The organism is Treponema lecithinolyticum ATCC 700332, from assembly GCA_000468055.1.
Lineage (GTDB): Bacteria > Spirochaetota > Spirochaetia > Treponematales > Treponemataceae > Treponema_C > Treponema_C lecithinolyticum.
Map to the genome: position 1 here is coordinate 345,700 of KI260564.1, position 57,671 is coordinate 403,370.

The 57,671-nt window shown below is 44.8% G+C and carries 46 protein-coding genes and 3 tRNA genes (1 of these 49 running past the window's edge); 42 read left to right on the forward strand and 7 right to left on the reverse strand.

Features of this window, described 5'->3' with window-relative positions; all coding sequences use genetic code 11:
- Positions 1–102: 102 nt before the first annotated feature.
- The 14 genes from HMPREF9193_RS06200 (at position 103) to HMPREF9193_RS06265 (ending at position 26,290) form a co-directional block, all read left to right on the forward strand.
- Positions 103–176 (forward strand) — tRNA-Asp (locus tag HMPREF9193_RS06200).
- 172 nt (positions 177–348) lie between these two features.
- Positions 349–420: transfer RNA gene (locus HMPREF9193_RS06205), tRNA-Pro, on the forward strand.
- A gap of 829 nt (positions 421–1,249) precedes the next feature.
- Entirely contained in the window at positions 1,250–2,302 is a 1,053-nt protein-coding gene (locus tag HMPREF9193_RS06210; RefSeq protein WP_021687233.1) for a tRNA-dihydrouridine synthase family protein, read from the forward strand.
- Positions 2,303–2,305: 3 nt separating this feature from the next.
- A complete protein-coding gene (locus HMPREF9193_RS06215) occupies positions 2,306–3,004 on the forward strand; it encodes a hypothetical protein (RefSeq protein WP_021687234.1) in 699 nt (232 codons plus the stop codon).
- Between the two features lies 1 nt (position 3,005).
- Positions 3,006–3,755, forward strand: a complete 750-nt coding sequence (locus HMPREF9193_RS11380) for a hypothetical protein (RefSeq protein WP_040847688.1) — start codon at positions 3,006–3,008, stop codon at positions 3,753–3,755.
- Complete coding sequence (locus HMPREF9193_RS06225; protein WP_051306014.1) at positions 3,692–4,558, forward strand: sensor histidine kinase; 867 nt, start codon at positions 3,692–3,694, stop codon at positions 4,556–4,558. The genes HMPREF9193_RS11380 and HMPREF9193_RS06225 overlap by 64 nt, the downstream gene beginning before the upstream one ends.
- The gene (locus HMPREF9193_RS06230; RefSeq protein ID WP_021687237.1) at positions 4,548–5,363 is read left to right on the forward strand and encodes a response regulator transcription factor; all 816 of its coding nucleotides are present in this window, start codon (positions 4,548–4,550) and stop codon (positions 5,361–5,363) included. The genes HMPREF9193_RS06225 and HMPREF9193_RS06230 overlap by 11 nt, the downstream gene beginning before the upstream one ends.
- Positions 5,364–5,444: 81 nt before the next feature.
- Positions 5,445–6,434, forward strand: a complete 990-nt coding sequence (locus HMPREF9193_RS06235) for a TRAP transporter substrate-binding protein (RefSeq protein ID WP_021687238.1) — start codon at positions 5,445–5,447, stop codon at positions 6,432–6,434.
- Between the two features lie 153 nt (positions 6,435–6,587).
- Positions 6,588–7,070, forward strand: a complete 483-nt coding sequence (locus tag HMPREF9193_RS06240) for a TRAP transporter small permease (RefSeq protein WP_021687239.1) — start codon at positions 6,588–6,590, stop codon at positions 7,068–7,070.
- Positions 7,063–8,361 carry a TRAP transporter large permease gene (locus HMPREF9193_RS06245; protein WP_040847689.1) on the forward strand — a complete coding sequence of 433 codons (1,299 nt, stop codon included), beginning with the start codon at positions 7,063–7,065 and terminating at the stop codon, positions 8,359–8,361. Before HMPREF9193_RS06240 ends, HMPREF9193_RS06245 begins: the two co-directional genes overlap by 8 nt.
- A gap of 173 nt (positions 8,362–8,534) precedes the next feature.
- Positions 8,535–12,653 (forward strand): Ig-like domain-containing protein, encoded by a 4,119-nt coding sequence (locus HMPREF9193_RS06250; RefSeq protein ID WP_021687242.1) that lies wholly within the window; start codon positions 8,535–8,537, stop codon positions 12,651–12,653.
- Between the two features lie 54 nt (positions 12,654–12,707).
- Positions 12,708–19,118: a hypothetical protein gene (locus HMPREF9193_RS06255; protein WP_021687243.1), complete on the forward strand. Its 6,411-nt coding sequence runs from the start codon at positions 12,708–12,710 to the stop codon at positions 19,116–19,118.
- A gap of 304 nt (positions 19,119–19,422) precedes the next feature.
- The gene (locus HMPREF9193_RS06260; RefSeq protein ID WP_021687244.1) at positions 19,423–22,419 is read left to right on the forward strand and encodes a PD-(D/E)XK nuclease family protein; all 2,997 of its coding nucleotides are present in this window, start codon (positions 19,423–19,425) and stop codon (positions 22,417–22,419) included.
- Entirely contained in the window at positions 22,412–26,290 is a 3,879-nt protein-coding gene (locus HMPREF9193_RS06265; RefSeq protein WP_021687245.1) for a UvrD-helicase domain-containing protein, read from the forward strand. Before HMPREF9193_RS06260 ends, HMPREF9193_RS06265 begins: the two co-directional genes overlap by 8 nt.
- 74 nt (positions 26,291–26,364) lie before the next feature.
- Here HMPREF9193_RS06265 and HMPREF9193_RS06270 read toward each other — a convergent pair whose 3' ends face one another.
- Both HMPREF9193_RS06270 and pta read right to left on the reverse strand, forming a co-directional pair.
- Complete coding sequence (locus HMPREF9193_RS06270; RefSeq protein ID WP_021687246.1) at positions 26,365–27,315, reverse strand: Hsp33 family molecular chaperone HslO; 951 nt, start codon at positions 27,313–27,315, stop codon at positions 26,365–26,367.
- A gap of 46 nt (positions 27,316–27,361) precedes the next feature.
- The gene (pta, locus tag HMPREF9193_RS06275; RefSeq protein WP_021687247.1) at positions 27,362–28,369 is read right to left on the reverse strand and encodes a phosphate acetyltransferase; all 1,008 of its coding nucleotides are present in this window, start codon (positions 28,367–28,369) and stop codon (positions 27,362–27,364) included.
- 157 nt (positions 28,370–28,526) lie between these two features.
- Here pta and HMPREF9193_RS11175 point away from each other — a divergent pair, with 157 nt between their 5' ends.
- Both HMPREF9193_RS11175 and HMPREF9193_RS11180 read left to right on the forward strand, forming a co-directional pair.
- On the forward strand, positions 28,527–28,922 hold the full coding sequence (locus HMPREF9193_RS11175; protein ID WP_021687248.1) for a hypothetical protein: 396 nt from the start codon (positions 28,527–28,529) through the stop codon (positions 28,920–28,922).
- A gap of 18 nt (positions 28,923–28,940) precedes the next feature.
- The gene (locus HMPREF9193_RS11180) at positions 28,941–29,522 is read left to right on the forward strand and encodes a formylglycine-generating enzyme family protein (protein ID WP_021687249.1); all 582 of its coding nucleotides are present in this window, start codon (positions 28,941–28,943) and stop codon (positions 29,520–29,522) included.
- 109 nt (positions 29,523–29,631) lie between these two features.
- Here HMPREF9193_RS11180 and HMPREF9193_RS06285 read toward each other — a convergent pair whose 3' ends face one another.
- Positions 29,632–31,020 carry a glycoside-pentoside-hexuronide (GPH):cation symporter gene (locus tag HMPREF9193_RS06285; protein ID WP_021687250.1) on the reverse strand — a complete coding sequence of 463 codons (1,389 nt, stop codon included), beginning with the start codon at positions 31,018–31,020 and terminating at the stop codon, positions 29,632–29,634.
- 139 nt (positions 31,021–31,159) lie between these two features.
- Here HMPREF9193_RS06285 and HMPREF9193_RS06290 point away from each other — a divergent pair, with 139 nt between their 5' ends.
- From HMPREF9193_RS06290 to truA, 9 genes are all read left to right on the forward strand, one after another.
- Positions 31,160–31,351, forward strand: a complete 192-nt coding sequence (locus HMPREF9193_RS06290; protein ID WP_040847691.1) for a DNA-directed RNA polymerase subunit omega — start codon at positions 31,160–31,162, stop codon at positions 31,349–31,351.
- On the forward strand, positions 31,329–32,279 hold the full coding sequence (miaA, locus tag HMPREF9193_RS06295) for a tRNA (adenosine(37)-N6)-dimethylallyltransferase MiaA (RefSeq protein WP_040847692.1): 951 nt from the start codon (positions 31,329–31,331) through the stop codon (positions 32,277–32,279). The genes HMPREF9193_RS06290 and miaA overlap by 23 nt, the downstream gene beginning before the upstream one ends.
- A gap of 301 nt (positions 32,280–32,580) precedes the next feature.
- Positions 32,581–34,428, forward strand: a complete 1,848-nt coding sequence (dxs, locus tag HMPREF9193_RS06300) for a 1-deoxy-D-xylulose-5-phosphate synthase (RefSeq protein ID WP_040847803.1) — start codon at positions 32,581–32,583, stop codon at positions 34,426–34,428.
- Between the two features lie 3 nt (positions 34,429–34,431).
- Positions 34,432–35,382 carry a dihydropteroate synthase gene (folP, locus tag HMPREF9193_RS06305; RefSeq protein ID WP_021687254.1) on the forward strand — a complete coding sequence of 317 codons (951 nt, stop codon included), beginning with the start codon at positions 34,432–34,434 and terminating at the stop codon, positions 35,380–35,382.
- 1 nt (position 35,383) lies between these two features.
- A complete protein-coding gene (gene cdaA, locus HMPREF9193_RS06310; RefSeq protein ID WP_021687255.1) occupies positions 35,384–36,178 on the forward strand; it encodes a diadenylate cyclase CdaA in 795 nt (264 codons plus the stop codon).
- A complete protein-coding gene (locus HMPREF9193_RS06315) occupies positions 36,175–37,167 on the forward strand; it encodes a CdaR family protein (RefSeq protein WP_021687256.1) in 993 nt (330 codons plus the stop codon). Before cdaA ends, HMPREF9193_RS06315 begins: the two co-directional genes overlap by 4 nt.
- A 2-nt stretch (positions 37,168–37,169) precedes the next feature.
- Entirely contained in the window at positions 37,170–37,553 is a 384-nt protein-coding gene (locus tag HMPREF9193_RS06320) for a holo-ACP synthase (protein WP_021687257.1), read from the forward strand.
- An 18-nt stretch (positions 37,554–37,571) separates the two neighbouring features.
- Positions 37,572–38,471: a DUF2225 domain-containing protein gene (locus HMPREF9193_RS06325; protein ID WP_021687258.1), complete on the forward strand. Its 900-nt coding sequence runs from the start codon at positions 37,572–37,574 to the stop codon at positions 38,469–38,471.
- A 3-nt stretch (positions 38,472–38,474) separates the two neighbouring features.
- Positions 38,475–39,233, forward strand: a complete 759-nt coding sequence (gene truA, locus HMPREF9193_RS06330; RefSeq protein ID WP_021687259.1) for a tRNA pseudouridine(38-40) synthase TruA — start codon at positions 38,475–38,477, stop codon at positions 39,231–39,233.
- Between the two features lie 29 nt (positions 39,234–39,262).
- On the opposite strand, the gene HMPREF9193_RS06335 is transcribed toward truA, so the two are convergent.
- Genes HMPREF9193_RS06335 through HMPREF9193_RS06345 form a run of 3 tightly spaced genes read right to left on the reverse strand, consistent with a single transcriptional unit; the run spans position 39,263 to position 42,555 of the window.
- Positions 39,263–39,688: a metal-dependent transcriptional regulator gene (locus tag HMPREF9193_RS06335; RefSeq protein ID WP_021687260.1), complete on the reverse strand. Its 426-nt coding sequence runs from the start codon at positions 39,686–39,688 to the stop codon at positions 39,263–39,265.
- 7 nt (positions 39,689–39,695) lie between these two features.
- A complete protein-coding gene (gene priA / locus HMPREF9193_RS06340; protein WP_021687261.1) occupies positions 39,696–41,801 on the reverse strand; it encodes a replication restart helicase PriA in 2,106 nt (701 codons plus the stop codon).
- Positions 41,794–42,555: a uracil-DNA glycosylase gene (locus HMPREF9193_RS06345; protein ID WP_021687262.1), complete on the reverse strand. Its 762-nt coding sequence runs from the start codon at positions 42,553–42,555 to the stop codon at positions 41,794–41,796. The genes priA and HMPREF9193_RS06345 overlap by 8 nt, the downstream gene beginning before the upstream one ends.
- 166 nt (positions 42,556–42,721) lie before the next feature.
- On the opposite strand from HMPREF9193_RS06345, the gene HMPREF9193_RS06350 reads away from it, so the two are divergent.
- The 10 genes from HMPREF9193_RS06350 to rsfS all read left to right on the forward strand — a co-directional run bounded on the left by HMPREF9193_RS06350 (position 42,722) and on the right by rsfS (position 49,974).
- A complete protein-coding gene (locus HMPREF9193_RS06350; RefSeq protein ID WP_021687263.1) occupies positions 42,722–43,600 on the forward strand; it encodes an Rpn family recombination-promoting nuclease/putative transposase in 879 nt (292 codons plus the stop codon).
- Between the two features lie 96 nt (positions 43,601–43,696).
- A complete protein-coding gene (locus HMPREF9193_RS06355; protein ID WP_021687264.1) occupies positions 43,697–44,803 on the forward strand; it encodes a leucine-rich repeat domain-containing protein in 1,107 nt (368 codons plus the stop codon).
- A 197-nt stretch (positions 44,804–45,000) separates the two neighbouring features.
- Positions 45,001–45,351 carry a 50S ribosomal protein L21 gene (gene rplU / locus HMPREF9193_RS06360; RefSeq protein ID WP_021687266.1) on the forward strand — a complete coding sequence of 117 codons (351 nt, stop codon included), beginning with the start codon at positions 45,001–45,003 and terminating at the stop codon, positions 45,349–45,351.
- Between the two features lie 27 nt (positions 45,352–45,378).
- On the forward strand, positions 45,379–45,744 hold the full coding sequence (locus HMPREF9193_RS06365; protein ID WP_169720453.1) for a ribosomal-processing cysteine protease Prp: 366 nt from the start codon (positions 45,379–45,381) through the stop codon (positions 45,742–45,744).
- Positions 45,745–46,002 (forward strand): 50S ribosomal protein L27, encoded by a 258-nt coding sequence (gene rpmA / locus HMPREF9193_RS06370; protein WP_021687268.1) that lies wholly within the window; start codon positions 45,745–45,747, stop codon positions 46,000–46,002.
- Positions 46,003–47,193 (forward strand): GTPase ObgE, encoded by a 1,191-nt coding sequence (obgE, locus tag HMPREF9193_RS06375; protein ID WP_021687269.1) that lies wholly within the window; start codon positions 46,003–46,005, stop codon positions 47,191–47,193.
- 9 nt (positions 47,194–47,202) lie between these two features.
- Positions 47,203–47,799, forward strand: a complete 597-nt coding sequence (nadD, locus tag HMPREF9193_RS06380) for a nicotinate (nicotinamide) nucleotide adenylyltransferase (RefSeq protein ID WP_021687270.1) — start codon at positions 47,203–47,205, stop codon at positions 47,797–47,799.
- Entirely contained in the window at positions 47,786–48,397 is a 612-nt protein-coding gene (yqeK, locus tag HMPREF9193_RS06385; protein ID WP_021687271.1) for a bis(5'-nucleosyl)-tetraphosphatase (symmetrical) YqeK, read from the forward strand. The genes nadD and yqeK overlap by 14 nt, the downstream gene beginning before the upstream one ends.
- Positions 48,384–49,610 (forward strand): LCP family protein, encoded by a 1,227-nt coding sequence (locus tag HMPREF9193_RS06390; protein WP_021687272.1) that lies wholly within the window; start codon positions 48,384–48,386, stop codon positions 49,608–49,610. Before yqeK ends, HMPREF9193_RS06390 begins: the two co-directional genes overlap by 14 nt.
- A gap of 19 nt (positions 49,611–49,629) precedes the next feature.
- Positions 49,630–49,974, forward strand: coding sequence for a ribosome silencing factor (gene rsfS, locus HMPREF9193_RS06395; protein WP_021687273.1), 345 nt, complete (start codon positions 49,630–49,632; stop codon positions 49,972–49,974).
- A gap of 25 nt (positions 49,975–49,999) precedes the next feature.
- On the opposite strand, the gene HMPREF9193_RS06400 is transcribed toward rsfS, so the two are convergent.
- Positions 50,000–50,227 (reverse strand): hypothetical protein, encoded by a 228-nt coding sequence (locus tag HMPREF9193_RS06400; RefSeq protein WP_021687274.1) that lies wholly within the window; start codon positions 50,225–50,227, stop codon positions 50,000–50,002.
- Between the two features lie 154 nt (positions 50,228–50,381).
- On the opposite strand from HMPREF9193_RS06400, the gene ispE reads away from it, so the two are divergent.
- The 7 genes from ispE to HMPREF9193_RS06435 all read left to right on the forward strand — a co-directional run.
- Positions 50,382–51,260 carry a 4-(cytidine 5'-diphospho)-2-C-methyl-D-erythritol kinase gene (ispE, locus tag HMPREF9193_RS06405; protein WP_021687275.1) on the forward strand — a complete coding sequence of 293 codons (879 nt, stop codon included), beginning with the start codon at positions 50,382–50,384 and terminating at the stop codon, positions 51,258–51,260.
- Positions 51,261–51,306: 46 nt separating this feature from the next.
- Positions 51,307–51,594: a septation regulator SpoVG gene (spoVG, locus tag HMPREF9193_RS06410; protein ID WP_021687276.1), complete on the forward strand. Its 288-nt coding sequence runs from the start codon at positions 51,307–51,309 to the stop codon at positions 51,592–51,594.
- 28 nt (positions 51,595–51,622) lie between these two features.
- Positions 51,623–51,695: transfer RNA gene (locus tag HMPREF9193_RS06415), tRNA-Gln, on the forward strand.
- 112 nt (positions 51,696–51,807) lie between these two features.
- Positions 51,808–52,362 (forward strand): 50S ribosomal protein L25, encoded by a 555-nt coding sequence (locus HMPREF9193_RS06420; RefSeq protein ID WP_040847696.1) that lies wholly within the window; start codon positions 51,808–51,810, stop codon positions 52,360–52,362.
- Between the two features lie 20 nt (positions 52,363–52,382).
- Entirely contained in the window at positions 52,383–54,011 is a 1,629-nt protein-coding gene (tilS, locus tag HMPREF9193_RS06425) for a tRNA lysidine(34) synthetase TilS (protein ID WP_021687278.1), read from the forward strand.
- Entirely contained in the window at positions 54,008–55,960 is a 1,953-nt protein-coding gene (ftsH, locus tag HMPREF9193_RS06430; RefSeq protein WP_021687279.1) for an ATP-dependent zinc metalloprotease FtsH, read from the forward strand. The genes tilS and ftsH overlap by 4 nt, the downstream gene beginning before the upstream one ends.
- A 13-nt stretch (positions 55,961–55,973) precedes the next feature.
- On the forward strand, positions 55,974–57,671 hold the 5' portion of the coding sequence (locus HMPREF9193_RS06435) for a tetratricopeptide repeat protein (protein WP_021687280.1). It continues 396 nt past the right edge of the window; 1,698 of the gene's 2,094 nt are visible here — the first part of the coding sequence; it begins with the start codon at positions 55,974–55,976; the stop codon falls past the right edge of the window.

Genomic DNA, 57,671 nt, shown 5'->3' on the forward strand with positions numbered 1-57,671 from the left:
AATCGGGCTGTCTTTGAAAACTGCAAAACTGCGGTTTTCGGACAGCCTTTTTTTACGACTATTGACCAAAATATTCGTTTATGCTATAGTCTGTTACGTTATGGGGGCGTAGCGAAGCTGGTTATCGCGTCGGCCTGTCAAGCCGAAGATCGCGGGTTCAAGCCCCGTCGCTCCCGCTAGTCCATCGCCGCTGATGGACTTTTTTTTGCACCGAAATCAGGGTTTGAAACGGTGCCGTGTTAAAACTGCCGGAAGATGCGCGCTCTTTGTTGCGCCGTCTGCTTTGCGGTTTTATATAAACTCTGTTTTTATAAAGGCCGGAAAATGCTATGCATTTGAAAGCCGCTTCGGGCAGTAGCGCAGGGGGAGCGCGCCTCGTTCGGGACGAGGAGGCCGTGGGTTCAAATCCCACCTGCCCGACTTTTACAAATTGTGAATTCTTTGTGGTATAAGAAATTACACTGATTTAAAAATCGTAAAAAGCCCGTGTATACAGAATGTATACGAAACGTTCGCAAAAAGACGATGGGACGGTATAGGGAATACTTTACTCTTTATTATCGGCTGCGCAAAACGGCACAAAAATCTGATACTAGGACGTACAGTCCTGACGGGGGGGCACACGTGCGGAAAATCCATCGGAGATGCAGCCTTTCAAATTGGGAAATTCTATTAAATTATTTTAATCCTGCTATATGATAATTTTGTTTTCGCGAACGTTAAGTAAACGGTCGTTATTATACTGATTGTTTTTTGTAAAGTACCGTATTATACTGAATTAGGTATAGCACTTGTATAGTATTCGCGGTTATGAGCTGGATTCGCGGAATTTGCTTTGTAAATGCCGGTATTATGAAAAGATAGGTGCTACACAGTCGCTCCTTCACGGGAGCGTGAATTGAAACTTTAGTATAAGCAAACTGACGATTGAAAATATCGTCGCTCCTTCACGGGAGCGTGAATTGAAACGCTTTTCAGTGTAGCTATATCCGTTTGCTCGTTGTCGCTCCTTCACGGGAGCGTGAATTGAAACTGTCATCAAACGGCGGGCGGGATTTTGGTACCTTGTCGCTCCTTCACGGGAGCGTGAATTGAAACGTGCGTGGAAAATGATAAAACGCTCGGAGCGAGGTCGCTCCTTCACGGGAGCGTAATTAAAGGATTGTGGAAATGAGAATATTTGGCGGAAGTTCACCCCGTGAACTTGAAGTTTTGAACGGTATACATTATGGTACAAAAATAAACAATTATGAAACTTTTACTTGCACCGATGGCGGCTATCAGCCACGAAGCGCTCAGGCGCACTATCGCACGTTTCGGCGGATGCGACGAATACTATACGGAAATGATTCACGCTTCATCGTTTATAAACGGCGGACCGTATGAACGTTATTATGGAAGCTGCGAACCGGAACGAAAAAAGACAGTGTGGCAGCTGACCGGAGCCGCTATACCGGAGTTGGTGCGCTGCACGGAGCTGCTTATGCAAAGCGAATGTTCTTCGTCTGTAATCGGTTTCGATATCAATATGGGCTGTCCTGCGCCCGAGATTTACCGGCAGGGTGCGGGTATTGCATGGATGAGTAAACCGCCGGAGCAAGTTGAAGCTATGCTGTGTGCTGTACGCCGTGCGTGCAAGCAAAAACGCTTAAGCGTTAAAATCAGGCTCGGCGAAGAAAATTTTACGCTGCAGGGGCTTTTAGACTTTGCCGATATGCTGTGCTCAAGCGGTGTTGAGCGCATTACCTTACACCCGCGCACCAGAAAAGAACGCTATGCGCGCCCCCCGAAAAGCCAGTATGTGCAACTGCTTGCCGAATTCGTTCATTCGCGCTATCCGGATGTTTCGGTTGCTGGTAACGGCGCAATAGACGGCGATGAAACTTTAGCGTCTTTTGCAGCACAGTGTCCCCTTGCAGATTCTTTTATGATAGGACGCGCGGCGGTACAAAAGCCGTGGATTTTTTCGGTTTTAAAACGGAGCCGGGATGAAAAAGATCTGCGCCGGAAAGCGCAGAGCGCTCAAAATGTACAAAGTTCACATACACTTACAATCGATTTATTGCAAGTTGCCCAAGATTTTATTGAAGATTTAAAAGAATGCCAGCCCGAAGATTTTTATAAAACGCGCGCACAGCGATTTTTTGCCTATTATTGCGACAATTTTCAATTTGCCCATTATTTAAAATCACGTATTTTGCACCAAGATTCTTTGGATGCCATGCTCGATACGCTCAAGCAGTATTTTGACAAAATGCCTGAGGAGCGTGTGCTTAAGCAAAGTTTTTTTGCCGATACATAAAATATGCCGCAATTAAAAAAAATAAAAACAAGCACATCCTGTTCGTTTTTTTACGTATGTGCCGCCTTAATTGTCTTTACCGTAACGGCTGCAAACGGAGCGCTGTATGCAAAAGAAAAAACGCCTTTTTTTATGTACGGTTCTGTAGGAAGCGCTGCCGTTGTATACGGCGATAAAAAAACAAAACAACAAACTGATGCGGTTAAAGCCGAAGGAACCGGACAATTTATTTTAACAGCTGAAGCCGGAGCCGGATTTGCCTTTAACCCGTACATCCGTTTTGCAGCCGGTGCATTGTTCAGTTCTGATTTGTGTTTTACGTCACAATACCGCACTAATCGTATCGACTACGGCGTTTCCGGCGGGTTTAGGGTATATCCGCACCTTGCCGGTTTTAATTTCGGTTTGGATTACGTAACCGGTTCAAGAGTCGATTTTATAAAATTGCCGCCTTTTTCCGGTGAAGGTGCGCCGGGCGGAACGCCGGAAAATTCCGCTCAAGAAGTGCAGTGGGGCGGAAATGAAAAAAGACTTTGTTTTCCGTGGGGGAACGGATTTCGTATAAGTTTGGCGTACGATTTTTCTTCTTTGGGTAACAAGCATCTTCCGTCTCTTGAAGCCGCATGGCGTATGATGCCGCGCGGCAATTATCGTTACGACCACTATTTAAGTCTTGCACTTCGTGTAAATACATTTTTATAATATGCACATTAAACGCCTTCAAAATTTATGGTATGATTTATCTTTGCGCAAACGGCTGGTATTATATTTTTCCGTATTGATTTTTGCGTCTTTGGTTATCGCGTTTTACTCGTTTAGGACGACTTATTTTTATATGGGACATTTTCAAACGACATTGGAAGAGCATTTTAGGCTGAACGCTTTTTTAAAAGAATTGCAAAGTCATGCAAGCGTGCTCGACGAAATGTTCCGGTGGAAAACGGAAAAAGATTTTCAAAAAAATGCCGAAACTTTAGCGACGGGAGTACAGCGCTTGCAAAGCTTATTGGCTTCAATAAAGTTAAGCGTCGGCGGCACAAAAGAAGCTTTGTTTGAAACCCGTGCTTTGGAAAACAGTTTGGATTCCTATACACATTTGCTGGTTGCCGTTGCAAGCAAAACGGACAAGCGTTCGGTTGATTTTTTTCAAAAAATGTATACGCTTTCCCGTATAGGATATTATATGGAACAATATACTGCAAATTTACAGCGTATACAGCTTTCCAAAGACGCTTTGTATTACGACAGCGTTGAACGTACGATTGCGTTTTCCCGCTGGATGTTTGTTCTTGTACTGCTCCTTGTTACGGCTGTTTTTATCCGTTTGCGCTGTTGTTTTCAAAACGTTTTTCCGAACCCATATCAAAACTTGCCGAATCTTCCGAGCGGATGGCGTCAGGCGATTTATCCGTCCTTCCGGTACACAGCGAAAATACCAGCGGAAAAGAAATAAAAATGCTTATAACGGCTTTTAACACAATGAGCCGCAGCATAAAAGATATGGTAGACGATTTAAAAATGAAGTCTGAACTTGAAAAAAAGCTTCATACCGAAGAATTGGAAAAAGAAAGCGCGCTCGGTGCGCTGCGCGAAGCTCAACTTATCAGTTTGCAAAATCAAATTAAACCGCACTTTTTGTTTAATACGCTCAACATTATAGGAAGACAAGCGCAAGAAGAAAATGCCGGGCAAACGTCAAAACTGATTTTATTTTTATCGCATTTAATGCGCTACAATTTGCTTTCCCACCGCCATTCAGTCTGTCTTGCCGACGAACTGCATGCGCTTACCGATTATATGCATTTGCAGCAAAAAAGGTTCGGCAGCCGTATCCATTTTGTATTGGATTGTCCTCACGAATTCGATGCGGTACAAATTCCGCCGTTTACAGTGCTGAGCTTTGCAGAAAATTCGGTAAAACACGGATTGGAACCGCTTGTTGCAGGAGGTACGCTGTACATACGTGTTCGTAAACGTTCGCAGTGCTGCCGTATATGCATTGCGGACACCGGAAGCGGTATGAGCGCGCAAACTTTGTACAAGGTTCGCCATACAAATGAAATGGGTAAAACGGCGCAGTCCGTTGCAAACGGCGAAAACCCGAACGGTATAGGCGTGCGTAACAGTATAAAACGTTTGGAATTGTTTTACGGCGCTCGTTATTCGTTTGCTTGTTATTCCAAATTAAATCGCGGCACATTGACGATTATTACAGTCCCTTTGCTAAAAGAAGCGGAGCTTTTGCATGAGCGCTAATACGTCGTATACGCTGCTTATCGCAGACGATGAAGCTATGGAGCGAAAAGCGCTCAGCCGTATTGTGAGTAAACGCTACAAAGACGCTGTTAAAATCGTAGAAGCGGCAAACGGCTTGGACGCGCTTGAAAAAATCGGTATTTACAAGCCCGATATTATTTTTTGTGATATAAAAATGCCGGGTAAAAGCGGTCTTGAAGTTATACGTGAAATTAAAAAGAAAACCCCTGAGCAAATTGCCGTTTTTTTGTCGGCATACGATTATTTTGAATATGCGCGCGAAGCAGTATCGCTGGGCGTACAAGAGTATCTTTTAAAACCGGTTTCGGATGAAGAAGTGTGTACGCTTATGCGCACGCTGTTGGAAAAGTTGGAAAAAAAACGGCTGCAAGAACAGGGGACGCCGTTTGCCGCTTCTTCCGCCGCTGCTGCTGCACGAGCTACCAATTCCCTTTCCGCTAAACGGGTATTTCCCGCACGTCTTGAAAAACTGCTTAAAGACGCTGCCGCGCTGCTTGAAAGCAATTATAAGGAAGAAATTTCTTTAGATAGCGCAGCGCGGCGCTTAAAGCTGAGCCGTTTTTATTTTAGTAAAATGTTTAAATTATACTGGGGCAAAAGTTTTACCGACTATCTAAACGAAGTGCGCATTTACCGAGCTTGTAAAATGCTTGAAGACCCCGCATTAAGCATAAAAGAAATTGCCGCTTTGTGCGGTTTTTCGAATTCAAATTATTTTTCCCGTGTATTTAAACAGTGCCGGAATTTGACTCCGGGTGAATGGCGCAGCAATATTTTGAACTAAATAGCAATATATTTTTATTGCGTTTTCATCCCTTTACCGTTACAATTTTATAAAATACCAATAATTTCGGAGGAAATTGTTATGAAAAAAATACTGGTAAGCGCCGTTTTGGTGCTGATAGCCGTATTTGCTTTTGCCGCAGGCAACAAAGAACAAATGGGAGATAAAACCATCGTTTTGCGCCTCGGCGATAATCACCCCGACGGATACCCCACCGTTGTCGGCGATTTGGAATTTGCCCGTTTGGTAAAAGAACGTTCAAACGGTCGCATTGTTGTGGAAGTATACAACAACGGCGTGCTCGGCGATCAAAAATCGGTTGTAGAGCAAGTACAGTTCGGCGGTATTGACTTTGTCCGTACTTCCATTTCGTCTTTAGCCGCTTTTTATCCGGATATCAATGCGCTGCAAGCGCCGTATTTGTTCCGCAATGCCGATCACATGTGGAAAGTGTTAAACGGCGAAATCGGCGATTATTTTCTTAACAGTGTAAAGTCAAACGGTTTTATCGGTTTGTGCTGGTTCGACGCCGGTGCGCGCTCTTTTTACAATACCAAAAAACCGATTTATACCGTTGCCGATCTTAAAGGTATGAAAATCCGCGTACAAGAATCTTCTTTGATGATGGGTATGATCCAAGCTTTGGGTGCCGTTCCTACGCCGATGCCTTACGGAGACGTATACAGCGCGCTGCAAACGGGCGTTATCGACGGGGCTGAAAACAACTGGCCTTCATACGATACGGCAAGTCACTACGAAGTTGCCCGCTATTTTTCGATCGATGAGCATACCCGCGTTCCGGAAATGATTCTTGCTTCAAAAATAACGATGGATAAACTGTCTGCAGAAGACCAAGCGCTTATCTTAAAAGCTGCAAAAGACGCCGCTCCCGTGCAAATAAAAGCATGGGCGGATATGGAAAAACGCTCCGAAGATAAAGTGCGCGCTGCCGGCTGCAAAATCAATACGATAAAAAATCAAGCCGAATTCTCGGCGGCTATGGCTCCGCTGTACGATTCGTTTTCCGCCGGTCAAAAAGAGTGGATAAAGAAAATTCAAGCGGTTAAATAAAAAAACGTTTGTTTTATAGTATAAAAAGGCTGTGCCGGACGGTATACGGCGTGACGGACTGCAGTGGTTTGCAGTGCCGGATGCCTGTCCGCCGATTTGCGACGATAGACGGCAGACGGTATACGGCGGTGCAGCTTTTTTTTAGAGGGTGTTATGGAATACGTACAAAAGATGGTTAATGCGGTGTTTTCGGTTTTGCTGAAATTAGCCGGATTATTGCTTGTTGCGATGGTTGCAATTGTTTTTACCAATGTGGTGCTGCGTTATGTATTTAATTCGGGTATCCATTGGTCCGAAGAAGTAGTGCTGGTAATCGTAGTGTGGTTCACTTTTATCGCCTTTGCACTCGGTGTAAAAGAAAATTTGCACATCAATATCAACGTACTTCCGAAAAAACTGCCGCGGTTTTTTGAAAACTTTTTAACGATTTTAAAATATGCCGTGGAAATTACCGTCGGTGCCGTTCTTTTTATCTACGGTCTTAAATTAACCCGTACCGCTGCCGCTTCGTTTTTGCCGGCTACCGGTTTACCCAATTCGCTTACGTATTGCATAGTTCCCGTATGCGCTGTTTTTGTCGTTATATTTGCCCTTATCCGCTGTATCGCTATGTTAAAAGGAAAAACACATGCATAATTTTCAAACCGCTTCGTTTATTTTAATCGGCAGTTTTTTAACTTTGTTGATTTTAAGAGTGCCGATTACGTTTACCCTTTTTGCTTCTTCCGTCGTTACTGCGGTATACCTTAAAATACCGCTTATGTCGATTGTACAGCGCATGGTTTCAGGAGTGAATTCTTCTTCGCTTTTGGCAATTCCGTTTTTTATACTTTCAGGCGAAATGATGAGCCGCGGCGGAATTTCGCGCCGGCTGATAGCGTTTTCCAACGCCCTTATCGGACGTGTGCGCGGCGGTCTTGCGCAAGTAAACTGCCTTGCGTCTATGTTTTTCGGCGGAATTTCGGGCTCTGCGGTTGCCGATGTTTCTTCGATAGGCACTATGCTTATTCCCATGATGAAACAAAAAGGTTACGACGACGATTTTTCCGTAGGTGTTACCGTTACCAGTGCGTGTCAGGGGGTTATTATTCCTCCCAGCCACAATATGATTATCTTTGCCCTCGCTGCAGGCGGCGGCGTATCGGTCGGTAAAATGTTTATGGGCGGCGTACTTCCCGGAATTACATTGGGCGTTGCGCTGATGATTATAAGTTATATTATCGCCGTAAAGCGCAATTATCCCAAAGAAAAACGTTTTACTTTTAAAGAATTACTGAGCGTTACCAAAGACGCCGTGCTCGGACTTTTAACTATGGTTATTATCATAGGCGGGGTAGTGTCGGGTGTGTTTACTGCAACCGAATCGGCAGCTGTTGCTTGCGTATACGCGTTTATTATTACTTTTTTTGTGTACCGTGAAATCTCTTTAAAAGAATTTCCCGCTATTTTATTAAACACGCTGCGTACTTTAGCCATGGTAATGAGCCTTATCGCCGCAGCAAATGCGTTCGGCTGGCTTTTAGCTTATCTTCGCATTCCCGCAGCGGTTACTTCTTTTTTGCTCGGTTTATCGCATAATCCGGTTGTATTGCTTTTGTTGATAAACCTTATGCTGCTTATGCTCGGCTGTATTATGGATATGGCGCCCCTGATTATTATTACCACTCCGATACTGTATCCGGTTTTGGTAAACAGTTTGGGTATGGATCCGGTACAGTTCGGCATTATGCTCATTTTAAATTTGTCGATAGGTTTGTGTACGCCGCCTGTAGGTTCTGCTCTTTTTGTCGGCTGTGCGGTCGGAAAAATTTCCATTGAAAAAGCTGCCAAAGGAATGCTGCCGTTTTACCTTGCTATGATTGCCGTATTGGTCCTTGTTACCTTTGTGCCGGCAATGTCTTTGTTTATTCCAAGCTTACTGCATTGATCTTATAACATACATATATTGTAGTTATTTCACATACATATTCTTTACACGATATTGTAAATATGATATGATATTTGTAAAGTGGGGATGTCGGAAAAGCGGCAGATGTTTGCAAACTGCCGTTTTAACGCACCCCGTTTTTTTAGTACCGCAAAAGGAGCCGGTAACGATTTATGAAAAAACTGCTTTACATTTTTTTTGCTTTATTAAGTGTATGGACATTTGCGTTCGGTTCTAAGGATATAACCGCCGTCAATATCACTTCCATGGAAAGCTGGCAAGAAACGGTGGATATTTCCCGAAAACAACAGGGTAAATACAATATACTGATACAGGCAAAGGATATTGCCGGTAATGTCGGTTATGCAGGTCCTTTAAATGTGTATATCGACCCTAAATCCGATTTTCCTACGGCGTACATAGCTTATCCGCTTTCGGGTGCTACGGTACGAGGAAACGTGGATATTATCGGAACTTGTATCGACGACGATGCGGTTTCGTACGTGGAATTGCGCATAGACGGAAATCCCGATACCGTGCGCGCAAACGGTAAAGAATTTTGGTCGTATTCTCTTAATACGGCAAATCTTGATGAAGGTATACATACCGTTGAAGCGTGGGGTGTAGATGTTAACGATGTTAAAGGTCAAAGTATAAAAACTTCTTTCCATCTGAACCGCAGACAGCCGATAATCGGCGTTACGAATAAAGGAGCCGGCGCTTTGGTTTCCGGTAAAATAAATTTGGAAGGAAGCGTTGAAGACGGTAACGGTATACAGCGTTTATTTTATTCGATCGATAACGGGCAAAAATTTGAAGAACTGCGTTTAACACATAATAAAAAAACAAACCGCTCTTCCTTTAAAGCTTTTATCGATACTACAAAAATAAGCGACGGTCCTACCGTATGTTGGTTTAAAGCGGTTGACAAAAAAGGATCGGAAGGAATTTATACCTTTTTATTTTTTGTAGACAATAAGGCTCCTTCTCTTTCTTTTATATACCCCGACAACGCAGCCGAAAGTTTTCCGAGCGTATTTTCCATTGCAGGTAAAGCCTTTGACGGAACCGGACTTGAATCGCTTAAATGGGTGTGCGGTAAAGACAGCGGTAATATCGAAATTACTCCGGGCAACAGCTATTGGGTTAAAGAATTCGACTTTAGTAAAAAAAGCGATAAAACGGCAGTTGTAGAAATAATTGCTCAAGACGTCGCCGGTAACATAGTAAAAGCCGAAAAAAAAGTAAATATAAACAAAGACTTGGACAAGCCGACTTTGGAATTGGTAAGCCCGAAAAACGGCGAGCGTACGGGGTCGGCTTTGGCTATTGCCGGTTTTGCTACTACTACCGGCAAAAAAGAAATAACGGAAATCCGCTATAAACTCGATAAAGGACAGGAAAAAAGAGTTAAAATCGAATCGGAACTTTTTACCGTTACCGAAAATGCGGTTGCGCCGGGCGCTCATATACTTACGGTATATGCCGTAGACTCAAAGGGTACAGCCGGTACTGCACAAACGATCAATTTTACTGCAGAACCCTCTAATGTTTTTTCGGCAGAAGACGGGGCGCCGAACATTGCGCTTAGCAAGCCCGACGGCACTCTTTTTGTGTCTTCTTCGCTTACGATTTCGGGAAATATTACGGACAGTTTTGGTTTGGGAAATGCAAGCTATACGATAGCAAACAGCAATTCCGCACAAGTTTTAAGCGGCGATTTAAGCCCCCGTTTTGATAAAACAATCGATATATCGGATGAACCCGACGGCGTGCTTTTGCTTACAGTCCGCGCCGTAAACACAGAAGGAAAAGAAAACATAGAGCGCAGATTGTTGGTAAAAGATACCGGAGCTCCGGATGTTACTATGGTTTCTCCTGCAAGCGGCGATAAAGTAAACGGCTCTGTAACGGCAGCTTTTAAAGTGCGTGAAAAAGCACATAACGTAAAATCCGAATATAAGCCGAGCGGCTCTTCGGTATGGAAAGAATTTGAATACAGTTCTTTGCCCTATATCGTTGTAGGAGATGCAAATGAGCCTATCGGCAAAAATATGCAATTCCGCTTTACCGACGCGGCAGGGAATGCAATGCTTATCGGTTCCTACGATTTTGACATCGACAACAGCGTGGATGACCCTGAAGTTGAAATCCACGTGCCTGTTGAAAATCAAGTTATAGATTCAGACTTTGAACTGTCGGGCATTGTATACGATGACGATGCTCCTGCAAGAATTTACTATAAGATAGATAACAATCCGTATACTGCCGTTGAAATAAAAAATACATTTGCCGTTCCGATAGCATTATCTTCGCTTACGGATAACGAACACACCATCAGCGTGTATGCCGAAGATATTTACGGGGTAAAAAGCCAACCGATAACGCGTACCATACGGGTTTCTTTGGAAAAACCGATTGCCGAATTGGTAAAACCGCTTATCAGCGAAACGGTAAGCGGTAAAATAACCGTAAGCGGTACGGCATACGATAAAAACGGTATAGATAAAGTGTATATTTCGTTTAGCAACGGAAATGTTTTTGTTGCGGCAGACGGTACCGAAAAATGGACGTATCAGCTTAATACCCAAGTTATCGGCGACGGTACGCACGTTGTGTTTATAAAAGCGGTCGACAAATACGGAATAGAAACAGTGTCTTCAAGTTTAATTAATATAGACAATACGCCGCCCGTATCCAAAATCGAATATCCGCTTGCGGGTGCGAATTTGGACAATGATTTATTCGTTTCGGGTCAAATCGACGATAATATTTTTTTGGACGAAGTATGGCTTAAAATTAAAAGTCTTTCGGGTACCGGTGTACCGGCGCATCTTGCCGAGATAAAACTTAATAAAGAAGTGCTGGTGTTAAAACACATAGATATTTCTTCTTTAAGCGAAGGCAGATACAATTTGGAAATAAGCGGAAGCGATAAAGCCGGCAATGTGGGAGATTCCGCAGTTAACTTTGATGTATACAGAAAAAAAGACAAAGATAAAGTTGAACTTTTGTATCCGTTTAACGGCGAAAAGCTGTGCGGCGAATTTAACGTATACGGAAAAGTCGACACCGCATCCAAAATTACACAAATATCTTTGTACATCGACGGTGTGCAAACCGAAACCGCAGATGTTTCCAAAACAGGTTATGTGTCGTTTAAGGTTGGTCAAAACGCAATGGAAGACGGCATGCATAAAATAGAACTGCGCGGAATTTCTCCTGCAAACACCGTTGTACCCTCAAGCGCTCACAGCATAGATTACAGCGTTACCGGTCCGTGGGTAACCATCGACAATTTAGGTATAGGCGACTTTGCCGTAGACCGCCCCTATTTACGCGGACGGGCTGGGTATACTGTGTCTCCGGAAGAAAAAAGCGCTGCTTTCGGCAAAAGTGTGCAGTCGGAAGACAAGCGTGCCTTTGAGCAAAAGCGGTTAAAAAAGGTAGAAGTAAGTTTTAACAACGGAAAAACCTTTGTGCCTGCAAAATTAAAAAACGGCTGGCAATACCGGCTGGAAACCGAAGATATGGCTGAAGGAAATCACTTTTTACTGGTACGCGCCGTTATGCAAAACGAAGAAGTTGCGATATGCAGAACCATTGTACAAATAAGTAAAACCGATCCGCAGATAACGCTGATTTCTCCGGTAGAAGGCGGACGATACAATGCCGAAATGCCTTTTATCGGTACGGCGCAAGACAATATCGAATTCGAAAATGTGGAAGCGTTTTTACGCAACGGCGATAAATCTTCGTATGCCGTACCCAAGTTTATTAAAGGCTTGCACTTTGAATTGGGCTTTTGGGGTGCAACGCTGTGGAATATGGGCGTAGGCTTAAGCTTTCTCGACGATCACGTAAAATTGCAGATGCACTACGGACAGTTTACGCAAGAACAGTTTAGCGCTATTTATAAAGCACAAAAACGTGCGGAACAACCTTTGCGCTACGGCGGCAATGTAGCCTCAGTTAAACTTTTGGCAAACGTGTTCGAGATGCCGTTCGGCTATTATTTCGGACCCGATTGGCAGTGGCTGTATTTAAATGCCGCGCTCGGCGCTCAGTTTTCGCTGTTCAGCGAAACGCAAAGCGGACGGCCTCAAGTGCTGTCGGCACTGTTAACGCAAATAGAGTTTCCGCGGGTAAAATTGAAAAACCGCAAATACTTTAGTTCGTTTGCATTTTTTACGGAAGGACAGCTGTGGTTTATTCCCACGGATGTTAATTCGGCGCAAATAAAATCAGTAATACCGCATATTTGCGGCGGTGTAAGATTTGACATTTTTTAATGAAATGATTATCTTTAGTTTTGTTGACTTGAAATCTGCATCGGAGGATGTTGTATGAAAAACGGAAAACACAGTGTAAAAGGCAAAGGTCTTTTTATCGCTACGCTTATTGCAGCGATGTTTTTATACGCGGCATGTCCGCAGTACGTTTCTTTAGGAGAAAGCGTAGATATTTTACCGCCTGCGGGGCAAATATTGTATCCCGATTCGGGCGAAACTCCGATTAAAGGATCGTTTTTGCTCAAAGGTTTTGCAAGCGATGACGAAGGGGTACAAGCCGTTTCGGTTGTTTTTGAAAACATGGAAACAAAACAAAGGACTCGAAACTATCCGGCACAGTGTGAAAACAACGGCTCGTCTTCTACTTCTGTAGTATGGTCGGTAATGATTGACAATGAATCTACCGGAACCGAAACAGGGCATGAATTAGTACAGCAGCGCCCCATTCCCGACGGAGAATACCGGGCAATTGTTACGATTACCGATAAAAACGGCAAAACGCAAAATATAAACCGTACGTATAAAATTGACAATACGGCTCCGGTGTTTATTGTGTCACGTCCGTCGACGTTTGCGGCCCTGTCGGAAAACCCGACAAGCGCCGATAAATACGGTGCAGTTTTTTCCGTACTCGGTCAAGCGGGGGAGCGGAATACGGTTGCCAAACTGAGCGTTGAAGTACCGGAAAAAAATCTTGCTGCAAGCGAAATGTTTGTAGGAAAAAACATCAATGCACAGCTTTTTGTACACGGCGAAGCTGAGGCAGCTGCATGGTACAACTATCAAAAAAATGAGCTGCACAATAAAGCGATAAAAGCTCAATTATTTTTGTACGACAACGCGCAGGAATTTACCGGCGGTGCTCCCGGCACGGAAGGAAACAAAAGCGATTTCTTTTATTTAAAAGATGACATACAAAATACCGTTTTGGCAAAAGGCTATACCGAAGAAGTTATAAGCGATTATTTTGCAGGTAAAAAAGGTTCCGATAAAAACAAACACGATAAAAAAATAAAAGAGCTGCGTGCCGACAACGATGCATTAACTGCATTAAAAAATAACCGTAAAATGATGGACGGTACCGATGAAAAACGCAGTACCTTTAAATTGGACCCGAATAAGTCGCCCGGTTATAAAATTATCGGTGTAAAAAATCTTTCAAAAGACGGTTTGGATCTTGCCGCAGCCAGCACAATTGTTTTTAAAAGCGGAAATACCTCCACGCTTTTAGCAGAACTTATTCCCAATAAAGACGGCGACCCTTTGGTTAGTCCTGCTACGGTTGACGCTTATAAAGAAAGCGGCATAAAAATAGTGCTTATGAAATGGGACGGTGCTGTAGGAACAAATGAAACCGACAGTTTTAAAAACGGCACCCATCTTGTGCAAGAAACGCTACTATTGGATTTTGCCGACTTAACTACTCAAGCACAGTTAGACAATGCGGTTACCAAAGAAGGAAGCAATTTACGGGTAAAATTCAATTTACCTACTTCTTTTACCGAAGGAAAACGCGCAATAAAGGTTATCGGCACGGACAGTACAAAACATGCTTCCAACAGCTTTGAAGCGTACGACGATTCGAATTCGGTAAACAACGGTTTATACATTTGCAATTTTATTTCAAGCGGAAGCGGTCCCAGAATCAGACCGGTACGCATTGAAGGCTTTAAAAATCAAAATTTCGATATTCTTGCCGACATTACCGATTTGGAACCGGGCGCAGCTTACTATAAGATTGGCTCAGATGCAACGGAAGATCCTACTAAAAAACTTGAACGCCCCGACCCCGTCGGCTCTCCTGCGCGGTACAAAGCTACCCTTGATATAAGTGCTTTAACTGTGGATAAAGAATATACACTTCACTTTTTGGCTAAAGCAAATAACGGAAGTCAAGATAAAGATAAAATAACTTTTACCGTCGATAAAACACCTCCTACGGTTGCATTAACCTATCCCGAACCTACCGTTGCGCAAGCAGGCGAAGTAAGCTTTACGGGAACTATTTCGGACGCAGGTGCGGGAGTTAAAGCTTCGGCAACCAAGTTTTTAATTGCAAAAAAATCCGTAGGAACGGTAACCCCTGAAACGAGCGGTTGGCAAAACATGGTTACGTCTACGGCGGGCAGTTGGAACTTTAAGTACAACTTCAGTACGATGACTACCCCTTCTGAGTATGGTGATACGAGTACGTCTAACTCCAATTATTTTGACATTCCCATATATATTCTTGCGGAAGACAATATCGGCAACAAAAAAGTACATAAACTTTCTATGATTTTAAATCCTGACGGAACAAAGCCCGTCGTACGTATACTGTCGCCCGTAAACAATGCCGTATTGGGCGGTACTATACAGATTTTCGGTACCACGAGCGTTGCTATCGGTTCTCCGTCAGATATAGGAGAAGCATATATTCAATTTTCCAAAGACGGTTCTTTTAGCGGTACCGCCGATGGAACGTTTAGCGGTGTAGACTGGTACAACAGCGGAAACGGTAAAATAGTAGACGATACTACTGCAAACGGTGCGGTACAGTGGACGCAAACGATTAATCAAACCGGATTATTTAATCCTAGTGGAACTAAGTGGACTATATATTTTAGGGTACGTGCCAAGAATAAAAATCCTTTAGTAAACAGACTTGGTGAATGGTCTGAAAAAGTTAAAATCGAAATAGACAAATCTTCGCCGACAATCGGAAGCCCCGAAGCCATTAAAGTAGTTAAAACTGCACCTGCCGTTTCTTTGGACTATGTTCCGCGCATGTGGATAGGTGCCGGTATGGAGCTTACCGGTTCTTTATACGATGAATCAGGTATAAAAAAACTTACTATTTCCGGTGATTTAAAGAACGGAACGGAATATGATCTTGATCAAGCGCAGACGGCAGGATGGATTACGATAGATACTGCTCATAATCCTACATCCAGTGAATCCGGTACTGCAAAAAATTATAAGCTTAAAATACCTCTTTCTTTAACCGATTTAAAACCCCAAGCCAAAGCAAAGGGAGAATTTACCGTAAAAATATCTATTACCGAAGATACTGCTAATAATCTGAAGTCCGAAAGAGAATTTACTTTCCGTTTCGATACGGAAAATCCTTCAGGCGGTTTCGGTAACATGCTTTACGTTGCAAACGGTACTTTTGCTGCAACGTCAATTACCGATTCAGCTCTTGCAAATACGATACGAGCAAATCCTGCAGGTTTAAAAATGCTTGTGGGGGGTAAAATTGTAACCGTTCAGAATATTTCAGGCTTTACCGGTAATACGGTAAACTTTACACCTGCTCTTGCTTCTGCAGGAAGATACAATTATGCCGTATACAAACCCGAAATTTTGGTAAAAGCCGTCAGCGGCAACGATTGGGTAGTGCGCGGTGTTGCAAACGACAATGGTTCGGGCGTTAAAACAGTTACTGCAAAGCTGGAAGTAGGCAGCGCTTCGCAAAGCGTAACGATGAGCGAGCTTGACCCTTCCAATAAAATATACCGCCAGCTGGACGGTTTATGTAAATGGGAAGGAAAGATCGATTTATCAACCATATCCGACGGCAAAGGTAAACTTACCTATACCGTAACCGATAACAGCGGTAACGTTTTTACTGCTCAAGAAGATGTGCGGGTAAAAAATAAAGCTTTACGCGTAACTACGGTAACGTTGAGCACGGATATCGGCGGTACGCAAAGCTCGTTTGAAAACACCAATACAAACAATGCGCTTGTAGAAACAATCGATAATAATTCGGACGCTACGGCAACACTTACCAGCAAACGATTTGCCTTTAAAGACATAAACGATTCCAAAATCAAAGTGGTCTTTACCGGCGGAGAAGGGCAGGTTAAGTACACTTTAAAGTATAACAACAACGTTTTAACCGGACACGATATGCAAAACATCAGTTCCGGTAATACTATAACTTTAAGTTCTGCCAATTTGAATACGATAGGCAACAGTAACGGTGGCAACACTAAAGATTTACTGCTTGAACTGTGGGACAGCGCAGAAGGTTGTACGGCAACGGGAAGCGCTCCGCTTACCAAAAGCTCTTTTGCTGCGGTAACGATTAAAGCCATATTCGATGCCCTCGACACTCAAGCGCCTACAGTAGTCGTTTTGCCTTTCCATTGGAATAACGAAAACGATAACTCGTTGTACGAAAACAAACGTTCCAACGGACACGTGGAAATTGCAAAGATCAACAGTTTGGGCAATAATCATTCTTCCGTTTCGGGTAAAGTGAGATTGCGCGGTTTTGCCTACGATAATATTAAAATAAATACGATTACGGCGGCTTTGCCCGGCAAAACATTGACGGCTGTGCGCCCTAGCGGTGCGGGGACTTGGTCGCAAGGTTCAATTTCTTCCTCCGATGGTGCCGTATTAACCGTTGAAAAACTGGGCGCCGATTACCTCGGCTACTACGTAAAATGGACTTTGGATTGGGATACGGAAAAAACAACCGTAGACCTTGCAAAGGAAATTAAGATAACCGTAAACGACGGCACAAACTCTTCTTCGGATACTAAGGCCCACATGCCTTCAGCTGTAACGGGTGTTACCAGAAATCGAACGACCACTGCGCAGCATAATACGGCATTTGCGGGTAAAAATCCGGGTCAGTTCGTTGTGTTTGCAAACGGTGAAAGTCAATACCTTACTCGTATTAAAGAGGTTGACGGTAATACGGTAATGCTTGATGAACCGGTTCCGGTAGAAGCAAACCAAGTTTTTGTGTACGGCTATGATGCAAACGAAGCAAAAACGAATGTAAACATCGTGCCGTTTATAACGGATATCGAAACCGCTTTGATGAGTGCCGACGGCGGATTTAAAGGTGCTTTTTCGCGTGCTTCCACGGGAGAATACCCCGTGCGTGCAGGTGAAAGTCTTAAAATAAAAGGATTTAACCTTAACACGGGTACGGTCATGCTCGGCTCAACATCGCTTGGTTCGACTTTGAACAATATTTCCATAACATCATCTCATACAAGCGGTGAAATTTCAGTGCAAGTGGGCGGCAGAAAATCCATAAACAATATGGTCGATGTAAGCAAGCCGTATAATATTGAAGCAAACGGTATAAACAATAATATATTAACCGTAAAGCGCAAATTGTTTATATGGGAAACAAAAACTCTTATCGGCAATGCTGCTTTGGAAAGTCCGCAATTTGTAATGGGTAAAAATTCCAAATATTATATGGCGTACGGTAATTTAAGGAGTATGGGTAGCGGCAGTAATGCAATGCGCTTGTCTTCTCTTATTGACGGAACTGAAAATAACGAGTGGGAAAAATGCTATAGTAAATACCATAATACCGTTATAGCTTATGACGATAACGGAAACCCGTATATTGGAGCTACAAATACGGATAGATCAGGGTATAGCACAGCTTTTACGCTTTTTTTCCAACAATCTGCAGGGACGGATGCTTATAATATTGGTATCAATAAACATCGTCTTGAAAACTCGGATAACGAATTGAGGCATGTATACGATGTAAACCGTGTACAAATACCTAAGATGGCGGTTAGGGGAGGCGGTACATCTGCAAATCCTGCAAAACTTACCGTTGTGTATTTTGATAAGAACGTTAAAGATGATGCTCCAATAAAATATCGTTACGGTACTGTAACGGCAGCAAATAGCGTTACAGGCGGAATAAGTCATGATATTAGTCCGGATGGTGACACCGGTGCGGATCCTGAAAATTCGGGTTCGGCTAAAGGGTACGAAATTATTGCAAACAAAAGCTCAACCTATAAGGGCGGTCAATATGCAGCCGTAGGACTTACTTCCAACAATAGGGCTATTGTTGTATGGTACGATGCGTCACATTCACAATTGATATACAGCTACCGCGATATGGGTACCGGCAGTTATACGGAGCCGACGGATTCCGATAGATTTACAAGTCAATGGCAAGACCATGCCGTTGTTATCGACAGCGGAGCTCCGCTGTATGTAGACCTCGTTGTCGATGATCAAGACGGTGTTCACATCGGCTACTATTCCGGAAGCAACAACGGCGTGCGCTATGCATATCTTGCACCCTCAAAGGTAACAGGGACGGCTAAACCGGACACGAGCGACTTTAAAATTGCTACGGTTGATACGTATATGAACCCCGGTTCCTATCTTAAAATAGGGGTGCGCAAAGAAAACAACAAGCAAGTACCGTATATGAGCTACTACCATAACGGCTTTTTCGGGTCGGCAAATGCGGCTCGTATGGCTTGGCTAAAAGATGGTATTGCTTCTGCCGCCGATGTTAAAAACGGCGTTGAAAGCGGTAAGTTTACCGGCAACTGGGTGGTTATGACCGTTCCGGCAACAGAAGGTATTCAGCAATATACGATTTGTCAAGGGGTGCCTACGAGCGGTACGTATCAGGATAAGGTTATTGCCGCGTACTTTACCACTGCAAATTATGAAATGGCGGTGCTGAAAAAGTAACATAAAAGCCGGTAAGTGAACTCTTACCGGCTTTTTGTTTTTAGAAACACGTTGCGTTTCTAATCTTTTATATTTAGTAATAAAAAAATAAGATATTGGCAAAAAATTAAAATAATTTGGCATAACATACAAATGAAATTAAAAAAAATTGATCCAGTTTTTCTAATAAGAGAAGATCGCGATAGATGATTATAGTTTTAGGAAATTTGTAACTAAAAAAGACATCTCATATTCTCTTTACTCCGGTATTGCCGGCTGAACAACCCTTTGTCGATAAGCCGAAAATGTGATATAATTGTCCGTTATGCAAACGGTACAAAGCGCGCTTGAAGCATACATACACGACCCCGCGGTTTTTTTTGTTTTTCCGACCGACATAGCCGCTTCTGCGTGGGCGGAATATGCGCTGCGCTTTGAAAAAGCGGTAGCTTTGGAACGCTTTACCGCATGGGACCGCTTTAAAAGCGAATCGATCCGTGCCGTACACCAAAATAAAAACAGTATTCCTTCGGTGCTCAGAAAACTTTTTGTACTTAATCTTTTAGAGCTGAATAAAACCGAGCATATATTTCATTCCCTCATTCCGGATTTTTATGCAGCTCACGCTTCCGGTTTTGCAGACTGGATTGCTTCGCTTTTGCCACAGCTTGCTTCGTGGGAAAAGCGGTACACGGCGCATGCCTCGGCTGCAGAGAAAAATTCCGCTTCAATCGAAAAAGACGGAACGGCAAGTGCGTATTTTGCCGATGCCGAAGACGCCGATTTATATGAGCTTAAAAAATGCTACAGCCGCTTTTTGGATGAACATAATTTATTTGAGCCTGCGTGGGAAATGCCGCCGTTTGAAAGCCGGGGCAATTCCTATGTTATCGTATATCCTGAAATTTTACAGGATTTTGACGAATACCGTACACTTTTGGAACAAAGCCCGTCGGTGAATCTTATTCACGTTCCGCAAAATCCGTCTGACGCTTTTTGCCGGTTTATTCCATGTGCAAGCGCTGCCGAAGAATTGCGCCGTGCAGCTCTTTTTATACGCTCTTTATGTACACCGGAAAACGGCAGAGCCGCTCTTGAATGGACCGATATTGCCGTAAGCGTTCCCGATACGGACACGCTGATTCCCTACGTGCTTAGAGAATTCTCCTTATACGATATTCCCGTTCAGCTTCGTTCGGGCAAAACTTTAAGCCGCTATCCTGCAGGTAAATTGTTTTCGCTTATAAAAAAGTGTGCCGACGAGGATTTTTCTTTTGAAACTTTGCGCTCTCTTTTATGCGACGCGTCTTTTCCATGGAAAGATACAACGGCGATACATCAACTTATTGAATTCGGCATACAAAACAACTGTATGTGTTCATACGATGGAACGGATATATGGGAAGAAGCATTTAAAAAAAATGGCGGAGAAGAGCGCTGCCGTGCGCTATACCGCTTGCTAAAAAAAGATATTGCTGCACTGAACGCTGCTTCTTCTTTTGAAAAAATTCGAGAGCGTTATTTTATATTTAAAAACGATTTTTTTACTGCCGGTGATTTTTTGCCGCAAGTCGACCTTATTCTCAGCCGCTGTATTGCCGAATTGGGAACTCTTATCGATATTGAGCGCTCGTACCCCGATGCAGCTTTTTGCCGTGAGCCTTTTGCTTTTTTTGTAAAACAGCTTGATTCAAAAGACTATGTGCAGCAAAGCACTGTGCGCGGCGTCAGCGTGTTTCCATACCGGCTGGCTGCAGGAGCACCTTTTAAACAACATATTGTATTAAACGCTTCGCAAAATGCGGTAAATGCCGTACATACGCCGCTTTCGTTTTTGCGCTCCGATAAACGGGCAAAGTTGGGTGTACAAGACAGCGATACGGGTGCACAGTTTGCCGTTTTGTATGCTTTGCACAGCGAACATCCTTTGTATGCAAGCTATGCTGAAAAAACTTTTACCGGCTATGCGTTAGCTCATGCGACTTTTAGCACATTGCTTCAAAAAACAAATCAGCCGTCCGATTCCGTATCACAGGATAAAACGCGCTCAAAAGCATCCTTTGCCGATGCTTTTGAAGCCGAACGTAATTTGTTTGCCTGCAATGTTTTAGAAACCGGTGTTTTAGACGCGGAAGCTTTTACCGGAAAAAAACCGAGCTTTATCCATTCAATACAAAAGACGGGCTTTGACGCGTGGTGCTCTCCTTTTGTACAAAAAAATGCGAGCGCGAACGGTACTGATGACAAGATCGCTGATTTTCCGCTTAAAATATTAAAACAGCGCATAGATTCTTTTGCCCGCGATTCTGCAAGCGGAAAAATACGCGTGTCGGCAAGCAGTTTAAACAGCTTTTATACTTGCCCGGTACAATGGCTTTTTTCGCGCGTACTGCGTATAAAAGAATATGAGCCTTCCGCGTCTTTGGCAGACGATGTATTTATCGGTACACTGTACCACGAAATAATAAAACGCGTGCTCAGTCAATTGCGTAATTCGACACAACTGCTGCAGTGGAAAAATGAAGTTCCGGCAAAACAAGTGCAGGATATTGAATACTTTACCCGTGAGGTTATAGAAGGCTTGCCGTCTTCTTGCGGTTTACCCAATGAGCTGAGCCCACTTACGGTGGAAATGCTTCACAGCCGCATTAAAACGATTGCAGATGTGCTGAGCAATTTTTTTGCCGAATTTACGGCATGGTTTTCAGGCTGTACGGTTGTGTCTGTTGAAGAAAGTTTGTCGCTGGAAAACGAACGGCAGATTTTGGAAGGAACGCTCGACTGCGTTTTGGAATGTACTGACGCTCAAAACGGAGATGACGGCTTGTACATAGTCGACTTTAAAACGGGTGCTATGCCTTCTTTTGCCGACTGCATAGTTCAGCCGCCTGACGGAGTATTGACGAACTTTCAGCTTGCAGCTTACATCCGTTTGTACGAAAGCATAAAGTGTTCGGGTAAACCCTGGGTAAACGGAGCGTTTTTTTTCAGTATACACCGCGCAGAAATTCAGCCCATAGTAGGTTCAGTGGTGTCGGCGGCAACGGGAAAAACCAAACCCTATCGGGCAAACGATATTTTAAGCAGAACTGAAGCGAATGCGCGCGGTTTTTCGGTAGACGATACGCTTCAAGCATTTGAACGCTCGGCAAACGATTACGTAAACGCGCTTTGCGATAAAAAGCTTACTTTGTTTACCGATTCCAAATGCCGAGGGTTTTTCCCTGACGGAACAAAAGTGCCGTACAAAACGTGCGCCGCTTGCGAATACAAAGCGCTGTGCCGAAAAACCTACGTTGTATCGGGGGCAAACGATGAGTGATGCGGCTGCTTTACATCCGTTTTTGGAACAAAAATTAAATGCAGAACAGCGCTGTGCGGTTGTGCAAAAAGACAATTGCGTTGTTTCGGCAGGCGCAGGTTCGGGAAAAACCTTTGTGCTTTCGCGCCGCTTTGCCCATCTGGTTGTCGATGAGGGTATGCCGGTAGACGGTATTTTAACGCTTACTTTTACCAATAAAGCCGCTTCGGAAATGTACGAGCGTATTTACAAAACACTTGCACAAACCGCTGAACACTGCGAGCCTGATAGTGAACAGTACCGGCGCGTTAAAACGGCTTTGGCGGATTTTCACAAAGCGCGCATACAAACGCTCGACTCGTATTGTGCATTTTTGCTTCGCACATCGGCACGCTTTTACGGTATTCGCCCCGATTTTACCGTAGACTGTGAAGCGGTGGATGAGTATGTGCAAAAGCAAGCGCTGTTATTTGCACTGGAGCACCGCAATAGCAATGCACTGAGGGTTTTAAGCGGTACGCAGGATATACACAAAACGGCATGCGATTTTTTTGCCGGCGCTGTGCTCAAGTATTCGGTCCTTGCTCATCCTTTTGATTTTAATTCTTTTATAGATAAGCAAATACAAAAACTTAAAAGTATGTGGGACTGTCAATCGCATATTGCAGAGCAAACGGAATTATGTCCCGAAGTGCCGGTGCGCGCCGCCGATATTGAACGCTATGTACAGCTTATGCGAGAAGAACGGCAAAGCGTTGTTTCCGGTACGCAAAACGCCGTGAACCGGCAAAGTGATTGGTCCGCAAATTTTGAACAACGCATGCTCTCTTTTTTTGATGAATTGTACGTTTTGCAAAAACAAAGCGCACGCGGAAAAAAAGGCAGCGCCGTTAAAACGCTTCGTTCGGCGTATGGTGTTTTATCGGGAATAGCGAATTATCTTTTGCACTTTGCCGATATGCTTGAATTGATTCCCTTGGTGGAACTTTTTGAACAGCGCATAAACGATTGGAAACGCTCATCGGGGATTCTCACCTTTGCCGACGTATCGTCTCTTGCGCTGCGCATTCTTATCGAACACCCCGATATACGGTGTGCGGAAAAAAAGCGCATTTCGGCAATTATGATTGACGAATTCCAAGATAATAATGAAGATCAACGCGATATGCTTTTTTTACTTGCCGAAAACCCGCAGCGTACGGAAAAATCCGTTCCCCGCGCACATGAATTATGCCCTGATAAATTGTTTTTTGTAGGGGATGAAAAACAGTCGATTTATTCTTTCCGCGGCGCTGATGTAGGCGTTTTCCGTAAACTTAAAAGTGATTTAAATGCTCAATCTTTGTTTCTTTCGGCAAATTACCGATCGTCTTTTTCTTTGGTGGCAGCGTTCAATTCGCTTTTCGGCGGTTTTTCGTATCCGGACAACACTTATAAAATACCGGGTGCTTATTCGGTGTTTATTCAAGATTACCAGTTGAACAGCGGCGAAAAGCTTCCGGCATTTGAAGCCGAATACACAAAAGTATGTCATCCCGAACAAAATGCGGACAAGCCGCCGCAATCGCTACACAGTTTGCAGAACGCTTCGACAAGTTCGGAGCTGTCACCAAGTTTGAACCGCACGGCACACAAATTGCAGGACGCTCCCATTCATGTGTGCGTGCTGGATACGGGAACAGATACTGCGGATAACGCGGACGCCAAAGGCGGTGCTCAAGACGATGAGTTTATCCGCAGCGAAGAAAACGAAGCGGTATTCGTCGCTGAAAAAATCGCTTCTTTGATACAAAGCAAACGCTACCGTGCACAAGACATTGCGGTTTTGTTCCGCTCGTATACTTCTCAGCTTGTGTACGAAAAACACCTTCGTTTGCGCGGCGTTCCGTACACGGCGGAAAACGTCGTGGGCTTTTTTGCCGATGCGCCGGTAAACGATATGTATTACTTTTTACGCCTTATTGTGTATCCGCAGGATTTACGTTCTTTTGCGGCTGTGCTTCGTTCGCCCTTTGTGCGTTTATCCGAGCGAGCCGTTCTTTTATGTTTGTCTGCGGCGCTTGAGCGCACAAAAAACGACGAGCATAGGGTATTGTTTTGTGCGGATAATGCCATCGCTTTAGAAGCGGACGATGCATACCGTTTTACTTTAGGCATGAGCCGTTACGAAAACTTACGCCGCCGCTGTGCCGCTTTATCCTGTGCCGAAACGGTAAATTTGCTCTGGTACAACGAAGGCTACCGCTTTGAAACGCTGTGGAATAAGGAAGGTATGCTGTTTTCTCAACTGTACGATTATCTGTATGAACTTGCGCGTTCAGCGGATAGCCGGGGAGAAACCTTAACCGATTTTGTAGAATACTTATCCGACTTGGAGCGGACACAGCGGCGGCTTGACGGTATGGACTTACCGCTAGAGCAAAAAAGCGCGGTGCGTCTTATGAGTATACACAAAAGCAAGGGACTTGAATTTCCGGTAGTATTTTTGTGCGGCACTTCATCGCGCGCAAAAACGGACACAAATACCGATAAAATGTACGCCGACAAAGAGTGGGGCATATCGTTTAATTTTCCGCCGCCGCGGGGTACAAAAGAGTGTACTAAAAACTTTTTCTTTGACTATATGGCTTGTTCGGCTGCACGCAAAAGCGATGCGGAATTGCGCCGTCTTTTGTATGTAGCGCTTACGCGTGCGGAAAAAGAATTGTACATAAGCGCTTCATATTCGCTAAATCAAAAAGCGCGCGATTTATTGGAAGCGGCGCAAAAAAATGGTTTTGACAACAATGCGGTGTCAAAATATATGTCCGAATACAGTTCGCAAGAGCTCTTTTGTGCGCAGCGTTTATGTGCGTTGTTCGACTCAAAAACCGAAACGGTAAAAAATGCCGAAAATCTTTTGGTAAAGCCTGAATTTTATGTGCCTAACGGAAGCTTTTTTGCTTTGCTTTTACCCTTTATTGCGTTTTTTTCGCGCAGCACGGACGGCTGTTGCCCGTTTACTCTTGAACTTATTCCCCGTATGAGTCGGCAAGATATAGCGCGCTTGTCTTCGGTAAAAAAAACGGCTTCGCTGCAGGATGTTCAAAAGCAACTTGCTTTCGTGTATAAAAACGTTCCCGTGTTAACCGCGCCTGTGTTACCCAGCCCGTACCGCAACCCCTCAAAGCTGTGCGAAACACTTTCTTCCGGTTTGTCGGATGTGCTTTCCGATGCATCAGAGGAGCTTATCGGAGCGCCGGACGTTTTTGCCGATGTATCAGAGGAGTATGTCGCATCGCCTGAACAAGGGCATGCGCAGTTTTCGGCACAAAAACGCTTGGCGGTAGATGACATCATTCAATCGATTCCAAACGGGGCGTTCGGTTACGAAGATTTTGGAACCATCGCCCACGCGTTTACCGAAGCCGCTTTTACGGGGAAAACAGTTCATATTCCCGCTGTTACCGCCGCCGCACTTAACACAAGTCAGCTTAAAACCGTAACCGAAACGGCTCAAAAAATGGCGGAAGGTTTTGTAAACTCTTCTTTGGGGCAAAAAGCAAAAAATGCCGTGTGGCGCAAAAACGAATATGCTTTTAAATTGCTGCTTACAAAGGCAAAAAACGGCGGGAAGCAAGACGGCTCTTATGTTATCGTAAACGGTACAATGGATTTGGTATACGAAAATAAAGACGGCAGTTTGGTTGTTGTAGATTTTAAAACCGATTTTTCGGAAAATCCCGAAAACCATATCGTTCAGCTTGCTTCGTACCGCCGTGCGGCTGCTCTTATGCGGCATAAAAATCCGTTGGACGTGCACTGCTTTTTATACTATTTTCGCACGGGACACGCGGTAGATATCAGCGCTCAAACCGAACAAGTCGACTTGGAAAAAATAGTTTTCGGATAAAGCTCTGGTCTGCTGGTACTATAAAGCACCGGTAAACAGTTAAACGGCGGGCAAGCGGTGAATTGCTTGTGATTTTATAATTCGCTTAACGGAATGTGGTACACACTTGCGCAATTATGACAAATGATTTCAAGCGGGTCATCTCCGTTTTGTTTTATATCGTTTAATTCCGCTGCGCTTAAATTACGCATTGCTTGAATATAGTGTTCTTTTGAACAGGAGCAGTCGAATATGATATCGCGTTCCAAAACCGCTTGCGGAGAAAATTCGCGGAACAAACCGTAAACAATATCTTCGCGTTTCCCGCCTTCGCTAAACCATTGCCCCAAAGGAGGGCAGGCAGAAAAAGCGCGCTCCATACGCACGATTGCATCTTCGGTATTTGCCGTATTTTTAACCGAGTGTCCGCCCGTTTCGGGCATAACTTGCATAAAAAGTCCGCCCGCACCGATAACGTTTCCCTTAGCGTCCATTTGTATGCTTGTATTAAACGCCGTATGAATTTGTTCCGATTGTTCAAAATACCAGGTTAAATCTTGCGCGATATTGCGGTGTTTTATTTCAACTACGCCGGTTTGGTTTTTGACTTTTTCCCCGTTTTTGCTTTCGGGGCAGCGCGTTACGCTAAGCGTACCGCTTCCGAAAAAAGGAGATAAATCCCAGCTTTCAAGCGGTTTTTCTATCGGGATGGGGTTTTGCAACAGTCTGCCGCGCACAAAGCCTGCCGAATTCGCTTCAACGGCAAAACCTGCAGCCGGTCCGTTTGTGTCGTAGCGGAATATCAAATGTTCGCGTCCTTTCATTGTTTGGATCATCAGTGCGGCGCACAAACTTGCTTGCCCTAGCACCATCGTTTCCAAAATGCCCAGTTTGTGCTGAAAGCGCATTTGGTTGACAAATGTACTTCCGTGAAACAGTGCGCCTCTAAATAGACCGTCTGCGGCAATAAAAACGGTCATACCGTCTTTTTCAAGGCTTTGTAACCGTACGAGCAGCTCTTTTCCTTCAATTTCGGCTTTTATCATAATGTTGTACCGGCAAAACCACACAAAATTGTGCCGTATTGCGCCGTCAACTTTTTTTGCCCGCCTGCACTAAGGTAACGGCTGAGGTGATGACGATGTCTTCGACCGAGCAGCCGCGCGACAAATCGCTTATCGGAGAAGCAAAGCCCTGCAAAATCGGACCGAACGCGTCGGCTCCCGCCAAGCGCTGTACCAATTTGTAGCCGATGTTTCCCGCGCCCAAATCGGGGAAGATGAGCGTGTTGACTTTACCGGTAATGGGGCTTCCCGGCGCTTTTTTTTCGGTAACCGAAGGGATGAGGGCGGCATCGGCTTGGATTTCTCCGTCGAGGCACAATGATGGAAACTTTTCTTTTGCGATGCGCACGCCTTCCTGCACGCGAAGTACGTTTTCGTCTTTACCGCCGGAGCCTTTGGTGCTGAACGACATCATCGCGACAACCGGCTCAACGCCGAGCATGGTGCGGCACGATTCGGCTGCAGCACCGGCTATATCGGCAAGCTGTTCGGATGTGGGGCAGGGGACGACTGCACAGTCGGAAAAAATCATAATACCGTCGGCGCCCCATTTGGAATTGTGCATATCCATAACAAAGCATGAGGATGCGGTTTTCATGCCCGGCGCCGTTCCGATAATCGTGAGGCCTGCGCGCAAAACGTCGGCGGTTGCCGAAAGCGCACCGGCTACCATTGCATCGGCTTTGTTTTTGCGCACCATCATGGCACCGAAACGGAGCGCGTTTTTCATATCGACGTGCGCTTGTTCCATCGTCATACCTTTTTTTGCGCGCAGTTCGCAGTACACGGCGGCAAAATCGTCGTGCCATTCGGAGTTTTCGGGGTCTATGATATTTATGCCCGCAAGCGAAACGCCTTTTGCTGCGGCGACTTTTTCTATGTCCGCTTTATTTCCGAGAAGCGTTACCGAAGCGGCAAGTTTTTCTTTTATAATTTGAGCGGCGGCCGCGACCGTGCGCTCTTCAGTGCCTTCGGGCAATACGAGCCGGTTTTGCAGTTCTCCGGCTTTTTTTTTCATTGCGTCTACAAAATTCATATGGGCATCCTTTATAACAGAGTTTTATCTATCATAATGCCGCACACCGATTTGTGCAAGAGCTGAGTTTTTAGCAGATGCTTTACGGAAGCTTGTAGTGTAGATTTTTGTGAAGAATGTGTACTATAATGTTAAGAACATAAATTAAGGAGGTTTTATGAAAACTGTATTGAAAATAACGGGAGCATTTTTTTTAGTTTGCGCCATATGTGTGTTTGTTGCTTGTCCGAATGCTGCAAACGAATTGGATGTTTCCGGTGCAGGAAATGGCGGAATAGGTGGAGAAGCTTCAGGCGGTAATGAAATTATACCACCTCCCGGCAAAAACTACACGGTAGAAGGTGTGAAATTTAGAATGAACGATATAAATGCGGTAACAAACAAAACTGTAGGACACGCCGATGAAGACAATAACAAACCGCATCCAATAAGCTTAAGCGCTTACCGAATAGCGGAAACCGAGGTAACTCAAGAGCTGTGGGAAAAAGTGATGGAAACCAATCCAAGTCATTTTAAGGGTGAACTTTTTCCGCCTGAAGAAAAAGAAGAGTAGAAAAAACGTCCGGTAGAGATGGTAACTTGGTTTGACTGTATTGCCTTTTGCAATGAACTTACTAAAAAAATACCAGAGTTGGGAGCAGACGAATGCGTGTACTATAGCGACAAAGCATTTACCACCGTGTACACAAAAGAGGATGCTAAAAATACTAAGAAGCCCTATCAAAACATAAATAAAAAAGGTTTTCGCCTGCCTACTGAGGCTGAATGGGAGTGGGCAGCCAAAGGCGGCAAAGAAGATAAATGGGCAGGAACAAATAAAAAAGAAAAACTTAAAAACTACGCGTGGTATTGGAATGATGACGGCGGGGATGCAAACGGTCAAACACACCAAGTAAAAAAGAAAGCTGCAAACGGCTATGGTCTGTACGATATGAACGGAAATGTGTGGGAGTGGTGCTGGGACTATTATAAAAATCCGCTGCCGGTTTCGTTACCGAAAGATTATACCGGTCCTGCTTTTGGCGGTTTTGGACATGTTAAACGCGGCGGCGCTTGGTCAAGCAAAGCGGAACGCTCTGCTTGTGCCTTTCGAACTTATAGCCTCAGCGAGGAGCAAAACGATCTGGGCTTACGCATAGTGTGCCGTCCGTAAAAACTACACCATATCGAATTGACGGCAGGCTTGAGTAATTGTGCTTTTGTCCGCCGTCCACAGCTTGTATTCGCTCATTCTCTTAAACGACATGCTGACGCTTTCTTTTTTATAGAACATGGGGCTGTGTACGAGTTTTATCCCGCATCAATTCTCCGCGCAATTCAAGGTCGTCCAAGATTTTTTTGTACATGGTTTCGTCGATTTTGTAGTACTTGCGGTACAACAAATAACTTGCGCCTATGCACAGCGGAGGAAAAAGAAGCATGGCAGTTTTCATCATTAAAAGACCGCCGATGCTGACATCTTCGGCTGAGATCGCTTCTTTTATGCCGGAAACGATGATAACGGCGCTGACTATGCTGCTTCCGAGCGCGTTTGAAAATTTGCTTATAAACGGCTGCAGCGAAAACGAAATGCTGTCGTTGCGTTTGCCGAGTTTCCAATGTCCGTAATCAACACAATCTGCAAGAAACATAAACATCATAAGCTGAATAAACGCTTCGCCTACAAAAATCAAAATGCCTGCAATGCCAATAAAAATCATCGTGTGTACCGGAGCGAAAAAAAACAGCACATAGCCGGTTAACACCATACAGGTTGCCAAGGTAAATACGGTTTTTCGTACAAAGAATTTGCTTAGTAAGGGAAAGATTGAAAGAGCTGTAATTTGCGAAAGTCCCAAAACAACTGCAAATACCGAATACATACGCTCGTCGCCGTATGCATACTTAAAAAAGTACAATCCGAATCCGGTAGTTGTTGTATAGCCGGTCATAAATAGCGTCATTAAAAGTGCCGTAAAAATAAGCTGGTCGTTTCCGGCAATTATGTGCAGCAATTCGGTAAGGGTAGTGCGGTTTTGTTCTTTTGTTATCTTTGGTTCTATTACGCCGATTAAAGTAATGCTTTGAGTAAGCCACATGGAAATTGCAGTGATGACGGCAAAAACAAAATAAGCCTTTGTAAGGCTCCCCGTTTTATTGCTTAAAAACGCGGTAAGGGGTACAATGCTTGCAACTACGGAAAAAAGCCCGATATTGGCACACAGGCGTGCGACGGCACCGATTTTTTCCCTTTCTTTTTGGTCGACGCTTAAAGCAGGAAGCATAGACCAATAGCTTATATCGTTTGTTGTAAAAGTAATTCCCCACAAAAGATACACGACGGCAAAAAATACCGTATAAGCGCTGCCGCTGACTTTAAAATCGCTAAACAGCAAAATCGTTAAAATGCCTGACGTAAAAGCGCCGAAAGCAATCCACGGTTTAAACTTGCCGAATTTGGTTTTGGTATTGTCGACTATTAACCCCATAACGGGATCATTGCATGCGTCGAAAATACGTGCAGCGAAGATAATAAAGGTAATATGCCACAAAATTCGGGTTGGAACGCAAATAACGTCAGTCATATAAAAAATTAAATACATATTCACCAGCGCATACACCATATCGCGCCCGATAGTTCCCAAGCCGAATGTCCAACGGTTTCGTTTCATTGTAGCACCCCTTTTTATACAGGCACTTTTATTATAGCACGTTTTTTCCTATTGACCAATCGGTTAAAACAAGCTATCCTATGGCAAATAGTTGTGTTCGGCAAAACTGTGCCGAATTTTATATAACGGAGTTTTGTTTATGATTTTCCCTTTAGAGGAATTGGTACAGTTTACGGATAACATATACGAAATAACGTGTGCCGCCAGCCGCCGCGCGTATCAACTTTCTATGGTAAAAGATGCCATAATCGAAGAAAACGACGGCAAAGTGGTATCGCTTGCCGCCCGCCAGCTTTTTTCCAAACAGGTTGAATACCGAATCGAAGCGTAAAACCGTCGTCGTTATTTGCGCGCCGACGGCGTGCGGAAAAACTTCTTTTGCCGAAGCACTTTTTGCAGACGGTTCATCTTCTCCTTTTGCCGGCAAAGCCGAAATTATCAGTGCGGATTCCATGCAAGTGTACCGCGGTTTTAACATTGGAACGGCAAAAGCATCTGCAGATTTGTGCAAACGTCTTCCCCATCATCTTATAGATATTTGTTCTCCCTGCGATCAGTTCGGCGCAGGCGATTTTGTACGCGAAGCGCTTTTTTGCTGTAAACTCATATACGAGCGCGGTAAGCTGCCGGTTATCCTCGGCGGCACGGGTTTTTACATACGGAATTTTATTTACGGACTTCCGCCGACCCCGCGAGCGGACGATCAAGTACGGCGCAAAATCGCCGAGCGGATGGAAGCCGAAGGTGCGCAAAAGCTGTGGGACGAGCTGTACGTAGTGGATCCTGAAAGCGCAAAAAAAATACATATACACGATGAGTACCGCATAAAGCGTGCTTTGGAAGTGTGTGCGGCAAGCGGTAAAAAACGAAGCGATTTTGCCTTAAAACCGGTTGCGCGCAACGGCTTTCGTTTTTTGATTTTGTCGCTGCAAAGAAGCCGCGCCGAGCTGTACGAAAGAATAAACGAACGTGTAGAGTCCATGTTTTCTCAAGGTCTTGAAGATGAAGTGCGTTCGTTAATTGCTGCAGGCTGCCGTTCTTCCATGCCGGCTATGCAGGCTATAGGTTACCGCGAGTTTTTTACTGCTGACGGAGTATTTAACGAAAGTACCGAAAATGTAAAAGAACGTATTAAAAAAAACAGCCGCTTATATGCAAAACGTCAGCAAACTTTTTTTAAATCTTTTACGGACGCCGTCCTTTTACCTGCCGAAGATACAGCAGGCGGCATAAAGAAAATCGGCGAATTTTTACAATGAATGTGCAGCAAGAATGTGCAACATACTTGACGCGCACTTAAAATTCAGTCATAATACTGCCAGTTTTCAAATAAAATAAGGAGTGCTGTTGTGCCCTGTGGTAAAAAGAGAAAGCGTCAAAAGATAGCCACTCACAAGCGGAAAAAAAAGCTCAGAAGAAATCGGCATAAAAACAAATAGCTTTGTGTTATTCTATTGACTATGCAACGAGAAGGCCGCTCATCCGGTAGCCGTGTTACCGGCTGCGGTCTTTTTTTTAGCTCGGTACCTAAAGCCGGCTTTTACGAGGAGATGTTTTACGCTGCTGGAAAAAATAAGCGGACCTCAGGATTTAAAACACCTTAGTATCGAAGAACTGAAACGCTTGTCGCAAGAAATAAGATGTCGCATTATAGACGTGGTAACTCGTACCGGCGGACATCTTGCCAGCAATTTAGGCGTCGTCGAATTAACCGTTGCGCTGCACGCGGTATTCGACAGCCCTTCCGACGCTCTGATTTGGGATGTCAGTCATCAATGTTATGCGCATAAACTGCTTACCGGACGCTTTGAGCGCTTTGATACGCTCCGACAAAAAGACGGTCTTTCCGGTTTTACCAAACATGCGGAAAGCGATCATGATTGGTTTGATGCAGGGCATGCGTCTACATCCATTTCATCGGCTCTCGGTTTATTGGTCGGCCGCAGGCTTTTAGACTGTGAAGGTAAAGTTATTGCCGTTATCGGAGACGGAGCGCTTACCGGCGGTATGGCGATGGAAGCTTTGTCGCATGCCGGACAGCTTGCAAAAGATGCGGTGGTTATTTTAAACGACAATCAAATGTCGATTAACGACAATACCGGCGCACTGTCACGTTATTTAAGCCGCTTAACCGCTACCGCAGAATATCAAACGTTCCGATTCAATTTTGACCGATTGGCTAAAAAAATCCCGTTTATCGGCAAAGCTTTTATCAATTTAATAGTCCGCATAAAACGCGCTGTAAAAGGATTTGTATTCCATAATAACTTTTTTTCTGATTTGGGTTTTGAATACGTAGGACCGCTGAACGGCCACGATATAGAGCAAATGATCGGCGTGTTTCGCAAAGTAAAAAAAATAAACCGTCCCGTAGTTATTCATTTAATTACCAAAAAGGGAAAAGGCTATGCTCCTGCCGAACAAAACCCCGCTTTATATCACGGTGTAAACGCAGGCGGCGCAAAAGCCGAGCGTCCGACTTTTACTGCGGTTTTTGCCGAAGCAATTGTCCGTGCGGCAAAAAAAGACAAACGCATTGTTGCCGTAACGGCTGCTATGACCGACGGCACCGGTTTAACCGAATTTGAAAAATGTTTTCCCGAGCGCTTTTTTGACGTCGGCATTGCCGAACAGCACGCCGTAACCTTTGCAGGCGGTTTAGCCCGTGCAGGCTTAAAACCGGTGGTGGCTATTTATTCTACGTTTATTCAGCGCGCCGTCGATCAGCTTATTCATGATATCGCTTTACAAAACATTCCCGCAGTATTTATGCTCGACCGTTCCGGTCCCGTTCCCGACGACGGTGAAACACACCAAGGTGTGTTTGACATATCGCTTTTGCGCCCCGTACCGAACGTATCGCTTTTAGCGCCGGCTACGCAGCGGGAATTGGAACTGTGTTTTGAATGGGCGCTCGCACAAAAAACTCCCACGGTTATACGCTATTCTAAAGGCGAATGTCCGGAACAAACCGACTCGTGTTCTCAAAGTGTTTGCACGGGGCGCGGCGTATTGCTTACGGACGGCGCGCCGGCAAAAGACAAAGTGCTGCTCGTGTGCACCGGCGGTATTTTTTCCGAAACAAAACAAGCTGCCGACGAATTAAAAAAATACGGCAAAAGCGCCGATATCTACAATTTGCGTTTTTTAAAACCGCTCGATAAAGATTGGTTTTTGTCCGTAGCCGCGCCCTATGAGCGCGTGCTTTTTATAGAAGACGGTATACGGATCGGCGGCATAGGAACATATTTGGAATCTTTGCTTGACCGCCGGCTTCCGGGGAAAAAAACGGGAGTAAGCGGTTTCCCCGACCGTTTTTTTGCGCAAGGAAGCCGCAATCAAATTTTATGCGATGCGCATTTGGACGGTGTTTCTTTGGCGCAAAAAGCGCTGCGTTTGTGGGAGTAACCGATGGCAGGAATTATGAATACAGCAAACAGCATATATGGACAAAGCTTACAGGATACAAAAAGTTTTTTCCCGCTTCCTTTAGTACTTGCCGACCGCACGATTACAACAAAGCGCAGCGCGTATGTTATGTCTATCGTTAATTGCACGCCGGATTCTTTTTGGAAAGACTCACGCTGTTTTGAAACTCATAAAGCGGCTGAACGCGTTCTTGAACATTTTGAACAGGGGGCAGACATCGTCGATATCGGCGGCGAATCAACCCGGCCGCATTCGGTATACGTAAGCGAAGACGAGCAAATACAGCGTGTCGTACCCGTTATAGAAGAAGTCCGCCGACATTCAAACGGGGTGTTATCGGTTGATACGCGGACTCGTGCGGTAATGCAAGCGGCACGCCAAGCCGGTGCCGATATTTTAAACGATGTGGCAGCTTTGGAAGATGACAAAACTTTGGCACAGTGGGCGGCAAAAGAAAATATACCGGTTGTGCTTATGCACAAAAGAGGAATCCCGCTTGTAATGCAAAACAATACATGTTATACCGATGCTGTTCAGGATATTGCTTTATACCTTGCAAAACGGGTACAATATGCAATAGAGCAGGGGATTGCAAGCGATAAAATTATTATCGATCCGGGAATCGGTTTTGCAAAAGATGTGCAGGCAAACTTAAACCTTGTTAAAGCCGGTACGTTTTTTTTGAATGCGGTAAAAAAACACTGCCGGATAAGCATTGCGCATGCCCTTATCGGTGTGTCGCGCAAAAGCTTTATCGGCGAAATAACCGGAAAGGATGTTGAACGACGATTAGCAGGAACTTTAGCCGTTTCTTTTGCAGCGGTACAAAACGGATATACCATACTGCGCGCTCACGATACTGCGGAAACGGTTGATATGCTGCAAGTACTCGATGCTTTGCGCCGTACGCAAACGCCTATAATAGAGGAATGATATGAACGCCTTTGAAAAATTGCCTGAATTATACGCATATATTCGTCCGCTAGTTGATATCGGAATTCTGGCATTTATTTTATACAAAGTGTACGGTATTATCGTAAAAACACAAAGCTTACAAATTATAAAATTCGGCTTTATGCTGTTGGTAGCTTACGGACTTGCATTGTTCCTTGATTTATCAACTTTGCGCTGGATATTGAATTTATTGGCGCCAGGTGTATTAATCGGTTTTGCCATTGTTTTTCAGCCGGAATTGCGAAAAATAGTATTCAAATTGGGACAAACGGAGTGGTTTAAATTCCGTAACAGAACAAAACATACGTACATAGATTCCGTTTTAATTGCTGCGGAAATGCTTTCAAAACAAAAACGCGGTATGCTTGCCGTTTTTGCCCGAAAAACTTCGCTTAAAGATATTAGCGATACCGGTACCTATTTGAATGCAGACCTTACTTCGGGCTTACTGGTTACCATTTTCGGTCACGACACCCCGCTGCACGACGGAGCGGCAATTATTCAAAACGGAAAGCTGTTGGCGGCAGGCTGTTTTTTACCGCTTTCCGAACAATACGATATACGCAAAACCTTCGGTACGCGCCACCGCGCCGCACTCGGTTTATCTGAGGCAACCGATGCGGTTATACTCGTCGTATCGGAAGAAAGCGGTGCAATCAGTTTAGCTTACGATTCGCATTTACATTACGATTTAACAACCGAACAATTGACCGGTACTCTTGAAACCCTTTTGGATATTACCGCCGAATCGGTTACGCAGGAGGACAATATATGAGCATGCAGGATTTTTATACCCGCTTTTTTTCGAATTGGGCTGCAAAATTGGTTTCCATTGCGGTCGCCGTTTTATTGTATTTTTCGTATCAAATTTTATCGCTCGATACAAAGTCGTTTTCGGTTTCGCTGCAAGTGCGTGAAAGCGGTGTTTTTTCGCTTTCCGATGACCCGCCTTCATTTGTCCGCGTTACGGTGAGGGGAAAAGCCGAGCAAATCGCCGCCGTGCGCAAAAGCGATATCAAAGCGTATGTGGACGCAAGCACGGTGGTAAACGAAGGAGTTGCCTATCTTCCGGTAAAGCTTGCACTTGCCGATTATTTTACTTTGATAGATCCGCTTGATGTGCAAGTTAAACCGCATATGCTTTCTCTTGCATTTGAAGCTTCCGATTCTAAAATAGTGCCGATAAAACCGCTTTTTTCGGATGCGGTGCCGCAAGGCTACGAAGTGCGTTCGTGGAAAATTACTCCGGCGAATGTAAAAGTAAGCGGACCTAAATCGGCGATAAGCGCACTTGAGTACGTATACAGCGAAGCGCTTAGTTTAAGCGGTAAAAAAGCAAGTTTTTCTTCACCTTTAAAAATCGGCACTGTTGCCGAGCGGTTAACGGTTGAAAAACCTGCAAAAATAGTTATTGCAGTCGATATCGGCACTCAATCGGCACAACGCACTTTTACCGATGTGTCGGTCAAACCTTTGAATTTGGCTTCTTCGCTGGTAATTGTACACCCGCTTAAAACGGTAAATTTGGTTTTATCCGGAAACAAAACCGAATTGGATTCTTTTACTCTGTCGGAGCAAGCAGTTCAAGCGGATTTTACCGATGTGGATAAGCCGGGTACGTACACGGTGCCGCTTCGGGTAAACGTTCCGGATGCATTTTCTCCGGTTGATATAAGCGAAACTTCTTTGGAAGTTGAAGTTGCCGAAGCGGAAAAAGTCGGAAAAGTGCGCATGCGTTCGCCGAAAGAAAAACGGGCGGTGTAAAAATGATTACGGGATGCGGTATCGATATTGTTGAAGTACAGCGCTTTACCGGTTGGCTTAAAAAACCGGATCTGGTGAAGCGTTTTTTTCACCAAGATGAAGCATCATACGTTTGGGAAAGAGGTACGGACAAAGGAAAAACCGAAAGTTTGGCATCGCGCTTTGCTGCAAAAGAAGCCTTTGCCAAAGCGCTGGGCACAGGATTTACCGGTTTAAAACTTACCGATATGTGCGTACATCGCGATAAAAACGGAAAACCTTGTATGAGCGTATACGGGACGGCATTGCGAGCGTTAAAAAAAAACGGAGCTTGCCGTATTCATCTTTCCTTAAGTCACGAAAAATGCTACGCTGTAGCGCAAGTAATATTGGAAAGCGGCGAATAGGCATAAAAGGAGCTGGGCGTGAACCGTTATAAAAAGAAAACCGAACAAAAAAAACTGTCGGTTTCGTTTTATTCAAAACAAAAGGTGCATTGTCCTTTTTGTAAAAAGGAATTTTCACGCGAAGAAATGCTTTCAGGCGGCGGCCGTATGCAAGCCGGAGAGTTAACCGACGAGTTGCGCAGAATATTTGAACCGTCAAAAAAATTCGGTCCCGTATATCCGATGATTTATTCGATTGCGGCATGCCCAACTTGCCATGCGGCTTTGTTTTGGAATGATTTTGAACATTTTGCCGACGAAAAAACTGAAAGCGCCGTTGCCGATACCGAAGAAAATAGAAAAAAAGCAGTAAATACGATTTTTCCGTTTTATGATTTAAAACGCCAGCGCACTTTGCTCGACGGCGCGGCAGCATACTACCTTGCTTTGTTGTGCTACGAACAGCTTCCGCACGTGTATTCGCCGACTATAAAAAAAGCGCAAATAGCTTTACGTCTTGCATGGCTTTCGGGCGATTTAAACGCTTTATGCCCCGATCGCGGCTATGATTACATACAACAGCGTTTTTACCGTAAAGCTTTGTTTTTGTATCAAGAAGCACTCGACTGCGAAATAAACCGAATTGAAGACATCACCCTTATAGGAAACTTCGGTCCGGACATCGATAAAAACTACGGGTACGACGGCGTTATTTATTTGTGCGGTATTTTGGAATACAAATACGGTCAGCGCAAAAACGCGCACGAACGGCTGCAAAAAATAGGCGAATACAAACGCGCCATTGCACGCATATTCGGTTTAGGTAAATCGTCTAAAAATAAACCGAGTCCGCTTTTGGAACATTCGCGCAATTTGTACGACAATTTAACCGCCGAATTGCAAGAAGCAAACGTGCTTGACTTTGACGACGACGATTGATGAATGCGTAATATTTTGCTTACAGTGTCGTACGACGGAACTCGCTTTTGCGGCTGGCAAAAACAGCAGGGCGTGCGCACGGTTCAAGAAGAAATCGAAAAAGCTTTGACTTTTATTCATAAACAGCCGGTTGTATTATACGGTTCCGGACGCACCGATTCGGGAGTGCATGCCGCCGCACAAAAAGCAAATTTTTTTTCGCCGCTGGACGGTATTCCGACACAAAATTACGTGCGTGCGCTTAACGGATTGCTGCCCTGCGATATACGCATACACTGTGCCGAAGAAAAAGACGCCGCCTTTAATGCACGCTTTAGTGCGGTAAACCGTACTTACCGCTATTTTTTTTATACCGGAAAAATACCTGCCGCATGGGAAATGCCTTATGTGTGGCATTTGTACCGCAGCCCGGATATTTTTGTGTTAAACCGCATGGCAGGCATTTTGCACGGAGAAACGGATTGTTCGACTTTTTGCGCTGCAGGAGATAAAAGTCTTTCCAAAAGCCGCTTTATTGAGCGCGCACATTTTTTTATGCAAAACGAAAAATTGGTGTTTGAAATTTGTGCAAACGCTTTTTTGTGGAAAATGGTGCGCTCGTTAACCGGAACGATGATTGAATTGGAAGCAAAAGGCTTTGACGAAAAAGAATTCCGATCGGTTTTGGAAAGCAAAGACAGAAAGCGTGCGGGGCTTACCGCTCCGGCACAAGGGCTTTTTCTATGGAACGTATGCTTTGAAGGAAAACGCGTTCACGTGTAGTGTAAATGTTGTTCCAAAAAATACAGCGGCTACTTTTTTGCTTTTTTTTGTGTTTTTATCGGTTGACCGTCGCACAGCGAACACATACCGCTGTTGCCGTTTTTTACGCACGATTCGATTTTTTTTAAAGTTTCGTTGCTTAAAAAATGCTCCATAAGGCATGCGTCTTTTTCGGCATTTTCCGTTGAAATTCCCAAGTTTGTGCGTAAAAAACTGCTGATGGTGTCATGTTTGTGTTTAATTTCACGGTATTTTTTTTTGCCGAGTTCGGTCATAATGATATCGCCGTAAGGTTCGTGCTCTATCATTCCCTTATCTTCAAGACAGTGCAGGGCTATGTGAACGGAAGGTTTTGAAAGTTTAAGGGTTGCAGCAATATCTTTTACACGCGGCATATTGCCGTTTTGCGCAAGATTACCGATAGTTTCCAAATAATCTTCAAGGCTCTGTGTCATGATTTTATTATAACAGGCTTATTGGGTCTACGTCAACTTCAATATATGTGCCTAAAGGAGCTTTACAGTTTTTTAAAAACGAAGCGGCTGCTTGCCGGATGGGACCAAGATTTTTTGCACGCAGTAAAATATGGTAGCGGTAGTTTGCCGCAATTTTTTCGATTGGACATTCGGCAGGACCTAAAATCCGTATATCATTTTTGAACGGTAAGTTTTCCATGTAATCGGCGGCTTCATGTGCCGCTTGTTCTGCGTGTTTTTCATTTGCACTGCGGAATACTAAGCGTATTAAACGGCTAAAAGGCGGAAAGTGCAGCTGTTTGCGTTGTTCCAATTCTTGCCGGTAAAATTGTTCAATATTGTTCGAACATGCCAATGCTACTGCATTTCTTTGCGGGTTATAGGTTTGTACAACAACTTTTCCGTCGGGAAAAAAGCGTCCCGCTCTGCCTGCTACTTGGACGATAAGCGAAAACGTGCGCTCGTTTGCACGAAAATCGGGTAGGTGAAGACCGGTATCCGCTGAAACAACCCCGACCAAGCGAACTCCGGGAAAATTCAAACCTTTGGCAACCATTTGTGTACCTAATAAAATATCCGCTTTTCTTTCTTTAAATAAAGTGAATTTTTCCTGTATGTCTTCTTTTCCGTTTAAACTGTCGCTGTCCGCGCGTACAATGCGTGCTTGCGGAAATTTTGCTTTAATTTCTTCTTCTATATATTCGGTACCGAAACTTGCATATTCGGTATCCAAAGAACCGCATTCGGGACACGTTGTCGGAGGTTTTATCGACCAGCCGCAATAATGGCAGCGCAGCATTTTTTCTTTTTTATGATAGGTGAGGGCTACCGAGCAGTTTTTACAAGTCAGTTCAAAACCGCATGATTTACATCTAAAAAAACGGGTAAAGCCGCGTCTGTTTAAAAATAAAATCGTTTGTTTACCTTGTTTGAGCGTATCGTCTATTTCTTGGGCAAGCTGTGAAGAAATGCAGCCGCCGGTTTGTGAGCCGGAAGCGGGGTTTCCCAAATCAACCAATTCTATATTCGGCATTGTGCCGCCCGAAAGCCGCCGGGTAAGCACATGTTCGCTTATAGTGCCTTCTTGCATCATATACCATGCTTCCACCGATGGAGTGGCGCTTCCCATAATAAGGGGAATTTGTGCGTCGGTGCAGCGCTTTATTGCTATTTGACGCGCCGAATAGCGCGGACTGTTTCCGGATTTATAAGAGCCGTCGTGTTCTTCGTCTATAATGACTAAACCCAAGTCGGGTACGGGTGCAAAAACGGCACTGCGCGCACCGATAACGACACGGGCGTCCCCTCGCGCTATTCGGCGCCACTGTTCAAGTTTTTGACTTCCGGTAAGGGCGGAATGCAAAACTGCAGCCGTTTTGCCGAAGCGCTCGGTTACCGCTTGTACTACTTGGCTGGTAAGCCCTATTTCCGGTACCAAATAAATAACGCCTTTACCCTCGGCAAGCTTTGCTTCGGCTGTACGTAAAAATACTTCCGTTTTGCCCGATCCGGTACTTCCGTACAAATAGTGCATGCGGTAGCCTTGTGTAGAGAGTATGCCGTTTACCGCGTCCGTTTGCTCTTGCGAAAGCGTATGTTTAATGAATTCGGTTGCGTCCGCTTCAAGCGAAAACGAGGGCACACGGCTTTCCCGCCTGCCAGAGGGAAGCATTGCACTTAACGCTTCGCCGCGCGAGCACAGATAATACTGTTCCATCCATAAGGCTAAGTGTATGTGTTCGTCCGAAAACAAAGGCTGTGTGTCGATAACGCGCTCTATGTTTTTGATTTTTTCTGCGGGAAAGCCCAAATTATCCGGCAGTGTGTGCATTACATTTACGATAAAAGCGGTCATTTTGCGTTTACCGAACATAACTTGGGCTCTTGTGCCTTTTTGCACTACATCAAGTTTGCCTGCCGATGTGTCAAGCGTGTGCATCGGTTCGGAAAGAGTGTTTTCCGGCGCGTTTGCCGGTATGTGCGGCATTTGTACGCTGTAAAAAAAAGAACTTTGCAGGGGCAGGTTTAAAAAAACTTCAAGATACAGTTTTTGCCCGGCGCCTGTTGCTGCAGAGTCGGAAGTTTCAGCCATTTGTTCCCCCGCGCGTTGTGTTTTGCACTTGGCGTACCGACTGGGCATATGAAGCGTCCATTTCGGCTAAACGGGAACGGAACAGTTTTAAATCTTCCCATGCAGGTTTTTTTAAGGAAGCGTCGCGCAGCAAAGCGCTCGGATGGTAGGTCGGCATAAGCGGAATACCCTTGTATGAAAAAAAACGTCCGTGCATTCGTCCTATGCCGTCCGATGTAGATAATAGGTTTTGCGCGGCAATGCGTCCTACGGCTAAAATCATTTTTGGGTTTAATACGTGGATTTGCGTGTGTAAAAACGAAGCACAAGCTTGCGTTTCTTCGGGTGCAGGGTCGCGGTTTTTCGGCGGACGGCATTTAACTATGTTGCCGATAAAACAATTGGTATGACGCGAAAGGTTGATTGCTTCAAGCATTTTGTCGAGCAGTTTTCCTGCAGGTCCTACAAAGGGTAAACCTGAACGGTCTTCGTCCGCGCCCGGTCCTTCTCCGATTACCATAACCAGCGGCTTAAGACAGCCGAAGCCGGGTACCGTTTTAGTACGCGTTTGAGCCAATACGCAGCGGCTGCACGAAGCTATTTTTAATGCAATATCTTGTATGCTTACACCACCGCGCTCTTTTGTACTGCAACGAGCTGCACTGCAAATATTTTGTGCGTTCAGCGGTACAACGGATTTACCGTATGCCCACGCGGCGGCACTGTTAAGCACATCGAGAAGAATCTGTGTGTCGGTAAGCGGCGTATTGTACATTCCGTTACTATACTCCGCATTATTTTTTTTTTCAAGCTTTGTATTTTTTTAATTTTTTTTCGAAAAAATTCCACATTTTTGTAGAACGAGTGCGAATAAATATAGGTGGGAACACAATGCTTTTTGTTCCGCATTGGCATTTTTTTTAATCTTAGGAGGTGTTTTTATGAGTACACACAACCGCCGCTACAAAGATTCCGTGTTCGTCGATTTTTTCGGTGAAGATAAAAAAGCAAAAGAAAACTTTTTATCCTTGTACAACGCTTTACACGCCACTCATTTGGATAGCTCTACCGAGCTTATCCCCTTACGTCTTGAGCACGTTATGTATATGAGCTTTTGCAACGACGTATCTTGTCTTATCGATAATAAAATTATCGTGTTGGCAGAACATCAGTCCACTATCAATAATAATATGCCCATACGTTTTTTGGAATACGCAGCCCGCCTCTATGAACAAATCCAAAATCCGCGCGAGCGCTATTTGCGTAAGCTTAAACCGATTCCCACACCGGAGTTCTATGTCTTTTATAACGGTAAGGAAAAATACCCTGCCCATAAAATCTTAAAGCTTTCCGACGCGTTTATCACAAAACCTGCAAAGGCGAGCTTGGAACTGGTTGTGCAGGTGCTGAACATCAACTATAATAAAGACAACGGGATTTTGGAACAATGCAAACCCTTAGAGCAATACACGCTGTTCGTAGAAGCGGTACGGCGGCACAGTGTAATAGACAGAGAAAACGGGTTTAAGAATGCGATTAAAGAGTGCATACAAAACGATATACTTAAAGACTACTTACAAAGAAAATCGAAGGAGGTTATGAATATGCTGATAGCCGAATACGATTACGACACCGATATTCAAGTACAACGGGAAGAAGAAAGACAAATTGCTTTTGCAGAGGGTGAAGCTCAAGGCTTTTCCGACGGCGCGCGGAAAAAAGCATTGGAAACGGCAAAAATTCTGTCAACTATGCATTTATCCTGCGCGGATATAGCAAAAGCCACCGGGCTTTCCGAAGACGAAATTAAACAGTTGTAAAGTACTTAGTTGGTAATGTATAATTTGTAACGGGTAATTGATGTTGGCGACAAGCTAGTTACCCGTTACAAATTGAAAAAATATTTGGAGGATTTTATGACAAAGTTTAAAACACAAAAGAGCAAGATTTTTGCTTTTTGGGGAGCGGCTTTTGTGCTGTTCATTGCAGTGTTTACCGGCTGTCCGCAAACAGCGGACGGCGGGAATACAAACGGCGCGGGAAAACCGGAAGCCCCCTTTGTCGAAGGCGGTGCGTCGCTCATCTTAAGTCCCGATAAGCGCGACATCAAGGTTAAGGTATTAACCTCAGACAGCTCCACCGTAACGGTCGTCGGCTGCACCGAAACAACGCTTGCAAGCGGTACGTACACGGAGCTGCATGCAAGAGGTACAACGGTAACCCTTAAAGGAAACATTATCGAACTGAATTTTGGTGATTCATCTTATAACAGCTCCAATAAACTTACGGCCCTTAACGTACAAGGCTTAAGCGCTTTGCGAGGGCTGATTTGTGGCAACAACCTGCTTACCAATCTTAACGTACAAGGCTTAACTGCTTTGAAATCTCTGTGGTGTCCCTCGAATCAGCTTACCGTCCTTAACGTACAGGGGTTAAGTGCTTTGAGATACCTGAACTGCGAGGAGAACAAACTTGCCACCCTTAACGTACAAGGCTGTACCGCTTTGAATCAGCTGTGGTGCCGGGACAATCAACTCACCGCTCTTAACGTACAGGGTTTAAGCTCTTTGCGAGATCTATACTGCGCCCACAATCGGCTTACATCCCTTAACGTACAAGGCTGTACCGCTTTGAATGATCTGTGGTGCCAAAAAAATCAGCTTACCGAGCTTAACGTACAGGGTTTAAGCGCTTTGCAAAGGCTGGGCTGCAGCGAAAATCAGCTTACCGCCCTTGACATACATGGCTTAAGTGCTTTGAGACATCTGAGCTGCGACAGCAATCAGCTTAATGCTCAAGTGTTTACAAAAATCTTTACCGATTTACCGCAGCGTGATGCAGGGGCTAATGCAGATTGCATACTTTACACCGAACGCACAAACGTTACTGAGGGCAACCATAAGGATTTTACTTCGGCATCTGCTCCGCAGAATCTCAAAGATGCTTTCCAAAATGCAAAAATCGTAAAAAACTGGAAGATGTATAAAAGAAATATGAACGAGGATTTGGTGGATTTAGAATAATGGGTTAGAGAAGAAAAGTCAGTTTCTCTTCTTCTTCCGACCTCTTGACGCGTCCCGTTAAAATAAGATACAATGCTAAAATCAAGCGGAACGGTTAAAAACGCTCCATTTTTAACACGTTCCTTTTCCGGCTGTCCCCGTTTTGCCGGAGCGTACGGCGATGTTTTTCGCCGAATAAACGATAATGAGGTGTAATTATGTACGCACTGGTTGAGTATAAAGGCAAACAGTACAAAGCTGAAAAAGATGCGCTTATCCGCGTCGATAAGCTTGATGTTGAACAGGGAAAAACCGTAGATATCGATACGGTTGTTTTGGTAAACGACGGAAAAAAAGTAAGTATCGGAACACCCTATGTGCAGGGCGCTAAAGTATCTGCAGTAGTGGAAAATTCGTTTAGAGATAAAAAAATCCTTGTGTATAAATACAAAAGGAAAAAAGACTATCACCGGACTATCGGACACCGTCAGCACTATACCAATATCCGTATAACCGGTATTACCGCAGGTTCCGCTTCCAAAGCGGCTGCCGAAAAAGCGGGGGAATAAGTTTCATCCGAAAAGATGATACGGGTTGTGCTTGAGTGTTTATCCGACGGGGCGCTGCTTTCTTGTAAAGCGCAAGGACATTCGATGTTTGCTCCTGCCGGACAGGATATTGTATGTGCTGCGGCGAGCGTTTTGTTGCGGACAGCCTTATCCGTACTAAAAGATACAAGCGGTTTTATAATAAAAACCGATAAACCTAAGCGCGGTATGTTGTCGTTTTATGTGGATTGTATGCAAAAAGACGATGCTGTCGGGCATCGGGAAATATTGATTTATACGGCGGTTTTTTTGCAAAAAGGGCTTTCGGCTCTGCAAGCGGAATATCCGTCGCACTTATCGCTGCAAGTTGTATGTGCACGCGATTGTAAATACGTAAAAGATGGAGGCATATAAATGGGACGTAAAAAAGGCGGAAGCGGTGCCAAAAACGGCCGCGATTCAAATCCTAAATATTTGGGTGTAAAAGCATTCGGCGGAACTTTTGTTTCTGCCGGTTCCATTCTTGTACGCCAGCGCGGTACTAAAATTCATCCCGGCGATAATGTCGGAAAAGGAAAAGACGATACTTTGTTTGCAACCGAAACAGGTACCGTATCCTACCATGAACGCAAGGGCAGAAAGCTGGCGTCAATTATCCCTGCAAACGCTTAAGTGATTCAATTTGCCGATGAAGCTGTTATAGAAGTTCGTTCGGGAAAAGGCGGTAACGGCTGTATTGCTTTTCGCCGCGAAAAGTTTGTTCCGAACGGCGGTCCTGCAGGCGGAGACGGTGGCAGGGGCGGCGATGTTGTTTTTTGCGTTAAACGCAATTTACGGACTTTGGCTCATTTGCGCCGCCGGCAGGTTTTTAAAGCGCAAAACGGTTCGGACGGACAAGGACGCGGACGTTACGGAAGCGACGGCGAAGATGTCGTTATAGCATTGCCGCCGGGCTCCAGAGTAAGCGATGCGCTTACCGGTGCTCACGTGTGTGAATTTACCGATGAAAACGAAGGGGAGCGCTTTGTTTACTTAAAAGGCGGCAACGGCGGCTGGGGAAACATCCATTTTAAAAGTTCGGTAAATCAAGCGCCGCGTTATGCGCACGAGGGTAAGGGCGGCGAAGTTAAAAAACTGCGCGTAGAATTAAGCATTATGGCGGATATCGGTTTGGTCGGATTCCCTAATGCCGGAAAATCTTCTTTGTTAGACTATTTTACCAACGCGCGCCCGAAAATCGCACCGTATCCGTTTACCACAAAAATACCCAATTTGGGCGTTTTGCGCATAGACGACGAACAGGATATTGTTATCGCCGATATTCCCGGTATTATAGAAGGAGCATCCGGCGGCGCAGGCTTGGGTATACGGTTTTTAAAACACATATCGCGTACGGCAGGTCTTGCCTTTATTATCGACTGTTCCGACGATACATATGCCGATGCATACGAAAAACTGAACGGAGAATTAAGCGCTTTTTCATCTGATTTGGCGTCTAAAAAGCGTATTATTTTGTGCAATAAAATCGACGTTGCCGGTGCTGCCGTCCGTGCTGCAGAATTGGCACAAAAATACAAAGACATAGTAACCGTGCCTTTTTCCATTCATACCAGAGAAGGGCTTGAGCGGGTAAAAAAAGAATTGATATCTTTAGTGTACGGCGGTGCAGACGGATACGCCGGCGGCGGCATTACCGGCGGTTTTTCACACGCCGCTTTTGCCGGTTCTTTTGCCAGCGGTTTTGCAGGAAGTCAAAGTACAGGCGGAACTGCTTCAGGCAGTGAACGCATAAGCGATTTTTTGGCAAGCCGCTCTTGTGTCGATAATGAACAAGACGTGCAGTATCCCGGAACGGAACAGTGAGCGTAAGCTATGAAACTTGCGTTTTTGGGCGGCTCTTTTAACCCTGTCCATAATGCTCATATTATGCTTGCCGTACAAGCGGCAAACCAATATGCATACGATACCGTATTGCTTATTCCTGCATGGCAGCCGCCGCACAAAAAACTTGCCGAAGGTGCAAGCGCCCAAGACCGTTTGGCAATGCTGAATGCGGCACTCGAAGAAACCGGCGACAAACGTTTGCACGCCGACGATTGCGAACTGCTGCGCGGCGGCGTTTCTTACACAATCGATACGCTTCATTTTCTTAAAAAACGCTTCGCTGGGCAGCTTGAGGGAAAAATCGGTATTATATTGGGAAGCGATTTAATAGACGGTTTTGCAAAGTGGAAACAAGCCGACCTTTTATCGCGTGAAGCCGACCTTTTGCTTGCTTTGCGTCCTGCTGCCGAAACTACCGAAGCTCAAAGTTTTTTACAACCGCACAAAATACTGCATAACGAGCTTTATAATATTTCTTCCGAACGCATACGGCGCTTAATTGCACAAAACGGCGAATGGAAAGAGCTTGTTCCCCAAAGCGTTTATCGGTATATTAGTGAAAGGAATTTGTATGGCTTCAAATGATAACAAAGATGAAGTATATACCGAATTAACCGAAAAAGTGCGGCTTTTTGTTTTAAGTGCAGTAAAAAAGGAACGCTACGAGCATTCCGTGCGGACGGCGCAAACGGCAGCGCTGCTGTGCCGCCGCTACGGCGAAAATGAAGCGCGCGGGTATTTTTGCGGTATAGCGCACGATATATGCAAAGAAATGGACGGCGAAACGCTTTTGTCGCTGAGCCGAGAGGACGGTTTTCCCGTTTCCGATGTGGAGCTTGCAAAGCTTTCGCTTTTACACGGCCGCGCCGCTGCGGTTTTTTTGCATAAGCGCTTTAACGTTACCGACACGGATATTTTGGAAGCTGTACGTTATCATACGTTCGGAAAACCGGGAATGTGCGCTTTGGCTAAAATCCTGTACATTGCGGATAAAGTCGAGCCGGGAAGAGAGAACAGCAGCAACGAGCACATACAAAAGCTTATGGAATTCAGTCTTGACGGTATGCTTTATGATGTGCTTAAAAAAAACATTGAATATCTTAAAAAGCAAGATAAAACCGTAGCTCCTGCAACGCTGGATTTATTTGCTTCTTTAAGGGGGAATAAAAATGCCGAAAATTGAGTACCGTTTGGGCGGTATGCGGAAACATATTGTATTTTTTGCGCTTATCGTATGCGTACTGACTGCGGCAGCGCTCATACTATTTTTTTCTCTTAAAACAAATCCGGTTGAAGAAGCTTTAAAAAACGATCAAATTATTAAACTGCTGTTTGTGCTTAAAAACGACGATGAAGCGCTTTTTACTATGCTTATGGCTTATTATCCGGTTTCTCACCGCGGTGCGCTTATCGACATACCGGGAAACACCGGCGCCATTTATGCCAGTTTGAGCAGTAAAGACCGGCAGGGCAGGGTAGACAGAATAGATGCGGTATATAAAGAACGCGGAATAGAGGTGTACCGCAGCGAAATAGAAAAAATGCTCGGTATGAACATTCCGTTTACCATAGAAATCGATTTAGACCGTTTTTCAGAATTAACCGACCTTTTGGGGGGCTTACGCGTATTTGTTCCCTATCCGATTGACGATGTTGTAGACGGAGTCCCCTACCTTTTGCCCTCCGGTTCGGTTATGCTGGACGGCGATAAAATCCGCACATATATGCTGTATTCAGATAAAGATGCAAGCAATATAGATCGTCAAGACCGTTTGCAAAACGCTGCGGTAGCTTTTTTATCCGCACTTAACGCGCGCCGCTTTGACATCTTCAAAAAGAATGTATTTCCGGTATATGCTTCGCGCTTCCGTTCTAATATCAAAGACGAAGGTTTGTACAGTTTGCTTCAGCAAATTTCAAAAATCGACGCCGAGCGCCTTTTTCCTCAATCGGTTACCGGTTCTTTGCGCACTGTAGACGGTAAATTGCTTTTGTTTCCGTATTACGACGGGCAGCTTATTAAAGACGTACTCAAACAAACCGTTTCGGCTTTGGTTTCTGAAACGGAAGTGGTGCACAGCCGCATTTACGTACTTGCCATTCAAAACGGAACGCCCGTACAAGGTTTGGCAAAAAATACGGCAGCATTGCTGCAAAGTGCAGGCTATGATATTTTAACAACGTCAAATGCCGATAAAAATGATTATGAAAAAACATTTATAATCGATCATGTCGGTAACGGCGAAGTTGCAAAAAATTTGGGAGACTTTATCCGCTGTTCGAATATTGTAACTGCGGAAGTAAAAAAAGACGACGACGCACCGCTTGAAGCGGCCACTTTAGTCGATTTTACGGTCGTTTTGGGCAGAGACTTTGACGGACGCTATGTCCGCTAAAAGCTAAAAAAGGAATAGCATGAAAACAGAAAAAGAAAAAGCTTTGGAAATAGCGGAAATCCTCACCGATTACAAAGGCGTATCTACTGTTGTAATCGACGTGTCGCAGTTAAACAGCTGGACAAACTATTTTGTTATTACTACGGTTAACAGCGGTGCGCACTGGAGAGGTTTGTACAAACAAATAAAAGATTACGTAAAAGAAAACGATATGGAAATTCGCGTTCCCGACCGCAAAATGCCTTCAGGCGACGATTGGAACCTTATAGATATGGGAAGTATCGTTGTTCATTTGATGAGCCCGGATGCACGCTCTTTTTACGATTTGGAAAAACTGTGGCACGGCGGTAAAAGATTAACTTAAACAAATACCGCCGCTACGTTTTTATTTATTCGTCAAAGTCGTCGTCGTAATCAAAGTCGTCATCATCGTATTCGAAATCATCGTCGTCCCCGCTTTCATCGTCAAGGTCGTCGTCCATGAATTCGTCTTCTTCAAAGTCGTCTAAAGAGTCGTCGTCGTCTCTAAACTCGTCGTCAAAGTCGTCATCGTACGAATCTTCGATTACATAGTCTGCTGCTGATACGTAATTCGGTTGTCTGCCGTCATTGAACATTTGAGCACTTCCTTATCAGAACTTATACTTCAAACATAGATGAGAGTTTTATTTGTGTCAACTGTTTTTTCTAAAAATCTTAAAAAAAAAATTAAATTAAAAAACTTTTGTAAAACGTTTGACAAAAATATGTTTTTCTGTATAATTAAAGTGTATGCCGAAACAGCTGACTGTCCGTGCTCCGGCAAAAATCAATTTGCATTTGCGGGTGCTTCCCCTTATGCAGTCTAACCGGAACGACGGATATCACGATATTGAAAGCTTGTTTCAGGCGGTTGCTTTATACGACGAATTAGTTGTATCCGAAGCGGACGGTTTTGGCGTTTGCTCGGTGCACTGTTCGGCTGTGAAGTTGCCGTTAAAAAATACGCTTACTGCGGCATATACCGAATTTTGCGATCTTACCGGTGTTAAAGGTTCAGTAGCTGTCGATGTGACAAAGTGCATTCCTTCAGGCGCCGGTTTGGGCGGCGGATCTTCGGACGCGGCGGCAATGCTGATCGCTTTGGACAGGCTGTTTAATACCGGTCTTGATAAAAAGTGCATGATGCAATTAGCCTGCCGTATCGGAAGCGACGTTGCCTTTTTCCTGTCAAGCGGCTGTGCCGTTGTGACGGGACGGGGCGAATTTATTCGGGAAATCACTCTGCGCACGGATATATGTTTTGTGCTTGTGCAGCCCGAAGTTCACAGTTCCACCGCAAAAGCCTATAAGCTTTTGGATGAATATGTGAACCGAGGAAAGGCGCTGATGTTTCCTGGCGTTGCGGATTTGGAAGCTGTATACAAAAAACCGGTTGCTCAATGGACTTTTGTAAACAGTTTTACCGAGCCGCTTACGGAATTGTATCCGGTTATTGCGGATGCGCTGCGTGATGTAAAGGCATCGGGTGCGCATTTTGCCGATATGACCGGTTCGGGTTCCGTTGTTTACGGTGTTTTTCCTTCCGTGCATGAAGCGGAAAACGCTTACACCCGACTATGCGGTGCGTGGAAGTGCAAGGTTGTGCTCCCGTGCGCTTTGCCGTCATAGATTGCTGCTGCACAGTGTGTGGTATTTTGCTAAGTGAGGAGTGATTATGCAGATTACCGAAATCCGCATCCGTAAAGTAACGGCCGAAGGCAAGCTGAAAGCATACGTTACGGTTACGTTTGATAACTGTTTTGTCGTGCACAATGTTAAGATTATTGAAGGCAAAACCGGTTTATTTATTGCAATGCCCAGCCGCAAAACGAGCAACGGCGACTATAAAGATGTTGCGCATCCGATAAGTCCCGAATTTCGTACCGAGCTGCAAAACACCATCCTTGCCGAATATACGGCAGGACATGTTGTGGAAGAAGGTTCTTCCGCAGACGACGAATAAAACGGCTGACATAGTATTTTATCATCATTGGACCGTCGGCAAGTGGTAAGCCACCGGTTTTTGGTACCGGTATTCCGCTGGTTCGAATCCAGCCGGTCCAGCTATTTGGAAAACTCTGGCGTGATGAACGATGGGGTGTTTTTTCTCCTGTGCCGATTCGGCAGTGTTTTTCCGAAAAATTTATATTCTCTTAATTGTGTTGAGGAGTTTTGTATGGAACAATTGACGTTAAATGCGGTAACGCGTACCGTTTCGGGAAAAAAAGCTGCAAAAAAACTGCGTGAACAAGGCAGATTGCCTGCCGTTATGTACGATGCAAAGGGCGAAGCTTTTATGCTCGATGTAGACGAAGCCGAATTTACAAAAGTGTGGAAATCGGCAACGCCGACTACTTTAGTATCTTTGGTTATAGACGGCAAAGAGGGAAAACCCGTACTGATTAAAACTACCGAATACAATATTATTACCGATAAAAATCTGCATGCGGATTTTTATGCCGTCGATACTGCAAAAACGCTGCACATGACGATGAATATCCGCTTAACGGGAAACCCCGTCGGTGTACGCGAAGGCGGTGTGTTCGAAAAAGGTATACAAAAACTGGAAATCAAGTGTTTGCCTAAGGATTTGCCGCCGCGTATAAGCGTCGATATAAGCACTTTAGCTTTAAACGGACGCTTAACGGTAAAAGATATTGCTTTGCCTGCAGGTGTTACCGTTCTTACCGGAAGCGATGAAGTTATCGCTTCAGTGCGCCCGATGCGCTAAAAAATCGTAATGCGGACAAAGTGACCGATTTTTTACAAAAAACGGCACAAGCCCTTGAGGACTGCGGCGTTTTTAAAGAGAAACAGCCGCCGCACTTGCTTTTAGCGGTATCCGGCGGCATAGATTCAATGGTAATGCTTCATGCGCTGTATACGCTGTGCCGCAAGTCTGCTTGTACCGCGCTTGATGGTAAGCCGGCATCGATTTCAGTTGTGAGCGTCGATCACAATATCCGTCCGAAAAAACAAAGTTCAGCCGACGCTTTGTTGGTACGCGAATACTGCCGTACACTCGGAATAGATTGCAGTATACAAACCGTTGAGCGCGGACGCATCGCTTTCTTAGCGCGGCAACGGGGTTGCGGCATGGAAGAAGCGGCGCGTTTTGTGCGCTACACACTTTTAGAAAAAGTTGCTGCATCTTTAGCTTTATGCGGCAAAACTCAAAACGTTTTTGACGCTGCAAGCGGGATTTTACAGAGTACACAGCCGCTTCAAAAAGCAAATGTTTTTGTATGTCTTGCGCACAATAAAGACGACCAATTGGAAACGCTTTTGCAGCGTTTTTTTCAGGGGGCGAGCGCGGGGGTTTCCGGCGCGGCATCTTGCGGTATTGCACAAAGGCGCGGAATTTTTTGCCGTCCGTTTTTAAACATAGCGCGTGCGCACATTGCAGAATACGCGGCGCAAAACGCCGTTCCGTTCCGCGAAGACGCAACCAATGCGGATATTGCATATTACCGCAATAATGTGCGCCACAAAATAATTCCTTTTTTAAATGAATATTTGCCGGGCTGGGACACGGCAGTTCTTGCAGGTGCGGAAAAAGCCGCAGAAGAAGCGCGCTTTATAGAAAGCCTTGCTTCGCTGGTTGTGTGGAAAAAAGCGGATGTATGCGGTACTGGTGCAGTCTCTGCCGCGCCAGGTACGGACAAAGGGAGTGCTTCCGGCACTGCTGCAGTGCCTGCGCTCGCCGTATGTACTGCCGCCGAAGAGTTTTTTGCTGCAGGCTTTCCCGTTCGCATACGGTCTTTGTATGCAGCGCTTAACCTATTGGGTATTAACCGGCGCATACCCTATGTTTTGCTTAAAGACTTTGCGAACGGACAAAAATGCGTAAAAGGCTCAAGTATTAAACTGTACCGGAGTAAAAGATTTGTCTATGCGGAACGCACGGACTACAAGGAATGCAAAAGCATGGAACTCACAGAACGCAGGGAATGCGCCGATGCTTCAGCTGTAAGCGGCTATTGTGTCGATATCGCTTCATGCGGTGAGTATGAACTTCCCTTCGGCAGTATTAAAGCCGTGCGGAAAATACCCGCCGCTGCCGACAATAAAAATAACGGCGATAAAAAAGTAAACAGTGTCGGACCTTTTTCTTTGCCGTTGCGCATACGGAGCAGGCAAGCAGGCGATCGCATCCGTGCGGCAAACGGAACGCACAAAACGCTCAAAAAATTATGGAACGAATGGGCGGTAGAACCGCCGCACCGTTTTTTTATACCGGTTATAGAGCAAAAAGGCGAACCCGTATGCGTTTGGGGCTCCGTACTGGGTTATTCAAATTGGTATGTAAAAGACTGTGAACAAAACTCAGTTTCCATTTTTTTATATTATGAAAAACAAAACACAAAGGATAGTGCATGACTGGCGGACAAAATTTTTCAAAACGCTCATCTAAAAAAAACAATAACGGTCATCCCGGAAAACTGCCCCCGTCTTCAGGCGGGCGCTTTGGTATTACGCTGCTTCTTTTAATCGGAAGCATTTTTATCGTATTTATGATGTTGAACAAAGAAACAAACGTATATCCGTCCGTGTCGTATACCGATTTTTTGTCGGCGGTTGAACAGGGACAGGTAAGCGATGTACAAATAACGGATCAAAAAATTATTTTGGGAACAATGCGTTCTGTTAACGGCAGTCCGGTTCAGCAATCGCGTTTTCAAACGGTTATTCCGTATACGGATACGGATTTAATTGCGTTTTTGGAAACAAAAGGGGTACACATTTCAGGAAAACTGTCCAAGCCGAGTTTATTAACCGATGTGTTCAGTCTTTTGCCTTTGGTTTTAACCGTTGTATTGATATTTGTGTTTATGAGGCAAATGTCTATGCAAAATACGCGGGGTATGCAATTCGGAAAAAGCCGTGCGCGTTTGTTCGACAACAATAAAGAAAAAATAACCTTTGCCGATGTTGCAGGGCAAGAAGAGCCTAAAAAAGAGCTTTCGGAAATTGTCGATTTTTTGAAAAATCCCAAAAAATACCGCGAAATCGGTGCAAAAATTCCCGGCGGCGTACTGTTGGTCGGAAGTCCCGGAACGGGGAAAACTTTGCTTGCGCGCGCTGTTGCAGGAGAAGCCGGGGTTTCTTTTTTGCATATTTCCGGAAGCGATTTTGTAGAAATGTTTGTAGGTGTCGGTGCAAGCCGTGTGCGCGACCTTTTTGAACAAGGACGGAAAATGGCGCCTGCCATTATTTTTATAGATGAATTGGACGCAGTCGGCCGCGCGCGCGGAGCCGGCTTTGGAGGCGGGCACGACGAGCGCGAGCAAACTTTAAATCAAATGCTCGTAGAAATGGACGGTTTTGATAATCAAAGCGGTGTAATCGTATTGGCTGCAACCAACCGCCCCGACGTATTGGATCCTGCTTTGCTGCGCCCCGGCAGGTTCGACCGGCAAGTGTACGTTCCGCTTCCCGATATAAAAGAAAGAGAAGCTATTTTGTTGGTGCACGCAAAAAAAATAAAAGTCGCTAACGATGTAAGTTTTACGCATTTTGCGCGTGCAACACCCGGCATGAGCGGGGCTGATTTAGCAAATATGGTAAACGAAGCGGCTTTGTTTGCCGCGCGGAAAAACGTACAAACGGTATCGTCTGAAGAATTTGAACAAGCGCGTGATAAAATTCTGATGGGCGTCGCCCGTGAATCCATGGTAATGCCTGAAAAAGAAAAAGAAATGACCGCATGTCACGAAGCCGGACACGCACTGCCGTATTATTATTTGAAAAACGCTTCTCCTTTGCACAAAGTAACCGTTATTCCGCGCGGCAGAGCCTTGGGGCTTACCGTGGGGCTTCCCAAAGAAGATTCATATTGTCACACCGAAAACTGGCTAAAAGACCAATTGGTTATTATGTTCGGAGGTTACGCGGCAGAGTCAATCGTGTACGGAGAAACTACTACCGGTACCGGAAACGACATTCAGCGGGCAACCGATATGGCGCGTAAAATGGTGTGTGAGTGGGGTATGTCCGAAGAATTAGGCGCAGTCAGCTACGGTCAAGAAGACGAGCCTATTTTTATGGGAAAAGAAATTGAGCGGCGTAAAGGCTATTCGGAAGAAAGTGCACGGAAAATAGACGAAGCTGTGCACCGGTTGCTCGACGAAGCGCGAAAACGCGCAGTTGCCATTTTAACCGAACACAGAAATCAGCTCGACATGCTTACCGCCGCGCTTGTTGAAAACGAAACGCTCGACGATGCACAAATACGGCAGCTGCTCGGTTTTGAAGCGACTGCAGAACTTGCGGAAAACGAACAGGAGTCAGGCTCCGGCTTGGAAGGTCCTCATATCAATTTAGTGTAACGGGAGGTGTACCGTGGGAAAAAAATTATTCGGTATAAAAAACTGTATTGTTGTGCTGCTTTTTGCGTGCATGTTTTTTACCCCCCTGTTTTCAGACAATCCGGCGCAATACCGCACAACCGCTTTGCGTTTTATTGATTCTGCAAAAAATTGTTTTGTACATGCGGACTACGAAAATGCCGTTTCGCAAGCTGCCGCAGGCTTAACTTACGACGATTCGGTTGCGGATTTGTACTATATTCAAGCGCTTGCTTTGTCCGTTCAAGAAGCTCCCGCGTACATGATAACGCCGCTTTTACGCAATTCATTAAGCCGCACATGGTATGCTTATAACCGCGATGCAGCGAGGCTTTTACTTGCGGATTTGTATACGCGCACCGGGCACAGCGCCGACACTTTGTCTTTATTGGACGAAACACCGCAATTAAACGACAGTCAAGCTTTATGCACACGCGCCAAAGCGCTGTATATTTTGGGCGATATTAACCAAGCGCGTTCAGTGCTCGAAAGGGGCGCGTTACAGTATCCGAGCGAAGCGGATTTTGTTCGTTTGTTTTTCAACTTTGAGCAAACGGTATCGGCAAAAACATCAAGTAGCGCGGATACGGATAAACAAAAAAATGCAATAGACAAACGGTTTAACGAGCTTGCCGGTTTTTTTGTAACGCGGGCAAAGCAATTAGGCGAAACGGAAACGGATCTTTTGTTAAAAGCCGCTGCCTTTGCCGTACAACCCGATGAAAAAGTCAGGCTTTTAAAAGAATGGAATGCGTACGGTAAAAGCGACCCTTGGTACGGCGTATACGCACTTGAAAACGGTTTACTCAACGAAACGGAAGCGTTTGAATACGAACTGCCGTTTTTAAGCGGCGTGATGGATTACACGTGCGTAAAGGCTTTTTTATCGCTGATACGGGATCAAAGCGTAAAAGAGCGCATACAAAACTTTTACGCTTCGTATGAGGGCACAATCAGTTTTGATACCGATAAAGATACCGTTGCAGATTTATTTGCCGTGTACCGCTACGGACGACCGCAGCGTATTGAATGCGACAGTGAACAAAACGGCAGGATTTCATGGGCAGCTGACTGCGATTACGGTTCTCCGGTAAAAATAGTTTTGTTTGATTTTGAAAATACCAACCTAACGCTGTGGTACGGTATATGGCCGGCTGTTGCGCGTGCGGTTGTCGCAAATGATAGTATCGTATACGATTTGACGGCAGACCGCGTATATTGGAGCCCGTTTCAAATAATCCGCGATCCGCTGTTTGAAGCGAACGGCGGCAGTTCACTGTACATTCCCGTTTTAACGCAAGCGCAAACCCGTTTCCCTTTGGAAAGTTTGTTTGAAAATTCATACGCTGTTGAGCGGAATACGGAAGAATACTCAAACAGCCGGGTACGCTTAAGTATAGCACAAGGGCGCATACAAAACGCGGTGTACACGGAAAACGGAACTCCGTACGCGTATGCGCACTTTGAAAACGGCGTGCTTATGTTTAGAAACGTCGACCGCGACAAAAACGGTACATACGAAATCACAGAACTGTACGGCTTTAATGAAGAACAAGCACAAAAATACCGCAGCGCCGAAGAAGAAGCAAAGTTAAGCGCCGTTTTGTTCGGTTTTAACGATATGGCAAAGGGTTTGTTTTTACAAAAAACCGTATCCGATACCGCAGGTTCTTCGGGCGAATATATTGAAGAA

What these genes read in the sequence shown, in the direction of transcription:
- HMPREF9193_RS06210 (WP_021687233.1), top strand. Translation starts at nt 1,250, where the DNA reads ATGAAACTTTTACTTGCACCGATGGCGGCTATCAGCCACGAAGCGCTC.
- HMPREF9193_RS06215 (WP_021687234.1), top strand. Translation starts at nt 2,306, where the DNA reads ATGCCGCAATTAAAAAAAATAAAAACAAGCACATCCTGTTCGTTTTTT.
- HMPREF9193_RS11380 (WP_040847688.1), top strand. Translation starts at nt 3,006, where the DNA reads ATGCACATTAAACGCCTTCAAAATTTATGGTATGATTTATCTTTGCGC.
- HMPREF9193_RS06225 (WP_051306014.1), top strand. Translation starts at nt 3,692, where the DNA reads ATGGCGTCAGGCGATTTATCCGTCCTTCCGGTACACAGCGAAAATACC.
- HMPREF9193_RS06230 (WP_021687237.1), top strand. Translation starts at nt 4,548, where the DNA reads ATGAGCGCTAATACGTCGTATACGCTGCTTATCGCAGACGATGAAGCT.
- HMPREF9193_RS06235 (WP_021687238.1), top strand. Translation starts at nt 5,445, where the DNA reads ATGAAAAAAATACTGGTAAGCGCCGTTTTGGTGCTGATAGCCGTATTT.
- HMPREF9193_RS06240 (WP_021687239.1), top strand. Translation starts at nt 6,588, where the DNA reads ATGGAATACGTACAAAAGATGGTTAATGCGGTGTTTTCGGTTTTGCTG.
- HMPREF9193_RS06245 (WP_040847689.1), top strand. Translation starts at nt 7,063, where the DNA reads ATGCATAATTTTCAAACCGCTTCGTTTATTTTAATCGGCAGTTTTTTA.
- HMPREF9193_RS06250 (WP_021687242.1), top strand. Translation starts at nt 8,535, where the DNA reads ATGAAAAAACTGCTTTACATTTTTTTTGCTTTATTAAGTGTATGGACA.
- HMPREF9193_RS06255 (WP_021687243.1), top strand. Translation starts at nt 12,708, where the DNA reads ATGAAAAACGGAAAACACAGTGTAAAAGGCAAAGGTCTTTTTATCGCT.
- HMPREF9193_RS06260 (WP_021687244.1), top strand. Translation starts at nt 19,423, where the DNA reads ATGCAAACGGTACAAAGCGCGCTTGAAGCATACATACACGACCCCGCG.
- HMPREF9193_RS06265 (WP_021687245.1), top strand. Translation starts at nt 22,412, where the DNA reads ATGAGTGATGCGGCTGCTTTACATCCGTTTTTGGAACAAAAATTAAAT.
- HMPREF9193_RS06270 (WP_021687246.1), bottom strand. Translation starts at nt 27,315, where the DNA reads ATGATAAAAGCCGAAATTGAAGGAAAAGAGCTGCTCGTACGGTTACAA.
- pta (WP_021687247.1), bottom strand. Translation starts at nt 28,369, where the DNA reads ATGAATTTTGTAGACGCAATGAAAAAAAAAGCCGGAGAACTGCAAAAC.
- HMPREF9193_RS11175 (WP_021687248.1), top strand. Translation starts at nt 28,527, where the DNA reads ATGAAAACTGTATTGAAAATAACGGGAGCATTTTTTTTAGTTTGCGCC.
- HMPREF9193_RS11180 (WP_021687249.1), top strand. Translation starts at nt 28,941, where the DNA reads ATGGTAACTTGGTTTGACTGTATTGCCTTTTGCAATGAACTTACTAAA.
- HMPREF9193_RS06285 (WP_021687250.1), bottom strand. Translation starts at nt 31,020, where the DNA reads ATGAAACGAAACCGTTGGACATTCGGCTTGGGAACTATCGGGCGCGAT.
- HMPREF9193_RS06290 (WP_040847691.1), top strand. Translation starts at nt 31,160, where the DNA reads ATGATTTTCCCTTTAGAGGAATTGGTACAGTTTACGGATAACATATAC.
- folP (WP_021687254.1), top strand. Translation starts at nt 34,432, where the DNA reads ATGGCAGGAATTATGAATACAGCAAACAGCATATATGGACAAAGCTTA.
- cdaA (WP_021687255.1), top strand. Translation starts at nt 35,384, where the DNA reads ATGAACGCCTTTGAAAAATTGCCTGAATTATACGCATATATTCGTCCG.
- HMPREF9193_RS06315 (WP_021687256.1), top strand. Translation starts at nt 36,175, where the DNA reads ATGAGCATGCAGGATTTTTATACCCGCTTTTTTTCGAATTGGGCTGCA.
- HMPREF9193_RS06320 (WP_021687257.1), top strand. Translation starts at nt 37,170, where the DNA reads ATGATTACGGGATGCGGTATCGATATTGTTGAAGTACAGCGCTTTACC.
- truA (WP_021687259.1), top strand. Translation starts at nt 38,475, where the DNA reads ATGCGTAATATTTTGCTTACAGTGTCGTACGACGGAACTCGCTTTTGC.
- HMPREF9193_RS06335 (WP_021687260.1), bottom strand. Translation starts at nt 39,688, where the DNA reads ATGACACAGAGCCTTGAAGATTATTTGGAAACTATCGGTAATCTTGCG.
- priA (WP_021687261.1), bottom strand. Translation starts at nt 41,801, where the DNA reads ATGGCTGAAACTTCCGACTCTGCAGCAACAGGCGCCGGGCAAAAACTG.
- HMPREF9193_RS06345 (WP_021687262.1), bottom strand. Translation starts at nt 42,555, where the DNA reads ATGTACAATACGCCGCTTACCGACACACAGATTCTTCTCGATGTGCTT.
- HMPREF9193_RS06350 (WP_021687263.1), top strand. Translation starts at nt 42,722, where the DNA reads ATGAGTACACACAACCGCCGCTACAAAGATTCCGTGTTCGTCGATTTT.
- HMPREF9193_RS06355 (WP_021687264.1), top strand. Translation starts at nt 43,697, where the DNA reads ATGACAAAGTTTAAAACACAAAAGAGCAAGATTTTTGCTTTTTGGGGA.
- rplU (WP_021687266.1), top strand. Translation starts at nt 45,001, where the DNA reads ATGTACGCACTGGTTGAGTATAAAGGCAAACAGTACAAAGCTGAAAAA.
- rpmA (WP_021687268.1), top strand. Translation starts at nt 45,745, where the DNA reads ATGGGACGTAAAAAAGGCGGAAGCGGTGCCAAAAACGGCCGCGATTCA.
- nadD (WP_021687270.1), top strand. Translation starts at nt 47,203, where the DNA reads ATGAAACTTGCGTTTTTGGGCGGCTCTTTTAACCCTGTCCATAATGCT.
- yqeK (WP_021687271.1), top strand. Translation starts at nt 47,786, where the DNA reads ATGGCTTCAAATGATAACAAAGATGAAGTATATACCGAATTAACCGAA.
- HMPREF9193_RS06390 (WP_021687272.1), top strand. Translation starts at nt 48,384, where the DNA reads ATGCCGAAAATTGAGTACCGTTTGGGCGGTATGCGGAAACATATTGTA.
- rsfS (WP_021687273.1), top strand. Translation starts at nt 49,630, where the DNA reads ATGAAAACAGAAAAAGAAAAAGCTTTGGAAATAGCGGAAATCCTCACC.
- HMPREF9193_RS06400 (WP_021687274.1), bottom strand. Translation starts at nt 50,227, where the DNA reads ATGTTCAATGACGGCAGACAACCGAATTACGTATCAGCAGCAGACTAT.
- ispE (WP_021687275.1), top strand. Translation starts at nt 50,382, where the DNA reads ATGCCGAAACAGCTGACTGTCCGTGCTCCGGCAAAAATCAATTTGCAT.
- spoVG (WP_021687276.1), top strand. Translation starts at nt 51,307, where the DNA reads ATGCAGATTACCGAAATCCGCATCCGTAAAGTAACGGCCGAAGGCAAG.
- HMPREF9193_RS06420 (WP_040847696.1), top strand. Translation starts at nt 51,808, where the DNA reads ATGGAACAATTGACGTTAAATGCGGTAACGCGTACCGTTTCGGGAAAA.
- ftsH (WP_021687279.1), top strand. Translation starts at nt 54,008, where the DNA reads ATGACTGGCGGACAAAATTTTTCAAAACGCTCATCTAAAAAAAACAAT.